The organism is Ottowia sp. (assembly GCF_016703145.1).
GTDB lineage: Bacteria > Pseudomonadota > Gammaproteobacteria > Burkholderiales > Burkholderiaceae_C > Ottowia.
Genome location: NZ_JADJCO010000002.1, coordinates 165,824 through 219,944, shown reverse-complemented (window position 1 = coordinate 219,944; position 54,121 = coordinate 165,824). Strand labels below are relative to the sequence as shown.

At 68.1% G+C, this 54,121-nt stretch carries 57 protein-coding genes, 2 tRNA genes and 2 pseudogenes (2 of these 61 cut by a window edge); 18 read left to right on the top strand and 43 right to left on the bottom strand.

The genetic code is table 11. The features are described from left to right. Window positions 1-1,155: the 3' portion of a hemolysin family protein gene (locus IPG65_RS01220; RefSeq protein ID WP_293187492.1), read on the top strand. 153 nt of this gene lie to the left of the window's left edge; only the last 1,155 of its 1,308 coding nucleotides appear in the window; the start codon falls outside the window, past its left edge; its stop codon occupies window positions 1,153-1,155. A 40-nt stretch (window positions 1,156-1,195) separates the two neighbouring features. Here IPG65_RS01220 and IPG65_RS01215 read toward each other — a convergent pair whose 3' ends face one another. Together IPG65_RS01215 and IPG65_RS01210 are read right to left on the bottom strand one after the other, a co-directional pair. After that, the gene (locus IPG65_RS01215) at window positions 1,196-1,843 is read right to left on the bottom strand and encodes a lytic transglycosylase domain-containing protein (RefSeq protein WP_293187491.1); all 648 of its coding nucleotides are present in this window, start codon (window positions 1,841-1,843) and stop codon (window positions 1,196-1,198) included. After that, a complete protein-coding gene (locus tag IPG65_RS01210; RefSeq protein WP_293187490.1) occupies window positions 1,840-3,585 on the bottom strand; it encodes a proline--tRNA ligase in 1,746 nt (581 codons plus the stop codon). Before IPG65_RS01210 ends, IPG65_RS01215 begins: the two co-directional genes overlap by 4 nt. Before the next feature lie 106 nt (window positions 3,586-3,691). Here IPG65_RS01210 and IPG65_RS01205 point away from each other — a divergent pair. Continuing rightward, a pseudogene (locus IPG65_RS01205) lies at window positions 3,692-4,210 on the top strand (RNA pyrophosphohydrolase); the annotation flags it as partial. Between the two features lie 122 nt (window positions 4,211-4,332). Continuing rightward, window positions 4,333-4,872, top strand: a complete 540-nt coding sequence (locus tag IPG65_RS01200) for a CNP1-like family protein (RefSeq protein WP_293187489.1) — start codon at window positions 4,333-4,335, stop codon at window positions 4,870-4,872. A gap of 22 nt (window positions 4,873-4,894) precedes the next feature. On the opposite strand, the gene proB is transcribed toward IPG65_RS01200, so the two are convergent. The 4 genes from proB to rplU form a co-directional block, all read right to left on the bottom strand. Next, a complete protein-coding gene (gene proB / locus IPG65_RS01195) occupies window positions 4,895-6,034 on the bottom strand; it encodes a glutamate 5-kinase (protein WP_293187920.1) in 1,140 nt (379 codons plus the stop codon). A gap of 67 nt (window positions 6,035-6,101) precedes the next feature. Continuing rightward, a complete protein-coding gene (gene cgtA, locus IPG65_RS01190; protein WP_293187488.1) occupies window positions 6,102-7,163 on the bottom strand; it encodes an Obg family GTPase CgtA in 1,062 nt (353 codons plus the stop codon). Window positions 7,164-7,244: 81 nt separating this feature from the next. Further along, the gene (rpmA, locus tag IPG65_RS01185) at window positions 7,245-7,505 is read right to left on the bottom strand and encodes a 50S ribosomal protein L27 (RefSeq protein WP_293187487.1); all 261 of its coding nucleotides are present in this window, start codon (window positions 7,503-7,505) and stop codon (window positions 7,245-7,247) included. A gap of 6 nt (window positions 7,506-7,511) precedes the next feature. Next, complete coding sequence (rplU, locus tag IPG65_RS01180; RefSeq protein ID WP_293187486.1) at window positions 7,512-7,838, bottom strand: 50S ribosomal protein L21; 327 nt, start codon at window positions 7,836-7,838, stop codon at window positions 7,512-7,514. A 192-nt stretch (window positions 7,839-8,030) separates the two neighbouring features. On the opposite strand from rplU, the gene IPG65_RS01175 reads away from it, so the two are divergent. From IPG65_RS01175 to IPG65_RS01140, 8 genes are all read left to right on the top strand, one after another. Further along, on the top strand, window positions 8,031-9,014 hold the full coding sequence (locus tag IPG65_RS01175; RefSeq protein ID WP_293187485.1) for a polyprenyl synthetase family protein: 984 nt from the start codon (window positions 8,031-8,033) through the stop codon (window positions 9,012-9,014). Window positions 9,015-9,034: 20 nt separating this feature from the next. Continuing rightward, window positions 9,035-9,111 (top strand) — tRNA-Pro (locus IPG65_RS01170). A 146-nt stretch (window positions 9,112-9,257) separates the two neighbouring features. Then, entirely contained in the window at window positions 9,258-10,976 is a 1,719-nt protein-coding gene (pilB, locus tag IPG65_RS01165) for a type IV-A pilus assembly ATPase PilB (protein WP_293187484.1), read from the top strand. Between the two features lie 13 nt (window positions 10,977-10,989). After that, window positions 10,990-12,213 carry a type II secretion system F family protein gene (locus IPG65_RS01160; RefSeq protein ID WP_293187483.1) on the top strand — a complete coding sequence of 408 codons (1,224 nt, stop codon included), beginning with the start codon at window positions 10,990-10,992 and terminating at the stop codon, window positions 12,211-12,213. Then, complete coding sequence (locus tag IPG65_RS01155) at window positions 12,213-13,055, top strand: A24 family peptidase (RefSeq protein ID WP_293187482.1); 843 nt, start codon at window positions 12,213-12,215, stop codon at window positions 13,053-13,055. Before IPG65_RS01160 ends, IPG65_RS01155 begins: the two co-directional genes overlap by 1 nt. An 11-nt stretch (window positions 13,056-13,066) precedes the next feature. Then, window positions 13,067-13,678, top strand: coding sequence for a dephospho-CoA kinase (gene coaE, locus IPG65_RS01150; protein ID WP_293187481.1), 612 nt, complete (start codon window positions 13,067-13,069; stop codon window positions 13,676-13,678). A 27-nt stretch (window positions 13,679-13,705) separates the two neighbouring features. After that, complete coding sequence (gene zapD / locus IPG65_RS01145) at window positions 13,706-14,461, top strand: cell division protein ZapD (RefSeq protein WP_293187480.1); 756 nt, start codon at window positions 13,706-13,708, stop codon at window positions 14,459-14,461. After that, entirely contained in the window at window positions 14,458-14,661 is a 204-nt protein-coding gene (locus IPG65_RS01140) for a DNA gyrase inhibitor YacG (protein WP_293187479.1), read from the top strand. The genes zapD and IPG65_RS01140 overlap by 4 nt, the downstream gene beginning before the upstream one ends. 73 nt (window positions 14,662-14,734) lie before the next feature. Here IPG65_RS01140 and IPG65_RS01135 read toward each other — a convergent pair whose 3' ends face one another. The 4 genes from IPG65_RS01135 to secA all read right to left on the bottom strand — a co-directional run bounded on the left by IPG65_RS01135 (window position 14,735) and on the right by secA (window position 20,261). Next, entirely contained in the window at window positions 14,735-15,214 is a 480-nt protein-coding gene (locus tag IPG65_RS01135) for an NUDIX domain-containing protein (RefSeq protein ID WP_293187478.1), read from the bottom strand. Continuing rightward, on the bottom strand, window positions 15,211-16,083 hold the full coding sequence (locus IPG65_RS01130; protein ID WP_293187477.1) for an ATP-binding protein: 873 nt from the start codon (window positions 16,081-16,083) through the stop codon (window positions 15,211-15,213). The genes IPG65_RS01135 and IPG65_RS01130 overlap by 4 nt, the downstream gene beginning before the upstream one ends. Before the next feature lie 68 nt (window positions 16,084-16,151). Then, on the bottom strand, window positions 16,152-17,378 hold the full coding sequence (gene argJ, locus IPG65_RS01125) for a bifunctional glutamate N-acetyltransferase/amino-acid acetyltransferase ArgJ (RefSeq protein ID WP_293187476.1): 1,227 nt from the start codon (window positions 17,376-17,378) through the stop codon (window positions 16,152-16,154). Window positions 17,379-17,468: 90 nt separating this feature from the next. Then, window positions 17,469-20,261 (bottom strand): preprotein translocase subunit SecA, encoded by a 2,793-nt coding sequence (gene secA, locus IPG65_RS01120; protein WP_293187475.1) that lies wholly within the window; start codon window positions 20,259-20,261, stop codon window positions 17,469-17,471. Between the two features lie 235 nt (window positions 20,262-20,496). Here secA and IPG65_RS01115 point away from each other — a divergent pair, with 235 nt between their 5' ends. Next, window positions 20,497-20,784 carry a hypothetical protein gene (locus IPG65_RS01115; protein WP_293187474.1) on the top strand — a complete coding sequence of 96 codons (288 nt, stop codon included), beginning with the start codon at window positions 20,497-20,499 and terminating at the stop codon, window positions 20,782-20,784. Between the two features lie 14 nt (window positions 20,785-20,798). Here the strand turns inward: IPG65_RS01115 and IPG65_RS01110 are convergent. The 6 genes from IPG65_RS01110 to petA form a co-directional block, all read right to left on the bottom strand. Then, a tRNA-Thr gene (locus tag IPG65_RS01110) sits at window positions 20,799-20,874 on the bottom strand. Window positions 20,875-20,903: 29 nt separating this feature from the next. Then, window positions 20,904-21,401: a ClpXP protease specificity-enhancing factor gene (locus tag IPG65_RS01105; protein ID WP_293187473.1), complete on the bottom strand. Its 498-nt coding sequence runs from the start codon at window positions 21,399-21,401 to the stop codon at window positions 20,904-20,906. Between the two features lie 13 nt (window positions 21,402-21,414). After that, window positions 21,415-22,026 carry a glutathione S-transferase N-terminal domain-containing protein gene (locus IPG65_RS01100; protein ID WP_293187472.1) on the bottom strand — a complete coding sequence of 204 codons (612 nt, stop codon included), beginning with the start codon at window positions 22,024-22,026 and terminating at the stop codon, window positions 21,415-21,417. Window positions 22,027-22,130: 104 nt separating this feature from the next. Continuing rightward, window positions 22,131-22,898 (bottom strand): cytochrome c1, encoded by a 768-nt coding sequence (locus IPG65_RS01095; RefSeq protein WP_293187471.1) that lies wholly within the window; start codon window positions 22,896-22,898, stop codon window positions 22,131-22,133. Between the two features lie 22 nt (window positions 22,899-22,920). Continuing rightward, window positions 22,921-24,366 carry a cytochrome bc complex cytochrome b subunit gene (locus IPG65_RS01090; protein ID WP_293187470.1) on the bottom strand — a complete coding sequence of 482 codons (1,446 nt, stop codon included), beginning with the start codon at window positions 24,364-24,366 and terminating at the stop codon, window positions 22,921-22,923. A gap of 9 nt (window positions 24,367-24,375) precedes the next feature. Beyond that, the gene (gene petA, locus IPG65_RS01085; RefSeq protein ID WP_293187469.1) at window positions 24,376-24,996 is read right to left on the bottom strand and encodes a ubiquinol-cytochrome c reductase iron-sulfur subunit; all 621 of its coding nucleotides are present in this window, start codon (window positions 24,994-24,996) and stop codon (window positions 24,376-24,378) included. A 154-nt stretch (window positions 24,997-25,150) separates the two neighbouring features. Between petA and mscL the strand changes: the two genes are divergently transcribed. Further along, window positions 25,151-25,570 (top strand): large conductance mechanosensitive channel protein MscL, encoded by a 420-nt coding sequence (gene mscL, locus IPG65_RS01080; protein ID WP_293187468.1) that lies wholly within the window; start codon window positions 25,151-25,153, stop codon window positions 25,568-25,570. A 69-nt stretch (window positions 25,571-25,639) separates the two neighbouring features. Here mscL and pdxA read toward each other — a convergent pair whose 3' ends face one another. Both pdxA and IPG65_RS01070 read right to left on the bottom strand, forming a co-directional pair. Continuing rightward, window positions 25,640-26,686: a 4-hydroxythreonine-4-phosphate dehydrogenase PdxA gene (gene pdxA, locus IPG65_RS01075; protein ID WP_293187467.1), complete on the bottom strand. Its 1,047-nt coding sequence runs from the start codon at window positions 26,684-26,686 to the stop codon at window positions 25,640-25,642. A gap of 1 nt (window position 26,687) precedes the next feature. Further along, window positions 26,688-27,488: a Nif3-like dinuclear metal center hexameric protein gene (locus IPG65_RS01070; RefSeq protein WP_293187466.1), complete on the bottom strand. Its 801-nt coding sequence runs from the start codon at window positions 27,486-27,488 to the stop codon at window positions 26,688-26,690. A 100-nt stretch (window positions 27,489-27,588) separates the two neighbouring features. Between IPG65_RS01070 and IPG65_RS01065 the strand changes: the two genes are divergently transcribed. Next, the gene (locus IPG65_RS01065) at window positions 27,589-28,737 is read left to right on the top strand and encodes a trypsin-like peptidase domain-containing protein (protein ID WP_293187465.1); all 1,149 of its coding nucleotides are present in this window, start codon (window positions 27,589-27,591) and stop codon (window positions 28,735-28,737) included. An 85-nt stretch (window positions 28,738-28,822) separates the two neighbouring features. Here the strand turns inward: IPG65_RS01065 and tatC are convergent, their stop codons facing one another. From tatC to hisF, 10 genes are all read right to left on the bottom strand, one after another. Continuing rightward, the gene (tatC, locus tag IPG65_RS01060; RefSeq protein ID WP_293187464.1) at window positions 28,823-29,623 is read right to left on the bottom strand and encodes a twin-arginine translocase subunit TatC; all 801 of its coding nucleotides are present in this window, start codon (window positions 29,621-29,623) and stop codon (window positions 28,823-28,825) included. A gap of 65 nt (window positions 29,624-29,688) precedes the next feature. Then, complete coding sequence (tatB, locus tag IPG65_RS01055) at window positions 29,689-30,174, bottom strand: Sec-independent protein translocase protein TatB (protein ID WP_293187463.1); 486 nt, start codon at window positions 30,172-30,174, stop codon at window positions 29,689-29,691. A 59-nt stretch (window positions 30,175-30,233) separates the two neighbouring features. Next, the gene (tatA, locus tag IPG65_RS01050; protein ID WP_293187462.1) at window positions 30,234-30,464 is read right to left on the bottom strand and encodes a Sec-independent protein translocase subunit TatA; all 231 of its coding nucleotides are present in this window, start codon (window positions 30,462-30,464) and stop codon (window positions 30,234-30,236) included. A 260-nt stretch (window positions 30,465-30,724) separates the two neighbouring features. Beyond that, a complete protein-coding gene (locus IPG65_RS01045) occupies window positions 30,725-31,099 on the bottom strand; it encodes a histidine triad nucleotide-binding protein (RefSeq protein ID WP_293187461.1) in 375 nt (124 codons plus the stop codon). Continuing rightward, entirely contained in the window at window positions 31,096-32,163 is a 1,068-nt protein-coding gene (locus tag IPG65_RS01040) for a patatin-like phospholipase family protein (protein ID WP_293187460.1), read from the bottom strand. Before IPG65_RS01040 ends, IPG65_RS01045 begins: the two co-directional genes overlap by 4 nt. Continuing rightward, entirely contained in the window at window positions 32,156-32,548 is a 393-nt protein-coding gene (locus IPG65_RS01035; protein ID WP_293187459.1) for a hypothetical protein, read from the bottom strand. Before IPG65_RS01035 ends, IPG65_RS01040 begins: the two co-directional genes overlap by 8 nt. Beyond that, window positions 32,548-32,934: a phosphoribosyl-ATP diphosphatase gene (locus IPG65_RS01030; protein ID WP_293187458.1), complete on the bottom strand. Its 387-nt coding sequence runs from the start codon at window positions 32,932-32,934 to the stop codon at window positions 32,548-32,550. The genes IPG65_RS01035 and IPG65_RS01030 overlap by 1 nt, the downstream gene beginning before the upstream one ends. Before the next feature lie 5 nt (window positions 32,935-32,939). Then, complete coding sequence (hisI, locus tag IPG65_RS01025) at window positions 32,940-33,329, bottom strand: phosphoribosyl-AMP cyclohydrolase (protein ID WP_293187457.1); 390 nt, start codon at window positions 33,327-33,329, stop codon at window positions 32,940-32,942. 270 nt (window positions 33,330-33,599) lie between these two features. Further along, the gene (gene gdhA / locus IPG65_RS01020; protein ID WP_293187456.1) at window positions 33,600-34,988 is read right to left on the bottom strand and encodes an NADP-specific glutamate dehydrogenase; all 1,389 of its coding nucleotides are present in this window, start codon (window positions 34,986-34,988) and stop codon (window positions 33,600-33,602) included. A gap of 141 nt (window positions 34,989-35,129) precedes the next feature. Continuing rightward, on the bottom strand, window positions 35,130-35,909 hold the full coding sequence (gene hisF / locus IPG65_RS01015) for an imidazole glycerol phosphate synthase subunit HisF (protein ID WP_293187455.1): 780 nt from the start codon (window positions 35,907-35,909) through the stop codon (window positions 35,130-35,132). A gap of 160 nt (window positions 35,910-36,069) precedes the next feature. On the opposite strand from hisF, the gene IPG65_RS01010 reads away from it, so the two are divergent. Then, window positions 36,070-36,885 (top strand): alpha/beta hydrolase, encoded by an 816-nt coding sequence (locus IPG65_RS01010; protein WP_293187454.1) that lies wholly within the window; start codon window positions 36,070-36,072, stop codon window positions 36,883-36,885. A gap of 135 nt (window positions 36,886-37,020) precedes the next feature. Here IPG65_RS01010 and IPG65_RS01005 read toward each other — a convergent pair whose 3' ends face one another. The 5 genes from IPG65_RS01005 to hisC form a co-directional block, all read right to left on the bottom strand. Next, window positions 37,021-38,454, bottom strand: a complete 1,434-nt coding sequence (locus IPG65_RS01005) for a wax ester/triacylglycerol synthase domain-containing protein (RefSeq protein ID WP_293187453.1) — start codon at window positions 38,452-38,454, stop codon at window positions 37,021-37,023. 73 nt (window positions 38,455-38,527) lie between these two features. Next, window positions 38,528-39,268, bottom strand: a complete 741-nt coding sequence (gene hisA / locus IPG65_RS01000) for a 1-(5-phosphoribosyl)-5-[(5-phosphoribosylamino)methylideneamino]imidazole-4-carboxamide isomerase (protein WP_293187452.1) — start codon at window positions 39,266-39,268, stop codon at window positions 38,528-38,530. Between the two features lie 82 nt (window positions 39,269-39,350). Next, on the bottom strand, window positions 39,351-40,022 hold the full coding sequence (hisH, locus tag IPG65_RS00995; protein ID WP_293187451.1) for an imidazole glycerol phosphate synthase subunit HisH: 672 nt from the start codon (window positions 40,020-40,022) through the stop codon (window positions 39,351-39,353). A 43-nt stretch (window positions 40,023-40,065) separates the two neighbouring features. Next, the gene (gene hisB, locus IPG65_RS00990; RefSeq protein ID WP_293187450.1) at window positions 40,066-40,665 is read right to left on the bottom strand and encodes an imidazoleglycerol-phosphate dehydratase HisB; all 600 of its coding nucleotides are present in this window, start codon (window positions 40,663-40,665) and stop codon (window positions 40,066-40,068) included. Next, complete coding sequence (hisC, locus tag IPG65_RS00985) at window positions 40,662-41,765, bottom strand: histidinol-phosphate transaminase (RefSeq protein ID WP_293187919.1); 1,104 nt, start codon at window positions 41,763-41,765, stop codon at window positions 40,662-40,664. The genes hisB and hisC overlap by 4 nt, the downstream gene beginning before the upstream one ends. Window positions 41,766-42,033: 268 nt before the next feature. On the opposite strand from hisC, the gene IPG65_RS00980 reads away from it, so the two are divergent. After that, complete coding sequence (locus IPG65_RS00980; protein ID WP_293187449.1) at window positions 42,034-43,062, top strand: NAD(P)-dependent alcohol dehydrogenase; 1,029 nt, start codon at window positions 42,034-42,036, stop codon at window positions 43,060-43,062. 125 nt (window positions 43,063-43,187) lie between these two features. Here the strand turns inward: IPG65_RS00980 and IPG65_RS00975 are convergent, their stop codons facing one another. Further along, window positions 43,188-43,643: a PIN domain-containing protein gene (locus IPG65_RS00975; protein ID WP_293187448.1), complete on the bottom strand. Its 456-nt coding sequence runs from the start codon at window positions 43,641-43,643 to the stop codon at window positions 43,188-43,190. After that, entirely contained in the window at window positions 43,615-43,854 is a 240-nt protein-coding gene (locus IPG65_RS00970) for a CopG family transcriptional regulator (RefSeq protein ID WP_293187447.1), read from the bottom strand. The genes IPG65_RS00975 and IPG65_RS00970 overlap by 29 nt, the downstream gene beginning before the upstream one ends. A 376-nt stretch (window positions 43,855-44,230) precedes the next feature. On the opposite strand from IPG65_RS00970, the gene IPG65_RS00965 reads away from it, so the two are divergent. Beyond that, the gene (locus tag IPG65_RS00965; protein ID WP_293187446.1) at window positions 44,231-44,491 is read left to right on the top strand and encodes a hypothetical protein; all 261 of its coding nucleotides are present in this window, start codon (window positions 44,231-44,233) and stop codon (window positions 44,489-44,491) included. Window positions 44,492-44,561: 70 nt separating this feature from the next. Here IPG65_RS00965 and IPG65_RS00960 read toward each other — a convergent pair whose 3' ends face one another. The 6 genes from IPG65_RS00960 to IPG65_RS00935 are packed head-to-tail and all read right to left on the bottom strand — an operon-like array spanning window position 44,562 to window position 51,015. Further along, window positions 44,562-45,731, bottom strand: coding sequence for a CoA transferase (locus tag IPG65_RS00960; RefSeq protein WP_293187445.1), 1,170 nt, complete (start codon window positions 45,729-45,731; stop codon window positions 44,562-44,564). An 18-nt stretch (window positions 45,732-45,749) separates the two neighbouring features. Beyond that, window positions 45,750-46,550, bottom strand: coding sequence for an enoyl-CoA hydratase/isomerase family protein (locus IPG65_RS00955; RefSeq protein ID WP_293187444.1), 801 nt, complete (start codon window positions 46,548-46,550; stop codon window positions 45,750-45,752). Beyond that, window positions 46,547-47,677: an acyl-CoA dehydrogenase gene (locus IPG65_RS00950; protein ID WP_293187442.1), complete on the bottom strand. Its 1,131-nt coding sequence runs from the start codon at window positions 47,675-47,677 to the stop codon at window positions 46,547-46,549. The genes IPG65_RS00955 and IPG65_RS00950 overlap by 4 nt, the downstream gene beginning before the upstream one ends. Continuing rightward, window positions 47,674-48,861 (bottom strand): acyl-CoA dehydrogenase family protein, encoded by a 1,188-nt coding sequence (locus IPG65_RS00945; RefSeq protein WP_293187441.1) that lies wholly within the window; start codon window positions 48,859-48,861, stop codon window positions 47,674-47,676. The genes IPG65_RS00950 and IPG65_RS00945 overlap by 4 nt, the downstream gene beginning before the upstream one ends. A gap of 13 nt (window positions 48,862-48,874) precedes the next feature. After that, window positions 48,875-50,053: an acyl-CoA dehydrogenase family protein gene (locus IPG65_RS00940; protein WP_293187440.1), complete on the bottom strand. Its 1,179-nt coding sequence runs from the start codon at window positions 50,051-50,053 to the stop codon at window positions 48,875-48,877. Then, window positions 50,050-51,015: a tripartite tricarboxylate transporter substrate binding protein gene (locus IPG65_RS00935; protein WP_293187439.1), complete on the bottom strand. Its 966-nt coding sequence runs from the start codon at window positions 51,013-51,015 to the stop codon at window positions 50,050-50,052. Before IPG65_RS00935 ends, IPG65_RS00940 begins: the two co-directional genes overlap by 4 nt. A gap of 167 nt (window positions 51,016-51,182) precedes the next feature. Between IPG65_RS00935 and IPG65_RS00930 the strand changes: the two genes are divergently transcribed. Beyond that, window positions 51,183-51,944 carry a GntR family transcriptional regulator gene (locus tag IPG65_RS00930; RefSeq protein ID WP_293187438.1) on the top strand — a complete coding sequence of 254 codons (762 nt, stop codon included), beginning with the start codon at window positions 51,183-51,185 and terminating at the stop codon, window positions 51,942-51,944. A 205-nt stretch (window positions 51,945-52,149) separates the two neighbouring features. On the opposite strand, the pseudogene hisD reads toward IPG65_RS00930, so the two are convergent. Then, window positions 52,150-53,515 (bottom strand): annotated as a pseudogene (gene hisD / locus IPG65_RS00925) (histidinol dehydrogenase). Next, a protein-coding gene (hisG, locus tag IPG65_RS00920) for an ATP phosphoribosyltransferase (RefSeq protein WP_293187437.1) crosses the window boundary here: on the bottom strand, window positions 53,512-54,121 show its 3' portion. It continues 41 nt past the right edge of the window; the window shows 610 of its 651 coding nt (coding positions 42-651); its start codon lies off the right edge, out of view — the gene reads right to left on this strand; it ends in the stop codon at window positions 53,512-53,514. Before hisG ends, hisD begins: the two are co-directional and overlap by 4 nt.

Genomic DNA, 54,121 nt, shown 5'->3' with positions numbered 1-54,121 from the left:
GTGCAGGAGCAGCCGGGCCACTACTTCACTGCGGTGCAGATCGGCGTGAACGCGGTGGCGATCCTGGGCGGGATCGTGGGCGAGGGGCTGTTCGGCCCGCCCCTGGCGGCGCTGCTGCGGCGCTGGATGCCGGAGGCGACCGCCGCCACGCTGGCTTTCGGCGCATCGGTGCTGGTGGTCACGTCGCTGTTCGTGGTGTTCGCCGACCTGCTGCCCAAGCGCCTGGGCATGGCCGAGCCCGAGCGCGTGGCGGTGCGCGTGATCGGGCCGATGCAGGCGTTCCTGCGGGCCTTCAAGCCGGTGGTGTGGGTGTATTCGCGCTGCGCCGACCTGATGATGCGCCTGCTGGGCCTGCCCATGCAGCGCGACGACCGCATCACGCCCGACGACATCCTGGCGTTGGCCGAGGCCGGCACGCAGGCCGGCCTGATCGACCGGCCGGGGCAACAGGTGATCGAGAACGTGTTCGAGCTGGAGACACGACCCGTCAGCAGCGCCATGACGCCGCGCGACCGCATCGCCTGGCTGCGCCACGACGACCCGGACGAGGTGGTGCGCGCGCGCATCGCGGCCGAGCCGTTCTCGACTTACCCGGTGTGCAAGGACGGGCTGGACCAGGTCATCGGCTGCGTGGACGCCAAGGACCTGTTCCTGCGCGTGCTGCGCGGCCAGCCCATCCGCCTGACCGACGACGGGCTGCTGCACAAGCTGGTGGTGGTGCCCGACCGGCTGAGTCTGTCGGAGGTGCTGCACCAGTTTCGGCAGCAGCACGAGGACTTCGCGCTCATCGTGAGCGAGTACAGCTCGGTGGTGGGCGTGATCACGCTGAACGACGTGATGAGCACCGTGATGGGCGAGCTGGTGACGCCGCAGGACGAGGAGATGATCGTGCGCCGCGACGACGGCTCCTGGCTCATCGACGGCCTCACGCCCATGCAGGACGTGCTGCGCACGCTGTCGCTGGCGGCGCCGCCCCACGCCGGCGAATACGACACCCTGGCGGGCTTCCTGATGGTGATGCTGCGCCGGGTGCCGCGCCGCACCGACTGCGTGCAGTGGGACGGCCACCGCTTCGAGGTGATGGACGTGGACAACTACCGGATCGACCAGGTGCTGGTCACGCGCGACGGCATGGCAGGCGCCCGGAAACTATGAATTTGATAGCTATATTTACAGTATTAGCGCGGGTTAACGGCTAAAAAGACCACTTTTTTTGCGCCCCGAACACCGCGTTGGGATACTGCGGCTTGCCACGCGAGCCGTTGTAGCGCCCCAGGGCCATGAACAGATCGCCGCGCTCGCGCTCCAGGTAGTGGCGCAGGATCACGCAGCCGAAGCGCAGGTTGGTCTGCATGTGGAACAGCTTGCCCGCGTCGCCGTCGCCGATCACGCGGGTCCAGAACGGCATCACCTGCATGTAGCCGCGCGCGCCGACGCTGGAGACGGCGAACTTGCGGAACGCGCTCTCGACCTGGATCAGCCCCAGCACCAGCGAGGTGTCGAGCCCGGCGCGGCGCGTCTCGTACCACACGGTCTGCAAAAACTCGATGCGCTCGCCGAAGCTCTTCTTGCGGCCGTAGAGCCGGTCGCTCATGCCGGAGAGCCAGCGCAGGTAGGCCAGCCGCGCCTCGGTGCTGGCGAAGGTCGGCACCGGCGGCGCGCTGTTGGCGATGGCCGCGCCGAGGGCCGTGCGCACCGAATCGGCCAGCGGCTCCTCGAGCTGTCCTCCGGCCCAGGATTGCTCCTGAAAAAAAAGCGATCCGGCCAATACTGGTACCGACCTTAGCCAGTTTCGCCTGGAAAGCGTCGATTCTCCAGGCCCGTCCTCCGCCCGCGCCGTCATGCCCCCAGCTTGGCCCGCACGAAGGCCGCGATCTCGCCCGCCGGCACCTTGGTGGCGGCGGCGTCGCGGCGGTGCTGGTACTCGATCAGGCCGTCCTTCAGGCTCTTGTCGCCGATGGTCACTCGGTGCGGCACGCCGATCAGCTCCCAGTCGGCGAACATGGCGCCGGGGCGCTCGCCGCGGTCGTCCAGGATCACGTCCACGCCGGCGGCCAGGAGGTCGGCGTGCAGCGCCTCGGCCGCCGCCTTCACCGCCTCGCTGCGGTCCATGCCCACGGGACAGATGACCAGGGTGAAGGGGGCGATGGCGTCGGGCCAGATGATGCCGCGCGCATCGTGGTTCTGCTCGATCGCCGCCGCCGGCAGGCGCGTGATGCCGATGCCGTAGCAGCCCATCTCGAAGTGCTTGGGCTTGCCGTCCTCGTCGAGGAAGGTGGCGTTCATCGCCTTGGAGTACTTGGTGCCGAGGTAGAACACGTGGCCGACCTCGATGCCGCGCTCGATAGCCAACTCGCCCTGGCCGTCCGGCGCCGCGTCGCCGGGGACGACGTTGCGCAGGTCGGCCACCAGATCGGGCTCGGGCAGGTCGCGCCCCCAGTTGACGCCGGTGAGGTGGAAGTCCTCCGCGTTGGCGCCGCACACCCAGTCGGCCATCACGGCCACCTCGCGGTCGGCGACGATCTTCACCGGTTTCTTCAGGCCGATGGGGCCCAGGTAGCCCGGCCTGGTGCCGAAGTGATCGACGATCTCGGGTACGGTGGCGAAGCGGAAGCCCGCATCCAGCCCCGGCACCTTGCCGGCCTTGACCTCGTTCATGTCGTGGTCGCCGCGCAGCAGCAGCAGCCACAGCCGGGTCCGGGCGATTTCACCCCGCTCGTCCAGCTCGTCGGTGGCCAGCACCAGCGACTTGACCGTGTTCCGCAAAGGCAGCGCGAGCAGTTCGGCCACGTCGGCGCAGGTGCTCTTGCCGGGCGTGGGCGTCTTGGCCATCGCCTGCGCCGCCGCCGGGCGCGGGCCCTGGGGCGCCAGTGCCTCGGCCTTCTCCATGTTGGCGGCGTAGTCGCTGCCGGTGGAATAGACGATGGCATCCTCACCCGTGGCGGCAATGACCTGGAACTCCTCGCTCAGGTCGCCACCGATGGCGCCCGAGTCCGCAGCCACGGCGCGGTAGGTCAGGCCGAAGCGGTCGAAGATGGCACGGTAAGCCCGCGCCATGGCCTGGTAGCTGCGCTTGGCGCCGGCCTCGTCGCGGTCGAAGCTGTAGGCGTCCTTCATGGTGAATTCGCGCCCGCGCATCAGCCCGAAGCGCGGGCGCCGCTCGTCGCGGAACTTGGTCTGGATCTGGTAGAGGTTCTTGGGCAACTGCTTGTAGCTTTTGAACTCCTGCCGCGCGATGTCGGTGACCACTTCCTCGCTGGTCGGCTGGACGACGAAGTCACGGTCGTGGCGGTCCTTCAGGCGCAGCAACTCGGGGCCCATCTTGTCGAAGCGGCCGCTTTCGTTCCACAGCTCCGCCGGCTGCACCACCGGCATCGTCAGCTCCACCGCGCCGGCGCGGTTCATCTCCTCGCGCACGATGGCCTCGACCTTGCGGATCACGCGCAGGCCCATGGGCATGTAGGTGTAGATGCCCGCGCTGAGGCGCTTGATCATGCCGGCGCGCATCATGAGCTGGTGGCTGACGACTTCGGCGTCGGCAGGCGCTTCCTTGAGAGTGGAGATCAGGAACTGGGAGGCTTTCATCGGCATCGGGTGCGATAGGCGCACCGAACTTGGGGGTTTGTGCTCACTCGCCCCGCATCGGGCGCGGTGCATAATGGTCACAATTTATAGATTTTGAGGTTTGATTATGCTCGACCGGGAAGGCTTTCGCCCGAACGTCGGCATCATCCTGCTCAACCAGAAGAACCAGGTATTTTGGGGCAAGCGCATCCGCTCCCACTCCTGGCAATTCCCGCAAGGCGGCATCGATCGGGGCGAATCTCCCGAGCAGGCCATGTTCCGGGAACTGCACGAGGAAGTCGGGCTCCAGCCTGAACATGTGCGCATTGTGGCCCGGACCCGCGACTGGTTGCGCTACGAGGTGCCAGACCGGTTCATCCGCCGCGACGCGCGCGGCCATTACAAGGGCCAGAAGCAGATCTGGTATCTGCTGCAATTGGTGGCGCACGATTGGAACCTGAATCTGCGCGCCACCAGCCACCCCGAATTCGATGCCTGGCGCTGGAACGACTACTGGGTGCCGCTGGACGTGGTGGTCGAATTCAAGCGCGGCGTGTACGAGATGGCGCTGATCGAACTGGCGCGCTTCCTGCCCCGGCCCGAATACCGCAATCGCTTCCTGCGCGGCGGCATGCGCGCGCGCGAGCATGGTGATCTGCCGCCGATCGGGGTTCAGGAACACCCGCCCGCGGCCGCCGCTTTCGAGCGGCCTCCGGGCTTGGCGCTGGAAGGGATCGCGCGCCCGGCGCTCACGCCGCGAAAGGATCCATGACCTCTCACGTGCACATCCCGGCGCGCACGCCGCTGCCGCGCCTGCTGGCCACCACCGCCCTGGCGGCGGCCTTCTCCGCCGCCGCGCAGTACGCCGACCTGGACCGCGCCGACTGGAAGGAAGACGCGCCACCACCACCACCGGCCTACAGCGTGCAGCAGCTGATCGAGATCGAGATGCCGCGCTCGTCGACGGTCGAGATGGGCATCGACCCCGAAACCATCACCCTCAACCACGACACCGGCGTGGTGCGCTACGTGGTGGTGGCGCGCGGCCCTTCGGCCGTGAACGCCACCTACGAAGGTATCCGCTGCGCCACGGCCGAGTACCGCGTGTACGCGCGGCAGGTGCAGGGCGGCGAATGGAGTCCCAACGGCGACAACACCTGGAAGACCATGCGGGGCCAGAGCGGCGTGGTGGTCCAGCACCCCTACCGGCTGGCGCGCGACGGCCTCTGCGTCGGCCCCGGCGTGCGGCAGACCGTGCGGGACATGGTGCGCGAGCTGAAGTCGGGCAGCCAGTCGCTGTACCGCTGATCCTGGCCGGCCGCCGGGGCGCTCAGCGCATCAGCACCAAGTTGTCGCGGTGCACCATCTCGGGCTCGGCGCTGTAGCCGAGCAGCGCCTCGATCTCGCTCGACGGCCGGCGGCACAGCAGGCGCGCCTCGGCGCTGGAGTAGTTGGCCAGCCCGCGCGCCAGTTCGCCGCCCGCGGCGTCGCGGATGGCGATGACGTCGCCGCGCGAGAACACGCCTTCCACCTGCGTCATGCCGATCGGCAGCAGGCTCTTGCCCTCGCCGCGCAGCTTGGCGGCCGCCCCCTCGTCCACGGTGAGCGCGCCGCGCAACTGCAGGTGATCGGCCATCCACTGCTTGCGCGCCTGGGTCTTCTGGGTCGGCGCCACCAGCAGGGTGCAGATGTTCTCGCCGCGCGCCAGCCGCAGCAGCGCATCGGGCTCGCGGCCCCAGGCGATGACGGTGGACGCGCCCGAGCCAGCCGCGCGCCGCGCCGCCACGATCTTGGTCAGCATGCCGCCCTTGCCGATGCTGGAGCCGGCGCCGCCGGCCATGCGTTCCAGCGCCGGGTCGCCCGCGCGCGCCTCGTGCACGAACTCGGCCCGCGGGTCGCGACGCGGGTCGGCGGTGAACAAGCCGCGCTGGTCGGTCAGGATGACCAACAGGTCGGCCTCGATCAGGTTGGCCACCAGCGCGCCCAGGGTGTCGTTGTCGCCGACCTTGATCTCATCGGTGACGACGGTGTCGTTCTCATTGATGACCGGCAGCACCTGGTACTGCAGCAGCGTCATCAGGGTGGAACGCGCGTTCAGGTAGCGCTCGCGGTCGGCCAGGTCGGCGTGCGTCAGCAGCACCTGCGCGCTGCGCAGGCCGTGCTCGCGCAGTTTGGTCTCGTACATCTGCGCCAGGCCCATCTGGCCCACGGCGGCGGCGGCCTGCAGTTCGTTGACCTCGTGCGGGCGCCGGGCCCAGCCCAGGCGCTTCATGCCCTCGGCGATCGCGCCGCTGGAGACCATGACCACCTCGCGCCGGCCCAGGCCATCGTCGCCGCGCGCCAGCAGCGCCATCTGGCGGCACCATTCGCCGATGGCCGCCTCGTCCAGCCCGCGCCCCTCGTTGGTGACCAGGCTGGAGCCCACCTTGATCACGATGCGGCGTGCCTGCCGCAGGGCCTCCGAAGTGATTTTTTGAGTCATTTATGGCTATAGCCCGCGCCAATATTTCGCCAATAGCTATTAATTAGATAGCAAACTATTCCGCATCGAAGCGTGGGTCATGCGGTGGCTCGTGCGTGGCGGCCTGCTGCTCGGCACGCACGTGCTGGTAGATGGCCTGCACCAGCGGCTCGCAGCCTTCGCGGGTCAGCGCCGAGATCTGGAACACCGGCCCCTTCCAGCGCAGCCGCCGCACGAAGTCCTTCACGCGCGCGGCGCGCTCGTCCGCCGGCACCATGTCCAGCTTGTTGAGCACCAGCCAGCGCGGCTTGTCGTAAAGCGATTTGTCGTACTTCTTGAGCTCGGCCACGATGGCCTTGGCCTGCGCCACAGGATCGACGCCTTCGTCGAAAGGCGCGATGTCCACCACGTGCAGCAGCAGCCGGGTGCGCTGCAGGTGACGCAGGAACTGGTGGCCCAGCCCGGCGCCTTCCGACGCGCCTTCGATCAAGCCCGGGATGTCGGCCACCACGAAGCTCTGCTCGGGCCCCACGCGCACCACGCCGAGGTTGGGGTGCAGCGTGGTGAAGGGGTAGTCGGCGATCTTGGGCCGCGCGTTGCTGACGGCCGCGATGAAGGTGGACTTGCCCGCATTGGGCATGCCCAGCAGGCCGACGTCGGCCAGCACCTTCAGCTCGAGCTTGAGGCTCTTCTTGTCGCCGGGCCAGCCGGGCGTCTTCTGGCGCGGCGCGCGGTTGATGGCGCTCTTGAAGCGCAGATTGCCGAAGCCGCCGTCGCCGCCCTTGGCGATCAGGATCTTCTCGCCCGGCGCTAGCAGCTCGAACAGCACCTCCCCGCTCTCCGCGTCGCTGATGATCGTGCCCACCGGCATCTTCAGCGTGATGTCGTCGCCCGCGGCGCCGAACATGTCCGAGCCCATGCCGTGCTGGCCGCGCTTGGCCTCGTGGCGGCGCGCATAGCGGAAATCGACCAGCGTGTTGAGGCTGGGGTCTGCCAGCGCGAACACGTGCCCGCCGCGCCCGCCGTCGCCGCCGTTGGGGCCGCCGAATTCCTTGTACTTCTCGTGCCGGAACGAGACGCAGCCGTTGCCGCCATCACCGGCGGCGATATCGATGTAGGCCTCGTCGACGAATTTCATGGGCAGTCCCAGTTGACGGCGTCGCCAGAAACGCCAAAGCCCCGCTCGGGCGGGGCTCCGGCAGGGTGGGCGGAATGGACGTCAGGCCGCCGGGGTCACCACCACGGTGTGCTTGCTCAGCGCACCCTTGGTCGTGAACGACACCTGACCATCGACCAGTGCGAACAGCGTGTGGTCCTTGCCCACGCCGACGTTGCTGCCCGCATGGAAACGCGTGCCGCGCTGGCGCACGATGATGGAGCCGGCGCTGATGGCCTGGCCGCCGAACACCTTCACGCCCAACATCTTGGGCTTGGAATCGCGGCCGTTGCGCGTGGAGCCGCCGCCTTTTTTCTGTGCCATGGTGGTTTACTCCTTGGACTGGCCGCCGTTGATGGCGCCGATTTCGAGTTCGGTATAGCCTTGGCGATGGCCCTGGCGCTTCTGGTAGTGCTTGCGCCGGCGCATCTTGAAGATGCGCACCTTGTCGTGCTTGCCGTGCGCGACGACCTTCGCCACCACCGTGGCGCCGGACACCAGGGGAGCCCCCACCTGCAGGTCGCCGCCGCTGCCGACAGCCAAAACCTGATCGATGGTGATCTCCTGGCCCACGTCCGCAGCTATCTGTTCTATCTTGATCTTTTCGCCGGAGGCAACGCGATACTGCTTGCCACCGGTTTTTATGACCGCGTACATATGAAGACCCTTTTGAAGAAAGTTTCGCCAGACCAACTTCCGGCGAACCGCGTATTTTAGCAAAGGCGAGCGAGGCTCGCAAACCGCCGTCCCGGCGACTGTTTCCGCCCTGGGGCAAACCTATAATGCCCGCTCGACTCGGCGCCTTGGGGCGCCTTTCCCGGTTCCGACTGCCCGCCCCTGGTCCACGCCTTGTCCGCCCCCCCGAATCCCACCAGCCGCGCGCTGGCGCTTGCCGCCGGCGACATGCGCGAGGTCGACGCCACCATCGCGCGCCGCCTGGATTCGGGCGTGCCCCTGGTCGGCGAAGTGGCGCGCTACATCATCTCGTCGGGCGGCAAGCGCCTGCGCCCGGTGCTGCTGCTGCTCACCTGCGGCGCACTGGGCTGCACCAGCGTGCAGCGCTTCAACCTGGCGGCGGTGGTCGAGTTCATCCACACCGCCACCCTGCTGCACGACGACGTCGTGGACGAATCCACCCTGCGCCGCGGCAGTGCTACCGCCAACGAGGTGTTCGGCAACCCGGCCAGCGTGCTGGTGGGCGACTTCCTGTATTCACGCGCCTTCCAGATGATGGTCGAAACCGGCAGCATGCGCGTGATGGAAATCCTGGCAGACGCCACGAACGTGATCGCCGAAGGCGAAGTGCTGCAGTTGATGAACATCCGCGATGCCTCGCTGGACGAGGACGCCTACCTGCGCGTGATCCGCTCGAAGACCGCCAAGCTGTTCGAGGCCAGTTGCCGCCTGGCCGCCGTGCTGGCCGGTAGCCCGCCCGAGCTGGAAGCGGCGTGCGCCGAATACGGCCAATCGCTGGGCACGGCCTTCCAGGTGATCGACGACGTGCTCGACTACGACGGCGATGCTGGCGAGATGGGCAAGAACCTCGGCGACGACCTGCGCGAGGGTAAGGTCACCCTGCCGCTGATCCTGGCGATGCGGCTGGGCACCCCCGACGAAGCCGCCACGATACGGCAGGCCATCGAAACCGGCAGCACCACGGAGCTGGCCGCCATCGTGACCATCGTGCGCCGCTGCGGGGCGCTCGAAGGCACGCGCCTGCTCGCCGCCGAGCAGGCGCGCCGCGCCATCGATGCCTTGCGCGCACTGCCGCACAATACCCACGCAGATAGTTTGCTAGAATTGCCGGCTCAGCTGCTGCAGCGGCGCTCGTAACCCTGTGGGCCGGGCACCATCGGGGTGTAGCTTAGCCTGGTAGAGCGCTACGTTCGGGACGTAGAGGCCGGAGGTTCGAATCCTCTCACCCCGACCAGTTTTCCCCCAGCCGGGCCGGCGCCCAGGCATTCGCAAAGGCAATGTGTCGATTACCGCACACATCGCGGATCAGGGGACATTTACACATTCTCACTCTTCGGCGATGATCGCCAGGCTGTTTGCGCCTGCAGGAACGATTGATCCATGGCCGTTGGCGACTCCATTTGCAGGGAATCCACGACCTCCGCACTGCCCGGGGTCGGCAGAGCGCTGGTCATGGCGGGCAAGCTCGACCAGAAGGCCGCCGAGGACATCTACCGAAAGGCGCAGGCCAACAACAGGAAGTTCATCACGGAGCTGACCGAGTCCGGCGCGGTGTCCGCCGCCGACCTGGCGCACACCATGTCCCAGGCGTTCTCGGCGCCACTGATCGACGTCAACGCCTTGGACCTGCAGCGTTTGCCCGCCAATCTGATCGATGTCAAGCTGTCCCAGGCCTACCGCCTGCTGGCGCTGAGCAAGCGCAACGGCCGCCTGATCGTGGCCACGGCCGATCCGTCCGACCATGAGGCCGCCGAGAAGATCAAGTTCGCCACCCAGATGGGCGTGGAATGGGTGATCGCGGAATTCGACAAGCTCACGCGCCTGATCGATGCCCACACGAAATCCACCACCGAGACGACGCACCACATCGTCAGCGGAGATTTCGAGTTCGACGACGCGTCGCTCACATCCGCCACGCCGGCGGAAGACGCCGAAGACGTGCCAGTGGTCAAGTTCCTGCACAAAATGCTGATCGACGCGTTCAACATGCGCGCCTCCGATCTGCATTTCGAGCCGTACGAATACAACTACCGTGTCCGTTTCCGCATCGACGGCGAGTTGCGCGAAATCGTCTCGCCGCCGGTCGCCATCAAGGACAAGCTGGCCTCCCGGATCAAGGTGATCTCGCGCCTGGACATCTCCGAGAAGCGCGTGCCGCAGGACGGCCGGATGAAACTCCGGCTCGGCCCCGATCGCGTGATCGATTTCCGCGTCAGCACCTTGCCGACACTGTTCGGCGAGAAGATCGTGATCCGCATCCTGGACCCGAGCAGCGCCAAGCTCGGCATCGAGGCGCTCGGTTACGAACCGGAAGAAAAAGCACGCCTGCTGAAGGCCATCGAGCGTCCCTACGGCATGATCCTCGTCACCGGCCCGACCGGCTCCGGCAAGACGGTGTCGCTCTACACCTGCCTGAATCTGCTGAACAAGCCCGGCGTCAACATCGCCACGGCAGAAGACCCGTCGGAAATCAACTTGCCAGGCGTCAACCAGGTCAACGTCAACGAGAAAGCGGGCCTGACCTTCGCGACCGCGCTCAGGGCCTTCCTGCGCCAGGATCCGGACATCATCATGGTGGGCGAGATCCGCGATCTCGAAACGGCCGACATCGCCATCAAGGCCGCCCAGACTGGCCACCTGGTGCTCTCCACCCTGCACACGAACGACGCGCCCACCACGCTGACGCGCATGCGCAACATGGGCATCGCCCCGTTCAACATCGCCTCCAGCGTGATCCTGATCACCGCGCAGCGCCTGGCCAGGCGCCTGTGCCCCGGTTGCAAGGCGCCGATAGACATCCCCCGGGAGACGCTGGTAGAGGCCGGGTTCATCGAAGAGGAATTGGATGGCAGCTGGACGCCCTACAGGCCGGTCGGCTGCGCGGCCTGCATCAACGGCTACAAGGGCCGGATCGGCATCCACGAGGTCATGCCGATCAGCGAGGGTATACAACGCACCATCCTGGCGGACGGCAGCGCGCTGGACATCGCCGAGCAGGCGCGCGCGGAAGGCGTCCGGTCGCTGCGGCAGTCGGGCCTGCACAAGGTCCGCATCGGCGTCACTTCGCTCGAGGAAGTCCTGGCCGTGACCAACCTATAAGAAAGAACACCACATGGCAACCCGAGTCGCTGGCACGAAGAACATCAAGGAGTTCGTCTTCGAGTGGGAGGGCAAGGACCGCCACGGCAAGATCGTTCGCGGCGAAACCCGCGCCGGCGGCGAGAACCAGGTGCAGGCCACGCTGCGCCGCCAGGGCGTGCTGGTCACCAAGATCAAGAAGCGCCGCATGCGCGCGGGCAAGAAGATCAAGCCCAAGGACATCGCCATTTTCACGCGCCAGCTGGCCACGATGATGAAGGCCGGCGTGCCGCTGCTGCAGTCCTTCGACATCGTGGGCCGCGGCAACCCCAATGCCAGCGTGACCCGGCTGCTCAACGACATCCGGACCGACATCGAGACCGGCACCTCGCTCTCGGCCGCGTTCCGCAAGTACCCGATCCATTTCAACAGCCTGTACTGCAACTTGGTGGAGGCAGGGGAAGCCGCCGGCATTCTGGAAAGCCTGCTCGATCGCCTGGCCACCTACATGGAGAAAACCGAGGCGATCAAGTCCAAGATCAAGTCGGCCCTGATGTATCCCGTCGCCGTTCTGATCGTGGCTTTCGTCGTCGTCTCCGTGATCATGATCTTCGTGATCCCGGCGTTCAAGGAGGTGTTCACCTCCTTCGGTGCCGACTTGCCCGCGCCGACGCTGTTCGTCATCGCGATGAGCGAATTCTTCGTCCAATGGTGGTGGCTGATCTTCGGCGGCCTGATCGGAGGCGTCTATTTCTTTCTGCAGGCCTGGAAGCGCAGCGAGAAGGTCCAGATGTTCATGGATCGCCTGATGCTCAAGCTGCCGATCTTCGGCGATCTGGTCGAGAAATCGGTGATCGCGCGCTGGACGCGCACCCTCTCCACGATGTTTGCGGCCGGCGTGCCGCTGGTCGAGGCGCTGGACTCGATCGGCGGCGCCTCGGGCAACTCGGTCTACAAGATGGCCACAGACCAGATCCGGAAGGAGGTCTCGACCGGCATCAGCCTGACCACCGCGATGACCCATGCCAACATCTTTCCCAGCATGGTGCTGCAGATGACCGCCATCGGCGAGGAATCCGGCGCGCTCGACCACATGCTGGGCAAGGCGGCCGACTTCTACGAGTCCGAGGTGGACGAGATGGTCACCGGCCTGTCGAGCCTGATGGAGCCGATCATCATCGCCATCCTGGGCATCGTCATCGGCGGCATCGTGATCTCGATGTACCTGCCGATCTTCAAGCTGGGCCAGGTCGTCTGATGCCGGAAGCGCTGTGGCTGCAGGCCACGCTGGGCGGCGTGTTCGGCCTGCTCGTAGGCAGCTTCCTCAACGTGGTCATCCATCGCCTGCCGAAGATGATGGAGCGGCAGTGGGCGGAGGAATGCGCCGAATTGGCGGGCCGGCCCGCCGAACCGCAGCCGCCCTTCAACCTGATGGTGCCACGCTCGCGCTGTCCGCACTGCGGGCACCAGATCCGCTGGCACGAAAACATTCCCGTGCTGAGCTGGCTGGCCCTGCGGGGCAAGTGCTCATCCTGCGGAACGCCGATCAGCCCGCGCTACCCCGCGGTCGAGCTGGTGACCGGCGCGCTGTTCGCGTGGTGCGCCTGGCGCTGGGGCTGGACGCCCGCCGCCGCCGCGTGGTGCCTGTTCGCCGCCGTGCTGGTGGCGCTGACGCTGATCGACTGGGACACGACGCTGCTGCCCGACGACCTGACGCTGCCCCTGCTGTGGGCCGGCCTGATCGCCTCGGCGCTGGGCTGGACCCAGGTGCCGCTGCCGCAGGCGGTCTGGGGCGCCGTGGCCGGGTACCTGTCGCTATGGGGGGTGTACTGGGCCTTCAAGCTCGCCACTGGCAAGGAGGGCATGGGCTACGGCGACTTCAAACTGTTCGCCGCGCTGGGCGCCTGGTTCGGCTGGCCGGCACTGGTGCCCATCATCCTGATGGCCTCGGTGATCGGCGCCGTCGTGGGCATCGGCATGAAGATGGCCCGCTCGCTGCGCGAGGGGGGCGTGGTGCCCTTCGGCCCGTTCCTCTCCATGGCGGGCCTGACGGCCATGATCTTCAGCCCATCGGCCATCCTGCGCGTGGTCGGCCTGTAGACTCCCACGGGATGATGCTCATCCAGCTTGGCTTGACCGGCGGCATCGGCAGCGGCAAGACCACGGTGGGCGGCATGCTGGCCGAACGGGGTGCGGCCGTGATCGATGCCGACGCGATCTCCCGCGCCACCACGGCCGCCGGCGGCAGCGCGCTGCCGGCCATCGCGGCCGAATTCGGCGCCGCGCTGATCGGCGCCGACGGCGCGCTGGACCGCGCCGCCATGCGCGACCTGGTCTACCGCGACGCCACGGCCCGCCAGCGTCTGGAGGCGATCATCCACCCACTGGTCGGCCAGGAAACCGACCGCCAAGCCCAGCAAGCCCTGAGCGAGGGCCGACCACTGCTGGTGTTCGACGTGCCCCTGCTGGTCGAGTCCGGGCCGCGCTGGCGCGCCCGGGTGGACCGCGTGCTGGTGGTGGACTGCCCGCCAGAGGTCCAGATCGAGCGCGTGGTCGCGCGCAGCGGACTGCCGCGCGCGCAGATCGAGCAGATCCTGGCCGCGCAGGCCACCCGCGCGCAGCGGCTGGCCGCCGCCGACCTGGTGGTCTTCAACGGCGAAGGTGTCACATTGCGTGAACTGCGCACGGCAGTGCAGGAGTTGGCCGCGCGCTTCGGGCTATGATTCGCGCCAGTCAGCGAAAGCCTGCGCGTGATCCTGTACGAATACCCTTTCAATGAACGCATTCGCACCTATCTCCGGCTCGAACACCTGTTCGGCCGCCTCGGCCAGTTGCTGCCGCGCGACTCGGCGCTGGACCACCATTTCGCGCTCATCACCATCTTCGAGGTCATGGACGTCACCAGCCGCGCCGACCTGAAGTCGGACGTGCTGAAGGACCTGGAGAAGCAGAAGGCCCACATGGCCGCCTTCCGCGGCAACCCCGCCATCTCGGAGGCTTCGCTCGACGCTATCTTGGCGCGCCTGGACGACGCCTTCAACCGCCTCAGCCAGCAGCACAGCAAGCCCGGCCACGAGCTGACCGAGATCGAGTGGCTCATGGGCATCCGCAGCCGCGCCGTGATCCCTGGCGGCACCTGCGAGTTCGACCTGCCCGCCTACCACGCCTGGCAACAAGGCCAGGCGGGCGCGCGCCGCGCCGACCTGCAGCAGTGGGCCGCCTCGCTGGGCCCGATGGCGCAAGCCATCGGCCTGCTGCTGCAGATCTTGCGCGACACGGGCAAGCCGCAGATGATGATGGCCACCGCCGGCCAGTTCCAGCAGACGCTGCCACAGGGGCGCACCTTCCAGTTGCTGCGCCTGCGCATCGACGCATCGCTCAAGCTGGTGCCCGAGATCAGCGGCAATCGCCTGATGGCGGCCGTGCGCCTGGCGCGCCTCGACGCCGACGGCAAGCTGCATGCCGCGCGGGAGGACGCCCCGTTCGAACTAGCGCTGTGCGCATGACGGCGCCACCCCTGCCCCGCACCGTGCGCTGCCCCGCCTGCGGCGGCCCCAGCCTGTACGCGCCAGAGAACCGCTTCCGCCCCTTCTGCGGCGAACGCTGCAAGCTGCATGACCTGGGCGCCTGGGCCAGCGAGAGTTTTCGCGTCGAAGTGCAGGAAGACGACGGGGCCGATGCCGCGCCGCCCTCGTCTGCCCAGTAGCTCCGAAAAACGATCAGCGTCAAGTCTTTTTGGCCTGTAGCCAGCGCCATATAAGCGTCTTCAGCTATCAATATCAGAGCATTCGGCGAGGCTGACCCACCTCTTCGGCCAGCCAGTCCAGCACCGGAACCGCGCCGGGCAGCACCGGCTGCGCTTGAACGGGCAACCGCTCCCACACGAAGCGCTGGCCTTCGCGCATCTGCAACTCGCCGCGCCACGCCATCACCTTGCAAAAGTGCAGCCGCACCAGCGCGTGCGGGTAGTCCACCATTTGCTCGCGCCAGCGCTGCACGCCGGCCGGCGCGAGGTCGATGCCCAGTTCCTCGTGCAACTCGCGCGCCAGCGCCTGCTCAACGCTCTCGCCCGCCTCCAGCTTGCCGCCGGGGAATTCCCAGTAGCCGGCGTAGACCTTGCCCGGCGGGCGGGAGGTGAGCAGAAAGCGCCCGTCGGGTTGCAGCAGCACACCGACGGCCACATCGACCACCTGGCGCTCGCCCTCCTGCCCGTCCGCGCGGCGCAGATGGGCGTCGGCCTGGAGGACCGGCCCGCTCACGCCGCCGCGCGCCCCATGAAGTCGCGCGCGAACTGGTAGGCCACGCGTCCGGAGCGGGAGCCGCGCTCCAGCGCCCAGACCAGCGCCTCGGCCCGCGCGGCCTCGATCTGCGCGGCGCTGGCGCCCAGGGCGCCGAGCCACTGCGCGACGATGGCCAGGTACTCGTTCTGGCTGAAGGGGTAGAAGCTGACCCACAGGCCGAAGCGCTCGGACAGCGAGATCTTCTCCTCGATCACCTCGCCCGGATGCACCTCGCCATCGTCGGTGTGGGTGTAGCTGAGGTTGTCCTTCATGTATTCGGGCAGCAGGTGGCGGCGGTTGCTGGTGGCGTAGACCAGCACGTTGGGCGTGCTGGCGGCGACCGAGCCGTCGAGGATGCTCTTGAGCGCCTTGTAGCCCGCCTCGCCCTCGTCGAAGCTGAGGTCGTCGCAGTAGACGATGAACTTCTCGGGGCGTCCGCTGACGACGTCGACGATGTCGGGCAGGTCGGTCAAGTCGGCCTTGTCCACCTCGATCAGGCGCAGGCCGCGCGGCGCGTAGGCGTTCAGGCAGGCCTTGATGAGCGAGGACTTGCCGGTGCCGCGCGCGCCGGTCAGCAGCACGTTGTTGGCGGGGCGGCCTTCGACGAACTGGCGTGTATTGCGCTCGATCCTGTCCTTCTGCGCGTCGATCTCCTTCAGGTCGGCGAGCTGCATCGCGTCCACGTGCCGCACCGGCTCCAGCATGCCGTGGCCGGAGGCGCGCTTGCGGTAGCGCCAGGCCACGGACTGGCTCCAGTCGGGCGCGCCCAGCGGCTGCGGCAGCACGGCCTCGATGCGGGTGATGAGCTGCTCGGCGCGCTCGATCAGGTGGGCGAATTTATCGTTCATTTCCGGCTCTATCTGGCGTCTATATTGCGCTATCAGCTATTAATAAAATAGCAAGAAAGGGTCCGGGATCAAGACCGATAGTCGGCGTTGATGCTCACGTAGTCGTGACTCAGGTCGCAAGTCCACACGGTGTCGGCCGCGTCGCCCCGGCCCAGACCCACGCGCACGGTGATCTCGGCCTGCTTCATCACGCGCTGGCCGTCTTCCTCGCGGTAGGCGGGGTGGCGACCGCCGTTGATGGCGACGTGCACATCGTCCAGGTGCAGGTCGATCCTGGTCTGGTCGAGGTCACCGATGCCGGCATAGCCCACGGCCGCCAGGATGCGGCCCAGGTTGGGGTCGCTGGCGAAGAAGGCGGTCTTGACCAGCGGCGAGTGCGCGATGGCGTAGGCCACCTGGCGGCATTCGTCGGCGGTGCGGCCACCGTCCACGCGCACGGTGATGAACTTGGTCGCACCCTCGCCGTCGCGCACGATGGCCTGGGCGAGCTGGCGCGCCACGTCCAACAGCGCGGCCTTCAGCGCCCGGCCCTCGTCCGAGTCCAGCGAGGTGACGGGTGCGTTGCCCGCCTGGTGGGTGGCGATGACGAGGAAGGAGTCGTTGGTGGACGTGTCGCCATCGACCGTCACGCGGTTGAACGAGCCTTCGGCCAGTTCCAGCGCAAGGCGCGGCATCAGCGCCGGATCGACGCGCGCGTCGGTGGCCAAAAAGCCCAGCATGGTGGCCATGTTGGGGCGGATCATTCCGGCGCCCTTGGCTATCCCAGTGACGGTGACCTCGGCGCCGCCCACCCGCGCCCGGGCGCTGAAGGCCTTGGGCACGGTGTCGGTGGTCATGATGGCCTCGGCGGCGCGCGCCCAGTGGCTGGCCTGGGCGTCGGCGATGGCGGCGGGCAGACCGGCTTCGATGCGATCGACGGGCAGCGGCTCCATGATGACGCCGGTGGAAAGCGGCAGCACCTGCCGCGGCTGCAGTTGCAGCAGGCCGGCCAGCGCCGTGCAGGTCTGGCGGGCGCGGCGCAGGCCGGCCTCCCCGGTGCCCGCGTTGGCGTTGCCGGTGTTGACCACGATGGCGCGGATGGCGCCCTGCGCAAGATGCTCGCGGCACACCTGCACCGGCGCGGCGCAGAAGCGGTTCTGCGTGAATACGCCGGCGACGCTGGCGCCTTCATCCAGCAGGATCACCGTCAGGTCCTTGCGGCCCGCCTTGCGCACGCCGGCCTCGGCCACGCCGAGTCGCACGCCGGCGACGGGGAACAACTGGGAAGCGTCGGGAGCGGTCAGGTTGACGGGCATGGTGGTCGGCTTGGGTTAAAGATGTGGATTATCCGAGTTGGCAAAAAGCAAACGGGCCGAAGCCCGTTGCCGCCGCCCTTGCGTGCGCCCTCAGTTCAGCGCGCCATGGCATTGCTTGTATTTCTTGCCGCTGCCGCAGGGGCAGGGGTCGTTGCGGCCCACGCGCGGCACGGCGGCCGCACCTCCCGCGACGGCCGCCGCTGCCGCAGCGGTGCCGCGCAGCGCGGATTCGGGCAGGGTCTGGGCCTCGCCGGTCTCGGTGGGCGCGGTGTAGGTGACGTTGCTGACGTGCTCGCCACGTTGCTCCAGGTCCTCGGCGGCCTGCCCGAGCTGCTCGCTGGACTGGATGCGCACCGTCATCAACGTGCGCGTGACCTCGTTCTTGACGATGTCGAGCAACTGCCCGAACAGCTCGAACGCCTCGCGCTTGTATTCCTGCTTGGGCTGCTTCTGCGCGTAGCCGCGCAGGTGGATGCCCTGGCGCAGATAGTCCAGCGCCGACAGGTGCTCGCGCCAATGAAGGTCGATGTTCTGCAGCAGCACGGCGCGCTCGAACTGGCGAAAATTCTCGGCGCCCACCAACTCCAGCCGGGCAGCATAGGCCTGGTTAGCGGCAGCCACCACCTTCTCGGCGATGTCGTCGTCGGTGATGACGCTGGAGGATTCGACTTCCTGCTGCAGGGGCAACTCGATCTGCCATTCCTCGGTCAGCACCTTCTCGAGGCCGGGAATGTCCCACTGCTCCTCCACCGACTCGGCCGGCACGTACTGGCGCACCAGATCGTTGAAGCAGCCCTCGCGCAGGGCGTCGATCTGCGCGGTCAGGTCTTGTGCGTCCAGGATGTCGTTGCGTTGCTCGTAGATCACCTTGCGCTGGTCGTTCGACACGTCGTCGTACTCCAGCAGTTGCTTGCGGATGTCGAAGTTGCGCGCCTCCACCTTGCGCTGGGCGCTCTCGATGCTGCGCGTGACGATACCGGCCTCGATCGCCTCGCCCTCGGGCATCTTGAGCCGCTCCATGATGGCGCGCACGCGGTCGCCGGCGAAAATGCGCATCAGCGGGTCGTCCAGGCTGAGGTAAAAGCGCGACGAACCCGGGTCTCCCTGGCGGCCCGAACGGCCGCGAAGCTGGTTGTCGATGCGGCGGCTCTCGTGCCGCTCGGTGGCAATGATGCGCAGGCCGCCCAGCGACTTGACCAGTTCGTGGTCCTTTTGCCACTGCGCACGCAGCTCGGCCGCCTTGGCCTGGCGCGCGGCGTCGTCCAGCGCCGGATCGGCCTCGATGGCTTGCACCATCTTCTCGATGCTGCCGCCCAGCACGATGTCGGTGCCGCGGCCCGCCATGTTGGTGGCGATGGTGATCATCTTCGGGCGGCCCGCCTGCACCACGATGTCAGCCTCGCGGGCGTGCTGCTTCGCGTTCAGCACCTGGTGCGGCAGCTTCGCCTTCTGCAGCAGGTTGGAGATGATCTCGGAGTTCTCGATCGACGACGTGCCCACCAGCACTGGCTGGCCGCGCTCGTGGCATTCGCGGATGTCGGCGATGGCGGCGTCGTATTTTTCCTGCGTGGTCTTGTAGACGCGGTCGAGCTGGTCGTCGCGCTTACTCGGGCGGTTGGGCGGGATGACCACGGTCTCCAGACCGTAGATCTCCTGGAACTCGTAGGCTTCGGTGTCGGCCGTGCCGGTCATGCCGGCCAGCTTGCCATAAAGGCGGAAGTAGTTCTGGAAGGTGATGGAAGCGAGCGTCTGGTTCTCGGCCTGGATCGGCACGCCTTCCTTGGCTTCCACCGCCTGGTGCAGGCCGTCGCTCCAGCGGCGGCCGCTCATCAGCCGGCCGGTGAACTCGTCCACGATCACGATCTCGGTACCGCTCTCACCCTGCTGCACCACGTAGTGCTGGTCGCGGTGGTAGAGATGATTGGCCCGCAGCGCCGCGTACAGGTGGTGCATCAGCGAGATGTTGGCTGGGTCGTACAGGCTGGCGCCCTGGGCAATCAGCCCCCGCTCGGCCAGGATGCGCTCGGCGCTCTCGTGGCCCTGCTCCGTCAGGTAGACCTGATGCGCCTTCTCATCAACGGTGAAGTCGCCCGGCTGGGTCACGCCCTCGCCCGTGCGGGGGTCGGCCTCGCCTTCCTGCCGCGTGAGAAAGGGCACCACCTGGTTCATCGCGATGTAGAGCGCGGTGTGGTCCTCGGCCTGGCCGCTGATGATGAGCGGCGTGCGCGCCTCGTCGATCAGGATGGAGTCCACCTCGTCGACGATGGCGTAGTTCAGCACGCGCTGCACACGGTCGGCCGTCTCGTAGACCATGTTGTCGCGCAGGTAGTCGAAGCCGAACTCGTTGTTGGTGCCGTAGGTGATGTCCGAGCCATAGGCCGCCTGCTTGGCCTCGCGCGTCATCTGCGGCAGGTTGACGCCCACCGTGAGGCCCAGGAAGTTGTACAGGCGCCCCATCCACTGCGCGTCGCGGTTGGCCAGGTAGTCGTTGACCGTCACCACGTGGACGCCCTTGCCCGCCAGCGCGTTCAGGTACACGGGCAGCGTGGCGGTCAGCGTCTTGCCCTCGCCGGTGCGCATCTCGGCGATCTTGCCTTCGTGCAGCGCCATGCCGCCGATCAACTGCACGTCGAAGTGGCGCATCTTCATCACACGCTTGGAGGCCTCGCGCACCACGGCGAATGCCTCGGGCAGCAACTGCTCCAAGGCTTCACCCTTGGCCAGACGATCCCGGAACTCGGGTGTCTTTGCACGCAGTTCGTCGTCGTTCAGTTTCTCGAACTCGGGCTCCAGGGCATTGATGCTCGCGGCGGTCTTGCGGTATTGCTTCAGCAGCCGGTCATTGCGGCTGCCGAAAATCTTGGTGAGGAAGGTCGTGGCCATGCGTGAGCGGTCACCGCGACGCCCAGGATGCGCACCCGGCGGCGACCGACTGTCCCATTCAGATCAAAGTGGTGCGAAGATAAGGGCTGCGCAGCCGCAGGCAAGCCTGAGGCGCGCCGCCCACGGTCTTCTTCGCGGGAAAACGGGGCATTTTACCTGCCGGTGCAGGCCGCCTCGAGGAAGCCCGTTCATCGCACTCCCGCACTCCCCCATGCGCCCAAAACCCTCCTCATCCATGACCGTGCGGCAAGCGCTCGAACAGGCGCCCACCCTGGTGCGCTTGAATCAAATGCTCGCTGAATCCACCGCCAGGCTCGCCATCGTCCGGCCATGCCTGCCGGCACCACTGCGGCCGGACGTATCGGCGGGCCCCATCGAGGGAAATGCGTGGTGCCTGCTGGTTCCGCACAACGCGGCAGCGGCCAAAATCCGGCAATTGATGCCCGTCCTGCTGGGAACGCTGCAAGCCGCAGGCCACCCGGTGGAAACCATCCGGGTGAAGGTTCAGCGCGCCGGGCCATAGAAGCGGATGCGCGATGGTGCCGCCTGTCGGATTCGAACTGACGACCTACCGCTTACAAGGCGGGTGCTCTACCAACTGAGCTAAGGCGGCGGACCGGGCCAGATTCTAGTATGCGGACGCTACTTGATCCGCTTGAGCGCTGGCCGCTTGCGCTTGGCGGGCTGCGGCGGCTCGGGTGGAAGGCCATCTCCGGAGGAGGTGCCCGGCTGCGTCACCAGTTGGATGCCTTTGGCCGCCGGGGGCGGCTCGTCGGATAGCTCCGGCGGCGGCGCGCCGTCATCGGACACCACAGGGACAGGGGCCGGAAACGCCATGCCCTGCCCGCTTTCACGCGCATAGATGGCGATGACCCGATCCATGGGCACGACGATCTCGCGCGCCACGCCGGCGAAGCGGGCCTTGAACTCGATGAACTCGTTGCTCAGCTTGAGCCCGCTGGTGGCATCGACGCTGATGTTCAGCACGATCTCGCCGTTCTGCACGTACTCGCGCGGCACCTTGACCGTGTCGTCGGCCAACACGGCCACGTAGGGCGTCAAGCCATTGTCGGTGCACCACTCGTACAGTGCCCGCACCAAGTAGGGCCGCGTCGAGGTGGACTCCAGCGCGTTCATCATGGCGTGCCCGGGTTTACTTGCGCATGACCTTCTCGGACGGCGTCAACGCCTCGATGTAGGCGGGACGCGAGAAGATGCGTTCGGCATACTTGAGCAACGGCGCCGCGTTCTTCGACAGATCGATGCCGTAGTAGTCCAGGCGCCAGAGCAGCGGCGCCAGGGCCACGTCGAGCATGGAGAAGTTCTCGCCCAGGATGTACTTGTTCTTGAGAAACACCGGGGCCATCTGCGTCAAGCGGTCGCGGATGTTATTGCGCGCCTTTTCCAGCGCCTTCTCGTTGCTCTTGGTGACGCGGCTTTCGAGCGTGCTCACGTGCACGAACAGCTCCTTCTCGAAGTTGAGCAGGAACAGCCGCACCCGCGCCCGATCGACCGGGTCGCCCGGCATGAGCTGGGGATGAGGAAAGCGCTCGTCGATGTACTCGTTGATGATGTTCGACTCGTACAGGATCAGGTCGCGCTCCACCAGGATCGGTACCTGCCCATAGGGGTTCATCACGCTGATGTCCTCGGGCTTGTTGTAGAGATCGACGTCCCTGATCTCGAAGTCCATGCCCTTCTCGAACAGCACGAAACGGCAGCGATGCGAGAACGGGCAGGTGGTCCCTGAATACAGCACCATCATGGTGATCTAGCTCCTTAAAACCAAAGGAGTGGAAGCTCGCTGAGGCCAGCGCACCCCCACTCCATGACAGCCCGGCTCACCGCCAGGGCAGTAACCGGGAAAGTTTACTTGACGTCTTTCCAGTACGCCGCATTCAAGCGCCACGCCATGAGCGTGAACAGCAGCAGGAACAGCATGACCCAGACGCCGATGCCGACCCGCTTGTTCTGCGCCGGCTCGCCCATCCATTGCAGGTAGTTCACCAAGTCACCCACGGCCTGATCGTACTGCAGGGGCGTCAGGGTGCCCGGCGTCACCTGCTCCCAGCGGCCGGCGAAGGCCTGCACCTCGTGTCCATGGTCCATGCGCGTCTCGAACACCGGGCGGCGCTCGCCCTGCAGTTCCCATAGCGGGTGCGGCATGCCGATGTTGGGGAAAGCCAGGTTGTTCCACCCGGTGGGCTTGGACGGATCGCGGTAATAGGTGCGGAACAGAGTGTAGATGTAGTCGGCCCCGGTGCCGCCCGCGCCAGCGCGCGAGCGGGCGATCAGGGTGAGGTCGGGCGGGTTGGCACCGAACCACGCCTTGGCCTGGTTCGGGTCGATGGCGGCTTTCATCGTGTCGCCGACCTTCTCGGTGGCGAACAGCAGGTTGTCCTTGACCTGCTCGTCCGTCAGCCCGATGTCTTTCAGGCGGTTGAAGCGCATGAACGCCGCGGAGTGGCAGTTCAGGCAGTAGTTGACGAAGAGCTTGGCACCGTGCTGCAGCGACGCCAGGTCGTTGGTCTTGCCGGGCGCCTTGTCCCAGGCGATGCCGCCCGAGGCGGCATGGCTGGCGGCGGCCAGGTTCAGGGCCAGCGCCACGCCGAAGACCAGTTTCTTCCAGATGTTCATGGTTGTTGTTCTCCAGCGGTCTTCAGTGAGGCTTGAAGGTCACGCGATCAGGCACCGGCTTGGGCTCGCCCAGTTGGCTCCACCAGGGCATGAGCAGGAAGAAGCCGAAGTAGAAGAGGGTGCCGATCATGGCCACCAGCTCGTTGGTCAGCCAGCTCAGCGAAGGCGTGCCGAAGATCGGGCCCGGCACCATGATGCCCAGGATCATGAGAACGATGAACCAGACGACGAACACCGCGTAGAGCCATTTGTGCCAATCCGGACGGTAGCGGATCGAGCGCGCCGGGCTGCGGTCCAGCCAGGGCAGGAAGAACAGCAGGATCACCGCGCCGCCCATCACCACCACGCCCCAGAACTTGGCGTCGAAGGTCTTGAGCAGGGCGATGGCGACCAGCGCCACCACCGCCATGGCCACCTTCAGGGCCATGGAGCACTTGCACTTCAGGAAGCCCAGGACCGTGGCGGCGGCGATGATGGCGCACAGCACGTTGACCATGGTGTCGGTGGTGGCGCGCAGCATCGAATAGAACGGCGTGAAGTACCACACCGGCGCGATGTGCGACGGCGTCACCAGCGGATCGGCGGGGATGAAGTTGTTGTACTCCAGGAAGTAGCCGCCCATCTCCGGCGCGAAGAACACGATGGCGAAGAACACCATCAGGAACACGCCCACGCCCATGATGTCGTGCACGCTGTAGTACGGGTGGAACGGAACGCCGTCGGCCGGCGCGTCGGGCGACCAGCGGTTGCCCTTGGGCCCCTTCTTGATCTCGATGCCATCCGGGTTGTTGGAGCCCACGTCGTGCAGCGCCAGCAAGTGCGCCACCACCAGACCGATCAGTACCAGCGGCACGGCGATGACGTGGAAGGCGAAGAAGCGGTTCAGCGTCGCATCCCCCACCACGTAGTCGCCGCGGATCAGCAGGGCCAGGTCGGGGCCGATGAAAGGGACGGCGGCGAACAGGTTCACGATCACCTGCGCTCCCCAGTACGACATCTGGCCCCAGGGCAGCAGGTAGCCCATGAAGGCCTCGGCCATCAGGCACAGGAAGATGGCGCAGCCGAAGACCCAGACCAGCTCGCGCGGTTTGCGGTAGCTGCCGTACATCAGGCCGCGGAACATGTGCAAGTACACCACCACGAAGAAGGCCGAGGCACCGGTCGAATGCATGTAGCGGATGAACCAGCCGCCCGGCACGTCGCGCATGATGTACTCGACCGACTCGAACGCCTTGGCCGCGTCGGGCTTGTAGTGCATCACCAGGAAGATGCCAGTGACGATCTGGATCACCAGCACCAGCATGGCCAGTGAGCCGAAGAAGTACCAGAAGTTGAAGTTCTTGGGCGCGTAGTACTCCGACATGTGCTTGCGGTATTCCGCGAACACGGTCGGGAACCGGTTTTCGAACCAGTTGCCCACTTTGGCGCCCAGCGGCGCATTGGGAGAGATTTCCTTGAATTCAGCCATGGCCGCCTCTTAGGCTTTCTTGTCTTCGCCGATCAGCAGCTTGCTGTCCGACAGATACATGTGGGGCGGCACCTCCAGGTTGTCGGGCGCCGGCTTGTTCTTGAACACGCGGCCAGCCATGTCGAAGGTCGAACCATGGCAGGGGCAGAAGAAGCCGCCCAGCCAGTTGTCGGGCAGCGAGGGCTGCACGCCGGTCTGGAACTTGTCCACCGGCGAGCAGCCCAGGTGCGTGCAGATGCCGATGACCACCAGCAGCTCCGGCTTGATGGAACGGGTTTCGTTGCGGGCGTACTCGGGCGTGGGAAAGGCGTTGCGCTCCGAATTCGGATCGGCCACCTCGGCATCGGTCTTCTTGAGCGACTCCATCTGCTCGGGCGTGCGCTTCATGATCCACACTGGCTTGCCACGCCATTCCACCGTCATCTTCTCGCCCGACTTGAGGCTGGAGATGTCCACTTCGACCGCCGCGCCAGCGGCCTTGGCTTTCTCGGACGGGCTGAAACTGCTAACGAAGGGGGTGGCCAGCGCCACCGCACCGGCGGCACCAGCGCAACTCGAGGCGATCAACCAGGTACGCTTGCTGCTGTCCAGGGGTACGGGGGTGAAATTGCTGGGCGGGGCGTCACTCATGGCTGTCCTCGGGGGATGTTTTCTTGTACGCGAAACAGCGGCCGATTGTAGCGGAGCAAAACTGGGGCTCCCGGGGGTGCGCGGCCGGGGATTGACTTTCGTCAATTGCGCGGAATACTGACGCCGTCTTCAATAATCTCGGGGAAAGAACACCATGAGCATGATGCAGGAATTCAGGGAATTCGCGGTCAAGGGCAACGCCATCGACCTGGCCGTCGGCGTGATCATCGGCGGCGCCTTCGGCAAGATCGTCGACTCGATCGTCGGTGACCTGATCATGCCGGTCGCCGGCAGGCTCGTCGGCGGGCTGGACTTCTCCAATTACTACCTGCCGCTGGCCGGACAGGCCGGCGGGCTGGCGCTGGAGGAGGCCAAGAAGCAGGGCGCCGTGTTCGCCTACGGCAATTTCATCACCATCCTGGTCAACTTCATCCTCCTGGCGTTCATCATCTTCGTGATGGTCAAGCAGATCAACCGCCTGAAGAGAAACGAGGAGCCGGCGCCCGCCGCGCCCGAGGCCCCGCCGGAGGAGGTGCAACTGCTGCGCGAAATCCGCGACAGCCTCAAGCGCTGACCACGCCCGCGCGGGCCGCTTCCTTTTTCATAGCTGTCAGCGCCCACCTGCTCTGCCCAGCAGGCGCTTTCATCGCGCAAGCTGGCGCGCCATGCGCACCGCCGCCAGCAAGCTGGCGGCGTCGGCGCGGCCAGTGCCGGCGATGTCGAAGGCCGTGCCATGGTCGGGACTGGTGCGCACGAAGGGCAGGCCCAGCGTCACGTTCACGCCCTGCTCCACGCCGAGGTACTTCACCGGGATCAGGCCCTGGTCGTGGTACATGGCCACCACCACGTCGAACTCGCCCGCGCGCTGCGGGGTGGAGCGCGCGCGCATGAACACCGTGTCGGGCGCGAACGGCCCGCGCGCGTCGATGCCCTCGGCCCGCGCCTGGGCGATGGCCGGCGCGATGGCCTCGATCTCCTCGCGCCCGAACAGCCCGCCCTCGCCCGCGTGCGGGTTAAGGCCGGCCACGCCGATGCGCGGCGCGATCTGTAGCGCCGCGCCCACAGATTCGTGCACGATGCGCAGCGTTTGAAGGATGTTGCCTGCGGTAACGCTTTCGATCGCCTGGCGCAGCGGCACGTGGATGCTGACCAGCACGGTGCGCAGCTCGTCGTTGGCCAGCATCATGCGCACCGGCACCTGATCCACGGGCCGGCCCAGGTGGGCGGCGGCCTCGGCCTGCAGCAGCTCGGTGTGGCCGGGAAAGCGCGCATAGGGCTCGCCCACCGCGGCCAGCGCCTCCTTGTGCAGCGGCGCGGTCACCATCGCGCCGATCTCGCCGCGCAGCGCGGCGCGGGCGGCCCACACCACGCAGTCGCCCGCGATGCGGCCGGCGGCGCCGCTGACTCGCCCGAGCGGCACCGGCGCCGCGCGCGGCACCACCTGCAGCACCGGCACGCAGCGCGGCGGCATGTCTTGCGCCGCGCGCGCGGCGCCGATCTCGGCCACGGGCAGGCTGACGCCGCCGCTGCCCCGCACCAGGGCCGCCGCGCGCCGCAGCGTGGCCACGTCGCCGGCCACGAAGCAGCCGCGCAGGGCCTCGGGCGCGTCGCGGAATGCCTTGGCGATGATCTCCGGCCCGATGCCGGCGGGGTCGCCGAGGGTGATGGCGATGGGCAGAAAAGCGCTCATCTCATGCCGGGTTGTCGATGTCGATGAATTCGTGCGCGATGCCCAACTGCCCCGCCACGTGGGCGGCCAGGGCGGGCGCGCCGTAGCGCTCGGTGGCGTGGTGCCCGCAGGCGAAGAACACCACGCCGCACTCGCGCGCCAGGTGCGCCTGCGGCTCGGAGATTTCGCCGGTGATGAAGGCCTGCGCCCCCGCGGCGATCGCGGCCTCGAAGTAGCCCTGCGCGCCGCCGGTGCACCATGCTACTTTTTCTATAGCTTCCCGCGCTTTTCCGACGCGGACTACAGGCCGATTCAGCACATGTTCCAGTTGCCAGGTCAGCACATCCGCGTCGGCGAACGCCTCGCCGTCCAGCCGGCGCCCGATGAAGCCCAGGTCCTGCTCGCCGAAGCGGCCGGTCGCCTCCAGCCCCAGGCGCAGGCCCAACTGGGCGTTGTTGCCCAGCGTGGGGTGCGCGTCCAACGGCAAATGGTAGGCCAGCAGGCTGACGTCGTGCGCCAGCAGGCGCTTCAGGCGCTCCTTCATCCAGCCGGTGACGGTGCCGCTCTGCCCGCGCCAGAACAGGCCGTGGTGGACGAAGATGGCGTCGGCGCCGGCGGCGATGGCGGCGTCGATCAGCGCCCGGCTGGCCGTGACGCCGCTCACCAGCTTGCGCACCTCGCGCCGGCCCTCGACCTGCAGGCCGTTGGGCCCGTAGTCCTTGAAGCGCGCCGGCTGCAGTTCGGCATCGCAAGCGGCCAGCAGGCGGGCCAGTTCGACAGGGCCCGCGAGGGAGCTGGAATCGGGGGCGTTGTCGCGCGGCATGGGGTCGATTGTCGGCGATGCGTGGGCCGGCGCAGAAAGGCGGCGACCTACAATCAGCGGCCGTCGTCCGCCCCGTGGACGACGCAGAAAGACGACCTTCATGAAACGCCTCTGGCTGCTCCTCGCACAAACCGTCACCGTGCTGCTGGCGGCGTATTTCGTCGTTGCCACGCTCAAGCCGCAGTGGCTGGGGCGCCTCGGCGCGCTGCAGGGCAGCACCGGCACGATCTCGATCCTGGAGGCGCCCGAGCCGCCGGCCGGCACGATCGCCGCGCCGGGCAGCCTGAACGGCGCCGTGCGCAAGGCCGCGCCGGCGGTGGTCAGCATCAACACGTCGGCGCGCCACCCGCTCAACGGCGATCCGTGGTTCCGCTTCTTCTTCGGCGAACGCGGCGAGCAGCAGCAGTCGGGCCTGGGCTCGGGCGTGATCATGAGCCCCGAGGGCTACGTGCTGACCAACAACCACGTGGTCGAGGGCGCCGACGAGATCGAGGTGGTGCTGCAGGACGCGCGCCGCGCCACGGCCAAGGTGATCGGCACCGACCCGGAGTCGGACCTGGCGGTGCTGAAGATCGACCTCGACAAGCTGCCCGTGATGGTGCTCGGCAACTCCGACCAGTTGCAGGTGGGCGACCAGGTGCTGGCCATCGGCAACCCCTTCGGCGTGGGGCAGACGGTCACCAGCGGCATCGTCAGCGCGCTGGGCCGCAACCAGTTGGGCATCAACACCTTCGAGAACTTCATCCAGACCGACGCCGCCATCAACCCCGGCAACTCCGGCGGCGCGCTGACCGACATCGGCGGCCACCTGATGGGCATCAACACCGCGATCTACTCGCGCTCGGGCGGCAGCATGGGCATCGGCTTCGCCATCCCCGTCTCGACCGCCAAGCAGGTCATGGAAAGCATCGTCCGGCACGGCCAGGTGGTGCGTGGCTGGATCGGCGTGGAGCCGGGCGAGCTGACGCCCGAGCTGGCGCAGACTTTCGGCGTGCAGGCGCGCCAGGGCGTGATCGTGACGGGCGTGCTCAACGGCGGCCCGGCGGCGCAGGCCGGCATCCGGCCGGGCGACGTGATCACGCAGGTGGGCGGCCAGCCGGTGCGCACGCCGTCGGAACTGCTGACGCGCATCGCCGCGCTCACCCCCGGCCAGCCGGTGGACTTCGCGCTGCAGCGGCGCGGCGAGCAGGCGCAGGCCAGCGTCACGCCGGCGCAGCGGCCGCAGCCGCGCCGCCAGCCTGTGCGCTGAGCGTCATTCGATCACTATATTTTTAATAGCTTTCCGCGCAATATCCGCGCGGGCTAAAGGCCGATTTTGCTTGAAAAACGGGGGTTCAGGACTCCGCCGCCTTGGCCTCGTCCTCCGGCGCCTGGGTGTGCCGGATGAACAGTTGCGCGGCCCAGATGCCCACCTCGTACAGCAGGCACATGGGAATGGCCAGCGCCAGTTGCGACACCACGTCCGGCGGCGTGACGATGGCGGCGATGACGAAGGCCAGCACGATGAAGTAGCCGCGGAAGCTGCGCAACTGCGCCACCGTGACCACGCCGATGCGCGCCAGCACCACCACGGCGATGGGCACCTCGAACGCCAGCCCGAAGGCCAGGAACATGGTCATCACGAAACCCAGGTAGGCCTCGATGTCCGGCGCCGCCGTGATGCTCTTGGGCGCGAACTGCTGGATGAAGGCGAACACCTTGCCGAACACGAAGAAGTAGCAGAACGCCACGCCGAAGAAGAACAGCAGCGTGCTGGACACCACCAGCGGCAGCACCATCTTCTTCTCGTGCGAATACAGCCCCGGCGCGACGAAGGCCCACACCTGGTAGAGCACCACGGGCAGCGCGATCAGGAAGGCGGCCATCAGCAGGATCTTCAGCGGCACCATGAAGGGCGAGATCACCGAGGTGGCGATCATGGTGGCGCCCTGGGGCAGGTGCGCCACCAGCGGCGCGGCCAGCAGGTCGTAGAGCTGGCCCGGCCCCGGAAAGACGGCCAGCACGCCCGCCACCACGCCGACCGCCACCAGCGCCTTGATCAACCGGTCGCGCAGCTCCATCAGGTGCGCGACGAAGGGCTGTTCGGTGCCGGCGAGTTCGTCCTCGGGGTCGGGCTTTTGGGGGGAGTCGGTCATGGAGGCGCGATTGTCGCTGACTGGGGGCCGCGCGGCGGCGGGGCGGGCGCCACCCGGCGGTCAGATCACCTGGCAGCGCTCTTGGGCCGGAAGCGCGCCACCCGCGCCGCGCCCGACTGCACCTGCCGGCGCACGCCCTGGCGCGCCTTGTACCACTGCGGCGTGGCGCCGCGCTTGAGGCGCCAGTTCTTGCCCGGGTGCTTGTAGCCGGGCGGTGGCGGCGTCCAGGCCGGAAGGTCGCCGTCGGCGGTGCCGGCAGAATCGTCCAACCCGGCCGTGACCTCGGCCCAGTCCTTCTCGAAGCCGGCACGAGTGGCGTGGATGCCCTGCTCGACCTCGCGGCCGGCCTCCTCGACCGATTCCTTCATCTTCTTGAGCTCGTCCAGGTCCATCGCCCGGTTGACCTCGGCCTTGACGTCAGCCACGTAGCGCTGCGCCTTGCCCAGCAGCGCGCCCACCGTGCGGGCCACGCGCGGCAGCTTCTCGGGGCCGATGACGATCAGCGCCACGGCGCCGATCAGCGCCATCTTGGAAATGCCGAGGTCGAGCATGGGGAGGTTGGGCGTTCAGCGTGGAGGCGGATCTGAATCGCGCCTCATGGAGAAAAGCGTCAGCTCTTTTCCTTCGCCTGCACGTCGATCGTGTCCTTGGCCGCGGTGGCGTTGCCGACCTGCCCGGCCGGGGCGTCGGCGGCCGGACCGGCGCCGTCCTTCATGCCGTCCTTGAAGCCCTTGACGGCGCCGCCCAGGTCGGACCCCATGTTCTTCAGCTTCTTGGTGCCGAAGATCATGACCACGATCAGCAGCACGATCAGCCAGTGCCAAATGGAAAAAGAACCCATGGTGTTACTCCTTGCGCCCGTTGGATCGGTGCGATGTGACGATTTTAGACGGCGGGGGATCAGGGCGGTTCCCTGATGGGCATCTCAATGATCCACGGCGCTGCGGGCCACCGGCGCCGCATGAACCCCAAGGTGCCGATGGCTGCGGAGCAAGCCATGCCAGCGACCGCCGTGGCCGGGCTTTGCCCGGCCCCTGGCGGTGCCCCCTCGAAGGGCGAGGAAGAACAACGCGAAGCGTGTGGAGCCTGGGATGGTCCTTTTCATCCCCGCAGCCAGGGGCGGGGGCCGCCCATCACGTGCACGTGCAGGTGGTGCACCTCCTGCCCGCCCTCGGCGCCGGTGTTGACCATGATGCGAAAGCCGCCCTCCGGATACGGGTTGCAGCCCTGCTCCAGCGCCAGCCGGGGCGCCAGGGTCATGAGGCGGCCCATCAGCCGCTCGTGCTCGGGCCCGACCTGGGCCATGGAGGCGATGTGGGCCTTGGGCACCAGCAGGAAGTGCACCGGCGCCCAGGGCGCGATGTCGTGGAAGGCGACGAGATCGTCGTCCTCGTGGATCGTTTTCGACGGAATCTGGCCGGCGATGATCTTGCAGAAGATGCAGTCGGGATCGTGGGCGTGGGAAGCGGAGGTCATGGCACGTTTCTGGGAGGTGGGGGAACGGAGTCCTGGCTCATCTTCTCGACGCTGGAGATCACTCCGAGGTCGTGGAAGTGCGCCGCCAGCCAGTGCTGGCCGGCCGTGCGGCCGAGTTCGAACAGCCGGCGCACGAAGGCCGGGTCGGCGCGCGTCTTGCTGGCGCCGCCGAAACCAGCCAGCGCCGCGCCGCCGTCCACGCGGTGCAGCAGCACGCGCTTGTAGCGCTGGGGATCGAGACGGCCCTCGTCCAGCAGGCGGGTGACGAACTCGATGGCGCGGAACTCGGCCAGCAGCGGCGCGTTGAAGGTAATCTCGTTGACGCGCTCCATGATCTCCTGCGCGCTGGCGCCGGGCGTGAAGGGCGCCTCGACCGGGTTGATCTGCACCAGGATGACGTCGGCGCTGCGGGTGGCGTAGATCAGGGGGTAGATGGCGGGGTTGCCCGAGTAGCCGCCGTCCCAGTAGTGCTCGCCCTCGATCCGCACCGCCTGGAACACCGTCGGCAGGCAGGCCGAGGCCATCACCGCGTCGGCCGACAGGCGCGGGCCGCTGAAGATCTCGCCGCGGCCGGTGCGCACGTTGGTGGCGGTGACGAACACCTTCATCGCCTGCCCGTGGGTCAGCAGCCCGAAATCGACCTCGCGCTCCAGCAGCCGGCGCAGCGGATTGATGCCCAGGGGGTTGGCCTGCGCGGGCGAGAACCACTGCGCGACCCACGAGGCCATGGCCTGCGCCGCCGGCAGCGGCAGGCCGGCGGCAAAGCTGCCCAGCAGGCCCACGCCGTCCCAGAAGCGCGCCAGCGCGGCGCGCGCGGCCTCGTTGGCCGGCTGTCCGCGCAAGCCGTCGGCGTGCGCCCGCGCCAGGCCGTGCGCCAGCACGACCGCGTTCATCGCGCCGGCGCTGGTGCCGCTGGCGCCTTCGAAGCGGATGCGCCCGTCTTCCAGCAGCGCGTCCAGCACGCCCCAGGTGAAGGCGCCGTGCGAGCCGCCGCCCTGCAGCGCCAGGTTGGCCGTCCTGGGCTCGGCCCTGGCGCTGGCGGCGCCCTGCGGCGCCTTAGGCATCGACCGGCCGGTGGGCGTTCATCCGCACCATGCCCTTGATGATGCGGTAGAGGAACCAGATCGAGATCAGCACCCAGGCGATGGCGCCGGGCAGGTACAGCAGCAGGAACAGCGGCAGCGTCACCAGGTACAGCACGCCCGCCCACAGCACCGAGCTGATGCGCCAGCGGAAGTGGCTGGCCTGCCAGGTGCCGGCGGCGTCTTCCTTCTTCACCAGGTCCATCACCAGCGCGATGAGCAGCAGCGCGATGCTGGCCTGCGCGCCCGGCACCACGGCGGCCACGGCCACGATCAGGTGCAGCAGGTAGCTGACCCAGCTCCAGGCCTGCAGCCCGTCGCCGTCCTGGCGGTTCGGCTCCAGGTCGATGATGTCGTTGTCTGCCATCAGCGGGCTCCTTTCGCTTGGGATTCGTCGGTTTCGCGCTCACGCACGCGGCGCAGCGCCTTTTCCTCGATGCCGCCCAGGCCTTCGCGGCGCGCCAGCTCGGCCACCACGTCGGCGGCCGACAGGCCGTAGTGCGCCAGCGCCACCATGCCGTGGAACCACAGGTCGGCCATCTCGGCGACGATTTTCTCGCGCGGCGCGCCGTGGTCGGCGTCCTTGGCGGCCATCACCACCTCGGTCGCTTCCTCGCCGATCTTCTTGAGGAAAGCGTCGGGCCCCTTGTGCAACAGGCGCGCGACGTAGCTGGTCTCGGGATCGCCGCCGGCGCCGGGGCGGCGGCTGTCGATGACGGCGGTCAGGCGCGCGAGCACGTCTTGGGAGTTCATGGGCCTTATTTGTAGATGGACTCGGGGTCTTTCAAGACCGGATCGACGGCCTGCCACGCGCCCTCCTTCAGCACGCTGAAGAAGCAACTGTGGCGCCCGGTGTGGCAGGCGATGCCGGGCTCGTGCCCGAGCTGGGTGACCTTGAGCAGCACCACGTCCTGGTCGCAGTCGATGCGGATCTCGTGCACGGTCTGCACGTGGCCCGATTCCTCGCCCTTGAACCACAACCGCCCGCGCGAGCGGCTCCAGTACACGGCGCGGCCCAGCTCGGCCGTCCTGGCCAGCGCCTCGCGGTTCATCCACGCGAACATCAGCACGTCGCCCGTGCCGGCCTCCTGCGCGATCACGGGCACCAGGCCCTGCGCGTCCCACTTGATGTGATCCAGCCAATCCATGCTCGAATTGTCGGCGATACCGACCCGCTGCCGCCTGCGCGGATTTACTACGTTATTGATAGCTTGTAGCTATTATCTGGCGCGGGCTAACCGCCAATTCGACTAAAAAATCCTCGATCCGCCGGCGGCGCGCCGATTCCAAGGAGTCGAAAGGCCGCGGAGCAGGCCATGCCAGCGACCGCCGTGGCCGGACTTTCCCCGGCCAGTGGCGGTGCCCCCTTCGAGGGGGGTGGCGAGAGCGGAACGACGTCCGCGAAGCCTGGGGGGCGGTCAGTTCACGCCTTGGGCCAGCATGGCGTCGGCGATCTTCACGAAGCCGGCGATGTTGGCGCCCTCGACGTAGTTGACGCTGCCGTCGGCCTGCTGCCCGTGGCGCACGCAATTGCCGTGGATGTCCTTCATGATGCTGTGCAGGCGCTCGTCCACCTCGGCGTGGCGCCAGGACAGGCGCGTGGCGTTCTGGCTCATCTCCAGGCCCGAGGTGGCCACGCCGCCTGCGTTGCTGGCCTTGCCGGGGGCGTACAGCACGCGGGCGGCGATGAAGTGGTCGGTGGCCTCCAGCGTGCTGGGCATGTTGGCGCCTTCGGCCACGCAGCGCACGCCATTGGCGATGAGCGTCTTGGCGTCGGCGCCGTCCAGCTCGTTCTGGGTGGCGCACGGCAGGGCGATGTCCACCGGCACGTGCCAGGGGCGCTTGCCGGCCTCGAAGGCCAGCGTGTGCCTGGCGCAGAAGTCCTCCAGGCGGCCGCGCTGCTCGTTCTTCCAATGCATCAGATCGGCCAGCAGCTCGGGGCTGAAGCCAGCCTCGTGCACCAGGGTGCCGCCGGAGTCGGAGAAGGTGACGACCTTGGCGCCCAGCTCCAGCGCCTTCTCGGCCGCGTACTGCGCGACGTTGCCCGAGCCGGAAATGGACACGCGCCGGCCCTCGAAGCCTTCGTGCGCGCGGTGCAGCATCTCCTGCGCGAAGTACACGGTGCCGTAGCCGGTGGCCTCGGGCCGCATCAGGCTGCCGCCATAGGCCGTGCCCTTGCCGGTGAAGACGCAGCCGGCGTCGTTGCCGATCTTCTTCATCATGCCGGCCATGAAGCCGATCTCGCGCCCGCCCACGCCGATGTCGCCGGCCGGCACGTCGGTGTTGGCGCCCAGGTGGCGGTACAGCTCCAGCATCAGCGCCTGGCAGAAGCGCATCACTTCGGCGTCGCTCTTGCCCTTGGGGTCGAAGTCGGCGCCGCCCTTGCCGCCGCCCATCGGCAGCGTGGTCAGCGCGTTCTTGAAGGTCTGCTCGAAGCCCAGGAACTTGAGGATCGACAGGTTGACCGACGGATGGAAGCGCATGCCGCCCTTGTACGGCCCGATGGCCATGCTGTGCTGCACGCGGAAGGCGCGGTTGACCTGGGTTTGACCCCGGTCATCGACCCAGGCGACGCGGAATTGGATGGCGCGGTCGGGCTCGACCAGGCGCTCCAGCAGGCCGTGCTCGCGGTACCTGGGGTGCTTGTCCAGGAACGGCCACAGCGAGGCCATGACCTCGCGCACGGCCTGCAGGAACTCGGGCTGATTCGGGTCGCGCCGCTGCACGGCGGCCAAAAATTCTTCAAGGCGGGGGTGGTCAATCAAAATTCCTTCATTGGTGCACGCGCACCAAATTCGCGCAATCATAGGGGCGAGAGCGCACCAAAATGCGCGACATCATGCATCAACTTGGTGCCCACTCCAGTGCGGAAATCGGCGGGCGGCCTGGATTGATACTTTTTTAGGAGCTAACTGCCCAATATCGGCGCCGGCTCAAGGCCGAAAACCCTATTGCCGGACCACGATTCCGCGCTCGGCCATGCGCCGCTTGGCCTGGGCCACGGTGTATTCGCCGTAATGGAAGATGCTGGCGGCCAGCACCGCGTCGGCCCCGCCCTGCTGCACGCCGTCGGCCAGGTGGTCCAGCGTGCCGACGCCGCCCGAGGCGATGACCGGCACGCTGACCGCCTCGCTGACGGTGCGCGTCAGCTCGATGTCGAAGCCGCTCTTGGTGCCGTCACGGTCCATGCTGGTCAGCAGGATCTCGCCCGCGCCCAACTCGGCCATGCGGCGCGCCCAGGCCACGGCGTCCAGCCCGGTGTTGCGGCGCCCGCCGTGGCTGTACACGTCCCAGCCGGGGCCGCGCGCGGCGGCGTCCTCGCCGGTGCGGCGCCGCGCGTCGATGGCGACGACGATGCACTGCGCGCCGTATTTGGCCGACGCGTCGGCGATGACCTGCGGGTTGGCGATGGCGGCGGAATTGAAGCTGGTCTTGTCCGCCCCGGCGTTGAGCAGGCGCCTCACGTCCTCCACGGTGCGCACGCCGCCGCCCACGGTGAGCGGGATGAACACCTGCGAGGCCACCGCTTCGATGATGGGCAGGATCACGTCGCGCCCGTCGCTGGTGGCGGTGATGTCGAGGAAGGTCAACTCGTCGGCGCCCTGCTCGTTGTAGCGCGCGGCGATCTCCACCGGGTCGCCGGCGTCGCGCAATTCGACGAAGTTGACGCCCTTGACGACGCGGCCGCCGGTGACGTCGAGGCAGGGAATGATGCGTTTGGCCAGCATGGGAGGCAATCAGGAAGCCGAAGCACCCGATTCTCGCCGCATCGGGGCCCCGCCCCGCGCCACGGCGGATGACGCCCGGCCGCTAAAATCGAATGCACGCGACCCGCATGGACCACGCTCCCGGTTTTCATTCACCCGACACCCCAGAAATCGACACATCATGGCCACCCAGTCCACCCACACAGGCAAGCCCAGCGCGCTGCACTCGCTGCTGGAGATGCGCGTCTTCAACGAGGTGGCCCTGCTGCCGCTGGCCTGGCCCTGGCTGATGCAGACCCCCAAGGGCGACGGCCACCCGGTGCTGCTGTCGCCGGGCTTCATGGGCGACGAAGCCTCGCTGGCGGTGCTCAAGAGGTTCCTCGAAAGCCGCGGCTACGACGTGCACACCTGGGGCATGGGCCGCAACGTGGGCTTCAAGTTCCGCCACGCCCAGGCGCTGGAGCAGAAGATCCGCCACCTGCACCATCAGAGCGGGCGCACCGTCAGCCTGATCGGCTGGAGCCTGGGCGGCATGTTCTCGTTGTACGGCGCGCTCGAAGCACCGGAGTGCGTGCGCCAGTTGATCACCCTGGGCAGCCCGGTCACCGTGGATCCCGTGCACGGCAGCCAGTCGGCGGATTTCGTCAAGAAGCTGTACCGGCTGATCGCCCACCCGCTGGGCCCCAGCGTGCACGTGATGCAGCCGCGCGTGAAGAAGCTGCGCGAGCGGCAACTGCCCCCCGTGCCCATCAGTTGCCTGTATTCGGTCAGCGACGGCGTGGTGCCCGCGCAGGAGGCCACCATCACCGGCGATCCCAGCCATTGCGAGAACATCCGCGTCGCTGGCAGCCACATCGGCCTGGGCTTCAATGCCATGGTGCTGGCCATCCTGGCCGACCGGCTGGCCCAGCCGGAAGGCGCATGGAAGCCGTTCCAGCCCCAGGGCGCCGACGGCTTCCTGTACCGCATGTACACGCACGAGGCCTTGCCCATCTGACCGGCGAGCGCGTCCGCGCCCTGACCGGCAAGAAAAAAGCGGCTCGTCAAAGCCGCTTTTTTGTGGTTCACCGAATGGGGCTGCCCGGTCAAGCGTCTCTCGGCGTTTCCTGTCTGCCGTGACGCGGGCGTCGGCTCATGGCTTGGTCGTCTTGACGGCGCCGGCCTTGGGTTTCGGCGTGGCGCGGGATACGGCCAGCGCCGCCTTCTTGACCTGGTTGTGCGCCTGCGCCAGGCTGGCCTGGAAGCTGTCGCGCAGACACTGGGCGAAGCGCTCCGGGTCGGGAATGATTTCGCGGCAACTGGTGGGCGAAATCACCACGCGGCCCTCGTACTGCGTCACGGCGAAGGACAGGCCAGTGCCATCGCGGATCGGCAGGATGGCCGACGTGTAGGCCATGTGCGCGCCGCACAGGTACTGGGTTTGCGCGGGAGCCGGGATGAACCGGATGATGCAGTGGGCGGACACCTCCCCCTTCACCTGCCCCGCCGGGAAGGCCGGGCGAACGGCCTGCTGCGCGACGACGGGGTATTGGGCCTGGCTGCCGACCACCGTCGCTAGGCGGTCCAGGGGGTCGGCCACGTCGGTGCCCAGGACGCGGGGCCGCCAGGTCGGCTTGCCGGTTTCGCCGGCCTGCGCGGCGTCCGCCGCGCCCGCGTGCCAGACCATCGCGTTGAGGCTGCCGCTGGCGGGCAGTTCCTCCAGGTCTTGCTCCAGGTATTGGCGCAGGGCGCCGCCGCACACGGCGATCACCGCGTCTTCGATGGTGGCGCCGTGCACCGAGGCGGCGATCGCCTCGAACTCTTCGACGGTGAACCGGCGGGTTTCGAACACGCGATGCGGCGAAACCACCGAATTGAAGCGCGTCATGGGGTGCACTTCCGAGAAGCCGGCGGTCAAGGCCTTGGCCATCGGCACCATGCGCTCGACGGCCCAGGGCATTTGCCAGGGCGACAGGGCCGAGCGCCACATGCTGCGCTGCAGCAGCGTCAGCGGGCTGGGGGCCGAATCGGCGAACCACGAGGGCGGGGGCGTCAGCGGCGACGGCTCGGCCTGGCGGTCGCACAGGGCCTCGGTCAGGCTGGCCAGCGCGGAGAGATCGAGCGCCGCCAGGTGGGTCTTGAGCAGCAACGCGAAGCTGCCTTCGGGCAGGTCGAGGAAGCTGTCCAGCCCTTCGATGACGTACAGCTCCCAGGGCGGGCGGTCCATGTCCAGCGCGCGCGCATGCAGGCGCGACGCCTGAATGCAGAACTGCCGCCAGTCGCCCGGCTTGGGCAGCGCGATGTGGCGCACGTGGTATTCCAGGTCGAACATGTCGTCGTCCACCCAGTAGGGCCGGTCCAGCCCCAGCGGCACGCGCTGCAGGCGCTTGCGGAACATCGGCCACAAGTGCAGTCGGTTCTGCAACTGGACCAGGATGCTCTTGAAACGCACCACCCCGCCCGGCGCGCTGCGCTGGTCGTGGATCTGGATCAGGCTGACGTTGGCGTTGGCGTGGGTGCTGTCGGCCAGCAGGTGGCCGGCGGCCCGGTCATCAAGCTGCTGCAGCGCATCAAGTTCATGTTTCACGTTGGGACGTCGCACGGTTAGGAAATCGGAAGGGCTGGGCGGATGGTATCCCTGCCAGCACGTGGTCGGCTTCTCAGCCGTTCAGCGCGTCGGCGCGCGCCTGCGCGGCGGCGAATTCGAGGTCGCCGGAGTAGATGGCGCGGCCGCAGATGACGCCCTCGACGCCCTCGCCCTCGACCGCGCACAGCTGCTCGATATCGGCCATGCCGGCCAGGCCGCCCGATGCGATGACCGGGATGGTCAGCGCCTGCGCCAGCTTGACGGTGGCCTCGACATTGATGCCGCTGAGCATGCCGTCGCGGCCGATGTCGGTGTAGATGATGGACTCGACGCCCCAGTCCTGGAACTTCCTGGCCAAGTCCACCACCTCGTGGCCGGTGAGCTTGCTCCAGCCGTCGGTGGCGACCTTGCCGTCCTTGGCATCCAGGCCGACGATGACGTGGCCGCCGAAGGCGGTGCAGGCGTCCTGCAGGAAGCCGGGGTTCTTCACCGCGGCGGTGCCGATGATGACGTAGCGCAGGCCGGCGTCGATGTACTTCTCGATCGTGTCCAGGTCGCGGATGCCGCCGCCAAGCTGCACCGGGATGTCTTCGCCGACCTCGGCCAGGATGGCCTTGATGGCAGCCAGGTTCTGCGGCTTGCCGGCGAAGGCGCCATTCAGGTCCACCAGGTGCAGGCGGCGCGCACCCTGCGCCAGCCAGTGCGCGGCCATGTCGGCGGGCGACTCGCTGAAGGTGGTGGCCTGGTCCATGTCGCCTTGGCGAAGGCGCACGCAGTGGCCGTCCTTGAGGTCGATGGCGGGGATTAGCAGCATGGTGGGTTTGTGAAGGAAAATTCCGCGCAGCCCGCATGGAAACTGCGCTGATCGCTATTAAAACCGAAGCAATCGTCGGTGGTCAAGGGTTCCAGTGCAGAAAGTTGCGGTACAGCGCCAGCCCCTGGGCGGCGCTCTTCTCCGGGTGGAACTGGGTGGCAAAAATATTATCGCGCGCGATGGCCGAGGTAAAGCGCGCGCCGTACTCGGTTTCGCCCACGCTGTGCGCGGCCTCGCGCGGGCGAGCATAGAAGCTGTGCACGAAATAGAACCAGCTTTCGTCGGGCACCTGGCCCCACACCGGGTGCGGCCGCGCCTGGCGCACGCGGTTCCAGCCCATTTGCGGCACCTTGTAGCGGCCGCCGTCGGGCGCCGCCTGGCCGGCCAGGTCGAACTTGAGCACTTCGCCCCCGATCAGCCCCAGGCCGGGCGTGCCGGCGGCGGTGCGGCCCTCGGCGCTGTGCTCCAGCAGCATCTGCATGCCGACGCAGACGCCGAACAGCGGCTTGGCGGCGGCGGCCTCCAGCACCGACTCGAGCAGGCCGGACTCGCGCAACTCGCGCATGCAGTCGGCCATGGCGCCCTGGCCGGGCAGCACCACGCGGTGGGCGGCGCGCACCTGCGCCGGGTCGGCGGTGATGACCGCGTTGACGCGCGTGTCCTGCGTGGCGTGGATCACCGCCTGCGCCACGGAGCGCAGGTTGCCCATCCCGTAGTCGACCACGGCGACGGTCTGGTTAACTCCTGAATTCATAGCTTTCCGCACTGAATGGATGCGGGCTTCAGGGTGATTTCTTTCAAAGCGAGCCTTTGGTGGACGGAATCTGCCCGGCGGCGCGCGGGTCGGGCGTGAGGGCCATGCGCAGCGCGCGGCCGAAGGCCTTGAAGATGGTCTCGGCCTGGTGGTGCGCGTTGACGCCCTTCAGGTTGTCGATGTGCAGGGTGACCAGGGCGTGGTTGACGAAGCCCTGGAAGAACTCGTGCAGCAGCTGCGTGTCGAAGGTGCCGATCATGCCGCTGGTGAAGTTCACGTCCGTCACCAGGCCGGGCCGGCCCGAGAAGTCGATCACCACGCGCGACAGCGCCTCGTCCAGCGGCACGTAGCTGTGGCCGTAGCGGGTGATGCCCGTCTTGTCGCCCACCGCCTGCCGGACGGCTTGGCCGAAGGTGATGCCCACGTCCTCCACCGTGTGGTGGCCGTCGATGTGCAGGTCGCCCTGGGCCCGCACGTCGAGGTCGATCATGCCGTGGCGGGCGATCTGGTCGAGCATGTGGTCAAAGAAGCCGATGCCGGTGGCCAGCCGGGACTGGCCGGTGCCGTCCAGGTCGATGCGGACGGTGATCTTCGTCTCGGCGGTGTCGCGCGAGACTTCGGCGGTGCGTGGGGATGTGGTCATAGGGCGGCTTGCAGCGCGGCCAGCATCTGCGCGTTCTCTTCGGCGGTGCCCACCGTGAGGCGCAGGCAGTCGGCCAGCGAGGGATGCATTTTAGAAACGTTCTTGACCAGCACGCCGCGCGCCTTCATGCCCTCGAAGGCGCGGGCCGCGTCGGGCACGCGCGCCAGGATCATGTTGGCCTGGCTGGGGAAGGGGTGCACGCCGGGCAGGCGCGCCAGCGCGTCCAGCAGCAGCGCGCGCTGCGCCCGGATGTCCTCGGCCTGCGCGGCGAAGACGTCGGCGTGCTCCAGCGCGAACAGCGCGCACTCGGCGTTCAGCACGCTGACGTTGTAGGGCGGGCGCACCTTGTCGATCTCGCGGATCAGCGCCTTGTCGCCCAGCATGTAGCCGATGCGCACGCCCGCCAGGCCGAACTTGCTGAGCGTGCGCATCACCAGCACGTGGGCGTGCCGCGCCGGCGCGGCGCGCACCGGCTCGATCCAGCTGTGCGCGGCGAAGGGCTGGTAGGCCTCGTCGATCACCACCAGCCCGCCCTGTGCGCCCTGGGCGGCGACGACGCGGGCGATGGCGCCGGCGTCCCACAGCGTGCCGGTGGGGTTGTTGGGGTAGGCCAGGTAGACGATGGCTGGCCGGTGGCGCGCGATGGCGGTCAGCATGGCCGCCTCGTCCAGCGCGAAGCCATCCGCCAGCGGCACGCCGTGGAAGGCCAGGCCCTGCAGTTGCGCGCCCATGGCATACATCACGAAGCCCGGCACCGGCGCCAGGACGGAGGCGCCCGGCACGTCGCAGGCCATGGCCAGCAGGCTGATGAGTTCGTCCGAGCCGTTGCCCAGCATCAGCGACCAGCCGGCGGGCGGCCGGGCGTGAGCGTGCAGCGCGGCGCGCAACGCATCGACCCGCGCGCCGGGGTAGCGGTTGATGGCCACCTGGCCCAGGCGCCGCCCCAGCTCGACCTGCAGCGCGGGCGACAGGCGGTGGGGGTTCTCCATGGCGTCCAGCTTCAGCAGGCCGGCGGATTCCTGCACGGCGTAGGCGTGCATGCCCTGCACGTCCTGGCGGATGCGGGCAAGGTGGGTGGGACGCGGGCTTTCGGCGGTCATGAAGGGCATGGCGGATGGAAGGAACCCGCTATCGTAGGCCAGACGCCATCCACGGCGCTGGCCGACGCACGGAGGGCGCCCCAGGCCGTGTCGCGCTGCAGGGCAAAGCGCCGAGGTGGCCGCCGGCCCGCCCGTCCCCTGGCCTTGATCCGGTTTCATTCCCAAAAGCAGGCGCGGGGGTTACCCTTGCATCCGGCCGTCGGCCTCCACGCCCTGCCGGCGCGGCGGACACGGCCCACTTCACTCACGCCGCAAACCAGGAGACCCCATGAAAGCCGTTCGCTACGTCCAGGCCGGGCGCCCGCCCGAGATCGTCGATCTCCCCACGCCCACGCCCGGCCCCGGCCAGGTGCTGCTGCGCGTGGCCGGCGCGGGGGTCTGCCATTCGGACCTGCACGTGCTCGACCACCCGATGTTCCCGCACGCCTTCACGCTGGGGCACGAGAACGCCGGCCACATCGCCGCGCTGGGCGAAGGCGTGGCGGGCTGGAAGGAAGGCGACGCCGTCGCCGTGTACGGCCCCTGGGGCTGCGGCCACTGCCACGCCTGCCAGGGCTCGGCCGAGAACTACTGCGAGCAGCACGCCAGCCTGCCCGTGATGGGCGGCGGGCTGGGCGCCGACGGCGGCATGGCCGAGTACATGATCGTGCCCTCGCCGCGCCTGCTGGTGCCGCTGGGCAAGCTCGACCCGGTGCAGGCCGCCCCGCTGTCCGACGCGGCGCTGACGCCCTACCACGCCATCAAGGCCGCCCTGCCCTGGCTGCGGCCGGGAGCCGACGTGGTGGTGATCGGCATCGGCGGGCTGGGCCACATGGCGGTGCAGTTGCTGAAGGCGCTGACGCCCGCGCGCCTGATCGCCTGCGACATCGACGAGGCCAAGCTGGCCCACGCCCGCGCGCTGGGCGCCGACCACACCGTGAACACGCGCGACGCCAAACAGGCCGCCGAGGCCCTCCGCGCCCTGGTCGGCGCGCGCGGCGCCGACGTGGCACTGGACTTCGTGGGCGCGCAGCCCACGGTGGATTTGTGCGCGCGCATCGTCGGCCGCGCCAGCCGCATCGCCGTCGTCGGGCTGGGCGGCGGCACGCTGCACTACGCGGCCAACCAACCGCCCTATGGCTGCGAGGTCAGCGTGCCGTACTGGGGCTCGCGCACGGAGCTGATGGAAGTCATCGCGCTGGCCGAGGCCGGCCGCATCCACGCCGAGGTGGAAGCCTTCCCGCTGGAGCAGGCCGTCGACGTCTACCAGCGCCTGCGCGAAGGCCGCATCCAGGGGCGGGCGGTGCTGATGCCCTGAAGTAAAACAGCCCGTTGTGCGTCATGCGTTTGGCGTTGGGCGTGAAAACGCAAAGCGCCAAACGCTCATGGGCAGCGCACTGCGCCCCCTTGCCGCATAGGGCCGCGCGCGGCAGCGGCCCGGCTTCAGGGCAAGGGCAGATTCAGGTCTGACGGCGAGCCGAGGAAAGGATTGACCACGGTGAGCGCGCCCAGTTGCCGCTGGTGCTGCAGATCTTCGGTCAGGAAATAACGGCAGCCCTGTTCCTGCGCGGCGGCCAGCATCAGGCAGTCCCAATAGCTGTAGCTCGTCTCGTCCTGTATCGCCCAGGCCCGATCCACGGTGGCACCGTCCACCATCAGCGGATGCCAGCTGCGATAACGCCGCACCAGGGCCCGCGCCTGCGCCACCGGCAGCTGCGGCGCCACGCGGCGCAAGTTGACATACCACTCGTGCAGCACCTGGCTGCTGATGCGCCCGGCCTGCGCCCGCCAGCACCACGCCAGCCACGCCGCCGCCAGCGCCTGCTTGTCCGGGTTGCGCGGGTCTTGCGCGTACAGCAGAACGTTGGTGTCAACGAAAACGGTCGAGGCGCTCGGCATAGATTTCGTCGCGCGAAAGATACAGTTGCTGAAAAGGCAGCGGCTCGAACTTCAGCGCATCCTGCATGGCCCGTTCGTAGGCATCGTCGTGCCGCATTTTCTCGGCCAGCATCTCGCCCACCAGCCGCGACACGCTGGTGCCCTGCCGGGCCGCCTCGACGCGCGCCCATTCGAGCACACCGTCATCGACAGTGATAGTGACGTTTTTCATGCCACCCAGATTACACGAATCTCGTGTTGCACGAAGTTCGTGTTGTCACACCCCCCGCTTTCGACAGTGCGTGCGGCGGCGTCATGCCAAAGCGCCGTCGAGACGATGGAAGCGATTGCCCGGGCCGAAGCCGGGCGGCATCCACAGTCGCCCGGATTTCAAGCCAAACATGCCGCAGGCCAGTGACGGCAAAGCGCCTGCAGCTACAAAAATTGACCACTGGCGCCGGTGCCTTCGGCCACCGAAAAAAGAGGTTCCGGCATGGGGGCCACCGACTCGGTTACCGCAGGGGGCGGCATCAGGACCGCCGCCGCGAGCGGGCTGGCGCGCACTGTACCGGCGCGGGCTGAACTGGGCCTTTACGCTGTTCACCACCGTGCGGCTGGTGGCCTACCTGCCCACGGTGTGGGCCATTCTGCAAAGCCGCGACTCGCGCCAGCATTCGCTGTGGACCTGGCTGATCTGGTTGGGCGCCCACCTGACCATGGCAGCCTGGATGTACGAACACGACAGCCAGCGCGTGGACGCCGCCATCGGCGTGAGCCTGGCCAACGCGGCGGCCTGCGGGCTGACGACGGCGGTGATCCTGTGGTTCCGGCGAGGCGGGTGGACGCGGGCGATGATTGCTATATATTAAATAGCTTCAATCGCTTTATTCACGCTGGCCAGAGGCCTTTTTTATATCAAAATTGGCCAGCCAACCGCCTCTATCCCCCCAGTTCCGCCAACACCTGCTCGGTATGCTCACCCAGTGCCGGCAAGCGCGCCGGTTGGCGCCGGATTCCGTCTAGGTTGACGGGCAGGCCCGGCAGGCTGATGGGCGCCCGGCCGGCCGCGTGCACGTCCACGAAGAGGTCGGCGCTGACGCCGGCGTGACCGGCGCGGACCTGCGACATGTCGCGTATGGTGCCGGCGACGATGCCGCCCTCGGCCAGCATGTCCACCAGGGCGTCGGCGTCGAAGTGGCTGAGCGCCTTGGCCAAGGTGTCCATCAGCTCGGCGCGATGGCTCACCCGGGCGTGGTTGGTGGCGAAGCGCGGGTCTTGTGCCAGTTCCGGCTGTCCGATGGTGCGGCAAAGGCGCACGAAGTGCTCATCCATGTAGGCTGAAAGCACGATGGTGCCGTCGCGCGTATGGATCAGGTCGGCGGCCGGCGCGGACGTCGGCTGGCCGTTGCCGCGGCGCAGGGGCATGCGGCCGAACTGGCGGTATTCCGTCCACGCGTTCGCCAATGCCGACACCGCCACGTCGATCAACGACAGGTCCACCAGCGCGCCGCGCCCCGTGACGCCGCGGCGCACCAGGGCGGCCAGCACGCCGGTCGTCAGGGTGTGTGCAGCCAGGGTATCCACCACCGTGAAGCCGACGCGCACCGGATCGCGGTCGGCCTCGCCGTTCAGGCTCATCATGCCGCTTTCCGCCTGGGCCGCGATGTCGAACCCGGCGCGGATGCTGGCCGGGCCGGTCTGGCCGAAAGCGCTGACGCGGCCGTAGATCAAGCGCGGCGCCTCGGCGGTCAGCTGATCGGCCCCCAGGCCCAGTTTTTCGAGCGCACCGGGCCGGGTGTTGGCCAGCACCACGTCCGCGCCGAGCGCCAGGCGCCTGGCGGACGCCTGCTGCTCGGGGCGGCGCAGGTCCAGCACGACGGAGCGCTTGCCCCGGTTGTAGGCGCTGAACATGGGGCCGTAGTCGTCACCCGTCCAGCCCACCCTGCGCGAGGCGTCGCCGCCCGGCGGCTCGACCTTGATGACGTCGGCGCCCAGGTCGGCCAGCGTCTGGCCGGCGGCGGGCGCGGCGATGTACTGGCCCAGTTCCACCACGCGCAAGCCCCGCAGGGGGGGCGCGGCGGCTTCGGGATTCTCCTGGCTGGTCGTCATCGGCCTGTTCCTCCTGGCTCACTCATCGCCACGCCCGAACCGCGGCGCACGCTTTTCAAAGAAGGCGGCGGCGCCTTCCTTGAAATCGTCGCTGGCGAACAGGCCCGGCGCGTTGTCGAGCTGGAACCCGAGCGCCTGCTCCATCGACATGGGCGCTTGCCTGAGCCCGGTCTTGATGCGCCCGAAGGAGCGGACGGGGCCTTGCGCGATGCGCCGCGCCAGTTGCCGCGCCAGCGGCAGCGCGCTGCCTTCGGCCACGTATTCGTCGGCCAGGCCGATCGACACCGCTTCGCTGCCCCTCACTTCGCCGGCCCACAGCATGAGGCGGCGCGCCTGCGGGATGCCGACGCGTGCCGGCAGCGACCAGAACAGGGCCGCGTCGGGCATGGCGCCCACCCGGGCAAAGGCGCAGCAGAACACCGCGCTCTGCCCGGCCACCACCACGTCGCACGCGGCGGCCAGGCCCAGGCCGGCGCCGTAGGCGGGGCCGTCCACCGCGGCCACGATCAGCTTGTCGGACAGGGCGATGCGGCGGTACAGCCAGGCGTTGCGCGTCATGCGTGTGCGCACGTCGTCCTCGCTGCCGGCGGCCAACTGGCGCAGGTCGCCGCCCGAGCAAAAGGCGCCGCCGGCCCCGGTGATAACGGCGGCGCGCAGGCTCGAATCCTGCTCCAGCGCGTCGAAACCGGCCATCAGGCCCTCGTAGATGCCCGGCGACTGCAGCGAGTTGCGATTTTTCGGTGCGTTGAGGGTGAGCTGGATCACGCCCTCCAGGCGCTCGACGAGGACGGCGTCTTGCGGCGCGGCGGTGGCATTCATGCGTCGACTCCCAGGGACAGGTGGGCCAGGCGATCGGCGTGGTCGGGACCACTGCCGTAGAGATCGGCCGCCAGCGCGAGGCGGCGCACGTATTCGCCCAGCACGTACTCTTCGGTCATGCCGATGGCGCCGTGAAGCTGTAGAGCCTCTTCCCAGGTGTGGCGGGCCACCTGGCCCGTGCGCAGGCCGAGCGCGGCGACGTGGCGGGGCGACGGGGCAGCGGCGGCTTGCAGGCACAAGGCGCGCGTTTCCTGAATCTCGACATACAAATCCACCAGCCGGTGCTGCACGACCTGGTTCTGCCCCAGCGCGCGGCCAAACTGGCGCCGCGTGCGCACGTAGTCCAAGGTGATGTCGAAAGCCGCCTGCGCGGCGCCCAGCGTCTCCGCGCCATGCGCCACGCGGCCTCGGTCCATCACTGGGTTCAGCAGGGCGAGCATGTCGGCGGCCGGGCCTTCTCGCAGCAGCGTCGCGGCGGCATCGTCCAGGCGCAAGTCGGCGGCGTGCCGTCCGTCGTACAGGCGCTGGTTGCCGAGCGCGAGGCCGCTTGCATCCGCCTCCAGCAGGAACAACCCCATGCGGGAGGCGTCGCCGGCAAGTTGCGCCGTGACCAGCAGCGCGTCGGCGCCACCGGCGCCGGGCATCAAGCCCTTGCTTCCTGAAAGCCGCCAGGTCTCGCCCTGGCGGATGGCCCGTGCGGAGAGGGCGCGCAGCGTGGCGTCGCCGTCGGGCTCCCAGGCGGCCCACACCACGCGGCGCTCGCCCGTGGCAAGCGCCGGAAGCCAGCGTTCGCGCACAGGGCCCTCGGCGACGCGATCCAGCAGGCCGCTGCCCAGCACCGCGCTCGCCACGAAGGGCTCGACCAGCAATGCGCGGCCCAGTTGCTCGGCCAGCAGGCACTGTTCCGGCAGCCCAGCCCCCAGGCCGCCGTCGGCTTCCGGCAACGCGATGCCCAGCCAGCCGAGTTCGGCCAGCGCACGCCAGCGCTCCGGCGGGCATCCCGTCGCATGCCCGGACGCCAGGGCGCGCTGCGCCGGCGTGCATGCGCGCTCCGCCCAGCGGCGCGCGCTGTCGACCAGCATCTGCTGCATCTCGGTGTCGGCGTTCAGTGAGGGTGTTTCGGTCATAGCGCGAGCACCTGCTTGGCGATGATGTTGTGCTGAATCTCGCTCGTGCCGCCGGCGATGGTGTAACCGCGCGCCAGGAACCGCCGGGATGACGCCGTGCCCGCCAGCGCGTCTTGCGGCGCGGCATCGGCCGCGCCGGCCAGCCACGGCGGAGACAGTGGCATGGCCTCGGGGCCGAGGGCGTCCACGATCAATTCTTCCCAGAGCTGGATCAAGCGGCTGCCGCGCATCTTGAGCATCGACACCTCGGCCCCCAGCCGCTCGCCGGCCGCCTGGCGCGCCACGAAACGTGCCGCGTTGGCTTCCAGCGCGATCAGGCGCGATTCAAGCTCGGCGAAGCGCTCGCGGAACCAGGGTAGATCGGCCACCCGGCGGCCGCCGCGCCGGCGCGACAGCGCGATCTCGCGCACGCGGGCCATGCGGCGCTTGTTCTCTCCGATGCGCGCCAGCTTGAGCCGCTCGAACTCCAGCAGCGACTTGGCGACGGTCCAGCCTTGGTTTTCCTCGCCGATGCGCTGATCGACCGGGACGCGCACGTTGTCGAAGAACACTTCGCAAAACACCGGCCAGCCGTGGATGCCGACGATCGGCCGCACGGTGATGCCGGGCGAGCTCATCTCGGCCAACAGGAAGCTGATGCCCTCTTGCGGCTTGCCACCCCGCTCGGTGCGCACCAGCACGAAGAGCCAGTCGGCGTACTGCGCATAGGAGGTCCAGATCTTGGAGCCATTGACGACGTAGTCGTCGCCCTCGCGCTCGGCGCGCGTCGCCAGCCCGGCCAGGTCGGAGCCGGCATTGGGCTCCGAGTAGCCCTGGCACCACCACTGGCGCCCGGAGGCAATGGCCGGCAGGAAGCGCTGCTGCTGATCGGCGCTGCCGTAGCGCATCAGCACCGGGCCGATCATGTCGAAAGTGATGCTGCTCAGCTCGGGCGCGCCGCCCAGGGCCATTTCTTCGTCGAAAACCATCTGCTGCGCGACCGTCCAGCCACGCCCGCCCCATTGAACGGGCCAGTGCGGCACCAGGACGCCCGCGGCCGCCAGCCGCTCGTGCCAGCCGATCAGTTGGGGCGGCGTGGGCTGCTGGCCCTGGCGAACGGTTTGGCGCAGATCGGGCGGCAGTTGTTCGCGCACGAACTGCCGCACGTCCTGGCGGAACTGATCGAGATCCGTCGTAGTGAACATGCTTGTCTCCCTGTCAGGCCGCCAGCCCATGGTTCAGCGCACGGCGGGCGATGGCCGCGCGGTGCACTTCCGACGCGCCGTCGTAGATGCGGAACGGCCGCAGCATGCGCAGAATCATGGACACCGGGATGTCCTCTGAAACGCCCAGCGCCCCGCACATCTGCACCGCGGAATCGGCCACCTGGTAAACGGCTTCGGCAACGAATACCTTGGCCATGGACGAGTGATGGCGAATGGATTCGCCCGCGTCGAGCCGGCGCGCCACGTCCAGGGTCATCTGCCTGGCGGCATACAGCTGGATGTGCGCGTCCGCCACCATGGCCTGCACCATCTGGTGATCGGCCAGCTTGACGCCCTGCGATTCGCGTCGGCAGGCGTACTCTTGCGCGATGCCCATCGCGCGCGACGCCAGCCCGATGTAGCGCATGCAGTGGAACAGTCGCGCGCCTTCCAGCCGCAGCTGCGAATGCGCGAGACCCTTGCCCTCCTCGCCGATCAGTGCGTCGGCCGGTACATGCAGGTCCTGGAGCAGTATCTCGGCGTGCCCGCCCATGTCGAAGGGCTCCATGGTGGGGATATCGCGCACGATCCGAAAACCCGGCGTGTCCACGTCCACCAGGAACCACGAGGAGCCGGATTCAGTACGGGCCACGACGATGGCGAAATCCGCGCGCATGGCCCCCGAGATGAACCACTTGTGTCCGTCGATCACCCAGCCGTCGGGGGTTCGGCGCGCGGAGGTGGCGAGCATGCGGGGGTCGGAGCCGACGCCGGGCGCCGGCTCCGTCATGGCGAAGCAGGAGGCGCGCTCGCCGCGCATCAGCGGCAGCAGGTAGCGCTCGCGCTGGGCCGGGCTGGCCAGGCTTTCAAGCGCGAACACGTCCGGCTGTGTCGGCGGCGCGCAGCGCAGCGCCAGGGGGCCCAGAAAGCTGCGGCCGGCCTGTTCCAGGTAGGCGCAGCATTCCGTCCAGGACAGCGCCAGGCCCCCGTCTTCGCGCCGGCCACGGGGCGCGCCCAGGCCGCGCGCCTGGGCCAGCGCCTGCAAATCCCGGGCGATGCGGCGTGTCTCGTCGCCGTCCTGGGCCGTCTCCAGGTTTTCACGCGGGATGACCTCGGTGTCGATGAAATCGCGAAGGTTGTCGATCAAGGCTGCGTACGCGTCGCCCGAGCGCGTGCTGGCCAGATGCTTCATTTGGAGATCACTTTCACGGCCCTGGCCCACTGCTCGGCATCCTTGGCGAGAAAAGCCGAAAAGTCCTTGGTGCCCAGGAAAGCCTCTTCCCCACCGGCGGCGGTCAGGCGCTGCTTGACTTCGGCCGTGGCGCAAGCCTGCCGCATGGCCGCCTCCAGGATGTGGATCACCTCCGGCGGTGTTCCGGCCGGCGCGTGCAGTCCATACCAGGAGAGCACGGTGGCCCCGGGATAGCCGGCTTCCGCGATGGTCGGCACGTCGGGCAGTTGGGGCGAGCGCGTGCTGCTCATGTTGGCCAGGGCGCGCAATTTCCCTCCGTGGACTTGCGGGTGGGCCACCGAGGAAGGCAACACCGTCATGGCAACCAGGCCGTTGATCAGGTCGGGCACCGAAGGCGGCGCGCCCTTGTACATCACCGGGTCCAGGTGGATGCCCGCCTCGTGCGCGAACAATTCGTTGGAAATTTGCTGCGGCGTGCCGTTGCCGCCGTTGGCGTATCGCAGCGTCTTGGCCGACTTCTTGGCCATCTCGACGAATTCCTTCACGGTGCGGGCGGGCGAGGTGGCCGGCACCACGAAATAGCTGGGCGAGAGGGCGAATCGTCCCACCGGGGTGAATTGCTTGGGCGACCAGCGCAGGTTGTTTTCCAGCAGCGGGGCCGTGTTCATGAAACTGGCCGACACGATCAGGGTGTAACCGTCCGGAGCGGCCAGGGAAGCCGCTTCGGCGGCAATGCTGCCGCTGGCGCCGGGCTTGGGCTCCACCACGATGGGCGCCTTCAGCACTTCGGACATGGTCTGCGTCATGGCGCGTGTCTGCACGTCCACGACCCCGCCGGCCGCGTAGGGCACCAGGATCTTGATGGGCTTTGAAGGATAGGCATCCGCGGCATGGGCTGATGCGGCCAGGGTTGTCATGGCGCCGAGGGCGGCCAGGGTCCGGAACAGGTACCGACGGTTCATCGAATGTCTCCTTGAGGTGAAGGGATGCGCCGGTTGGGGATATCCACCGGCTTTTCTTGTCACCTGTCATGATAGGTCGATTTCGAGCTCGGATCAATACCTGATATGACAGGCTGGCTCGACGCTAAACTGCACCCATTCCCACCCGGCATGTCCCAAAGGCGCTCATGACCCACCTCAACGACCGCGCGCGCTCCGGCGCCGATGCGCCGGCCGCGGCGGCACGGCCTCTTTTCGCGCAGATCAAGGCGCGCCTGCGTCAGGACATCCTCGAAAAGCGTCTGCCGGCGGGCCAGAAGCTGCCCTCCGAAGCGCAGATGCAGCAGGCCTTTGGCGTCAGCCGGATCACGGTGCGGCAAGCGCTGAACGAACTGCAGGCCGAGGGTCTGATCGAGACCCTCAACGGCAAAGGCAGTTTCGTCACCCGCCCCGCCGATGCGCCGCGCCTGGGCATGCTCGCGGGGTTCAACGAAATACTGCGCACCCACGGCCGCGCGGGCGCTGGACACACGCTCAGCACGCGCACCGGCCCGGCCCCGGTCCGAGCGGCCCGGGCGCTCAAGCTGGCGCCCGGTGCTCCCGTGTCCGTCGTGCGCACGCTGCGCACGATCGACGGCGTGCCGGCCGCCTTCGTCCACACCTTCTACGAACCCACCCTGGGCCGCGACATCCTGGCCCAGCGGCTGGCGCAGGAAGACGCCATGACCCTGCTTGAAGAGGATCTGGACTTCCGGCTGGACCGCACGCAGATCTCCGCCACCGCGGTGAAAGCCGGGAGGATCCGCGGCTTGCTGCTGGGCGTTCCCGCCGACGCGCCCCTGCTGTACATGCGCTTCGTTCCCTATGACCTGACGGGACTTGCGCTGCTGTATTCCGACGTGTATTTCCGGCCGGACCAGTTCACGTACCGAGTGATGGTGCGGCGGTAACTCCCCGCTCTCCCCATCTGCATGCCCCAGCGAGTACACCCCCACAGCCGGCGGCGACAGGGGCTATTTCACCGAGTGGGCGGACGCCCATGCGCGGCTCGCCGAAAGCTACATATTTGATAGCTTCAGACGCTTTATTCGCGCTGGCTAAAGGCCTTTTTTATTCCAAAACAGACGAACGGCGGCGGATCTTCTGGCGCCGCGCTCATTTCAACCGCATCTCCGCCGCGCGCGCATGCGCCTGCAGACCCTCGCCATGCGCCAGCACGCTGGCGATGCGGCCCAGCGCCTGGACGCCCCGCGCGCTCACCTCGATCAGGCTGCTGCGCTTCTGGAAGTCGTACACCGACAGCGGCGACGAGAAGCGCGCCGTGCCGCTGGTGGGCAGCACGTGGTTGGGGCCGGCGCAGTAATCGCCCAGCGATTCGCTGGTGTAGGCGCCCAGGAAGATGGCGCCGGCGTGGCGCAGCAGCGGCTCCCAGCGGCGCGGGTCGCGGCTGCTCACTTCCAGGTGTTCGGGGGCGATGCGGTTGGCGATGGCGCAGGCTTCTTCCATGTCCTTGGTGAGGATCAGCGCGCCGCGCCCGGTCAGGCTCTTGGCGATGATTTCGGCGCGCGGCATGTCGGGCAGCAGGCGGTCGATGGCGGCCTGCACGGCGTCGATGTAGGCGGCGTCGGGGCACAGCAGGATGGACTGCGCCAGCTCGTCGTGCTCGGCCTGCGCTGAACAGATCCATCGCCACCCAGTCGGGCGGCGTGCTGCCGTCGGCCAGCACCAGGATCTCGCTCGGCCCGGCGATCATGTCGATGCCGACTTGGCCGAACACGCGCTTCTTGGCGCTGGCCACGTAGGCATTGCCGGGGCCGGTGATCTTGTCCACCTTGGGGATCGTGGCGGTGCCGTAGGCCAGCGCGCCGATGGCCTGCGCGCCGCCGATGGTGAAGGCGCGCGTGACGCCGGCCACGTGGGCGGCGGCCAGCACCAACTCATTGCGCTCGCCCCCCGCCGCCGTGGCCGTGCCCGTGCCGCCCGTGGCCACGCTGCCGCGCACGGGCGTGGGCATGACCATGATGATTTCCGCCACACCGGCCACGTGCGCGGGAATGGCATTCATCAGCAAGCTGGACGGGTAAGCCGCCTTGCCGCCCGGCACGTAGATGCCCACGCGGTCCAGCGGCGTGACCTTCTGGCCCAGCAAGGTGCCATCTTCGTCGCGGTAGGTCGCCGTTTCGCCGCCCTGCGTTTTTTGCCATTCGTGGTATCGGCGAATGCGCGCGGCGGCGGCCTGCAGCGCCTCGCGCTGATCGGCGGGCAGGCCGTCAAAGGCGACTTTCAGCTCATCGGCCTTCAACTCCAGCGCGGCCATGTCGGGCGCCTGCACGCCGTCGAAGCGCGCGGTGTATTCCAGCACCGCCACGTCGCCGCGCGCACGCACGTCGGCCAGGATGTCGGCCACGCGCTGCTCGATGGCGGCGTCGGTGTCGGCGGACCAGTGCAGGCGCTGGGCGAAATCTTGCTCGAAGTCGGCACGGGCCGTGGACAGTCTTGCGGGAGCAGCTATCAATTTCATACTGATTCGGCCTGCGGCACGGCAGCGGCAAACGCGTCGATGATGCGGCGAATGCCGTCGGTCTTGAGCTTGAGCGCGGCCTGGTTGACGACCAGGCGGGCGCTGATGTCCATGACGTGCTCGACCTCGACCAGGTGGTTGGCCTTGAGCGTCTTGCCGGTGCTGACCAGGTCGACGATGGCGTCGGCCAGGCCGGTGAGCGGGGCCAGCTCCATGCTGCCGTAGAGCTTGATCAGATCGACGTGCACGCCCTTGTCGGCGAAGAACTCGCGCGCGATGGCGGTGTACTTGGTGGCCACGGTGATGCGGCTGCCCTGGCGCACGGCGCGGGCGTAGTCGAAGCCGGCGGGCGCGGCCACGGCCATGTGGCACCTGGCGATGCGCAAATCGAGCGGCTGGTACAGGCCGGCGCCGCCGTGCTCGATGAGCACGTCCTTGCCGGTCACGCCCAGGTCGGCGCCGCCGTATTCGACGTAGGTGGGCACGTCGCTGGCGCGCACCAGCACCACGCGCACGCCGGGCTGGCTGGTGGGCAGGATGAGCTTGCGCGAGGTTTCGGGGTCTTCCGTGACCTCGATGCCGGCGGCGGCCAGCAACGGCAGGGTC

Bases quoted from the DNA above. Each gene is read 5' to 3' on its own strand.
- IPG65_RS01215 (WP_293187491.1), bottom strand. From the start codon at position 1,843: ATGACGGCGCGGGCGGAGGACGGGCCTGGAGAATCGACGCTTTCCAGG.
- IPG65_RS01210 (WP_293187490.1), bottom strand. From the start codon at position 3,585: ATGAAAGCCTCCCAGTTCCTGATCTCCACTCTCAAGGAAGCGCCTGCC.
- IPG65_RS01200 (WP_293187489.1), top strand. From the start codon at position 4,333: ATGACCTCTCACGTGCACATCCCGGCGCGCACGCCGCTGCCGCGCCTG.
- cgtA (WP_293187488.1), bottom strand. From the start codon at position 7,163: ATGAAATTCGTCGACGAGGCCTACATCGATATCGCCGCCGGTGATGGC.
- rpmA (WP_293187487.1), bottom strand. From the start codon at position 7,505: ATGGCACAGAAAAAAGGCGGCGGCTCCACGCGCAACGGCCGCGATTCC.
- rplU (WP_293187486.1), bottom strand. From the start codon at position 7,838: ATGTACGCGGTCATAAAAACCGGTGGCAAGCAGTATCGCGTTGCCTCC.
- pilB (WP_293187484.1), top strand. From the start codon at position 9,258: ATGGCCGTTGGCGACTCCATTTGCAGGGAATCCACGACCTCCGCACTG.
- IPG65_RS01160 (WP_293187483.1), top strand. From the start codon at position 10,990: ATGGCAACCCGAGTCGCTGGCACGAAGAACATCAAGGAGTTCGTCTTC.
- IPG65_RS01155 (WP_293187482.1), top strand. From the start codon at position 12,213: ATGCCGGAAGCGCTGTGGCTGCAGGCCACGCTGGGCGGCGTGTTCGGC.
- coaE (WP_293187481.1), top strand. From the start codon at position 13,067: ATGATGCTCATCCAGCTTGGCTTGACCGGCGGCATCGGCAGCGGCAAG.
- IPG65_RS01140 (WP_293187479.1), top strand. From the start codon at position 14,458: ATGACGGCGCCACCCCTGCCCCGCACCGTGCGCTGCCCCGCCTGCGGC.
- IPG65_RS01130 (WP_293187477.1), bottom strand. From the start codon at position 16,083: ATGAACGATAAATTCGCCCACCTGATCGAGCGCGCCGAGCAGCTCATC.
- argJ (WP_293187476.1), bottom strand. From the start codon at position 17,378: ATGCCCGTCAACCTGACCGCTCCCGACGCTTCCCAGTTGTTCCCCGTC.
- secA (WP_293187475.1), bottom strand. From the start codon at position 20,261: ATGGCCACGACCTTCCTCACCAAGATTTTCGGCAGCCGCAATGACCGG.
- IPG65_RS01115 (WP_293187474.1), top strand. From the start codon at position 20,497: ATGACCGTGCGGCAAGCGCTCGAACAGGCGCCCACCCTGGTGCGCTTG.
- IPG65_RS01105 (WP_293187473.1), bottom strand. From the start codon at position 21,401: ATGATGAACGCGCTGGAGTCCACCTCGACGCGGCCCTACTTGGTGCGG.
- IPG65_RS01100 (WP_293187472.1), bottom strand. From the start codon at position 22,026: ATGATGGTGCTGTATTCAGGGACCACCTGCCCGTTCTCGCATCGCTGC.
- IPG65_RS01095 (WP_293187471.1), bottom strand. From the start codon at position 22,898: ATGAACATCTGGAAGAAACTGGTCTTCGGCGTGGCGCTGGCCCTGAAC.
- IPG65_RS01090 (WP_293187470.1), bottom strand. From the start codon at position 24,366: ATGGCTGAATTCAAGGAAATCTCTCCCAATGCGCCGCTGGGCGCCAAA.
- petA (WP_293187469.1), bottom strand. From the start codon at position 24,996: ATGAGTGACGCCCCGCCCAGCAATTTCACCCCCGTACCCCTGGACAGC.
- mscL (WP_293187468.1), top strand. From the start codon at position 25,151: ATGAGCATGATGCAGGAATTCAGGGAATTCGCGGTCAAGGGCAACGCC.
- pdxA (WP_293187467.1), bottom strand. From the start codon at position 26,686: ATGAGCGCTTTTCTGCCCATCGCCATCACCCTCGGCGACCCCGCCGGC.
- IPG65_RS01070 (WP_293187466.1), bottom strand. From the start codon at position 27,488: ATGCCGCGCGACAACGCCCCCGATTCCAGCTCCCTCGCGGGCCCTGTC.
- IPG65_RS01065 (WP_293187465.1), top strand. From the start codon at position 27,589: ATGAAACGCCTCTGGCTGCTCCTCGCACAAACCGTCACCGTGCTGCTG.
- tatC (WP_293187464.1), bottom strand. From the start codon at position 29,623: ATGACCGACTCCCCCCAAAAGCCCGACCCCGAGGACGAACTCGCCGGC.
- tatB (WP_293187463.1), bottom strand. From the start codon at position 30,174: ATGCTCGACCTCGGCATTTCCAAGATGGCGCTGATCGGCGCCGTGGCG.
- tatA (WP_293187462.1), bottom strand. From the start codon at position 30,464: ATGGGTTCTTTTTCCATTTGGCACTGGCTGATCGTGCTGCTGATCGTG.
- IPG65_RS01045 (WP_293187461.1), bottom strand. From the start codon at position 31,099: ATGACCTCCGCTTCCCACGCCCACGATCCCGACTGCATCTTCTGCAAG.
- IPG65_RS01040 (WP_293187460.1), bottom strand. From the start codon at position 32,163: ATGCCTAAGGCGCCGCAGGGCGCCGCCAGCGCCAGGGCCGAGCCCAGG.
- IPG65_RS01035 (WP_293187459.1), bottom strand. From the start codon at position 32,548: ATGGCAGACAACGACATCATCGACCTGGAGCCGAACCGCCAGGACGGC.
- IPG65_RS01030 (WP_293187458.1), bottom strand. From the start codon at position 32,934: ATGAACTCCCAAGACGTGCTCGCGCGCCTGACCGCCGTCATCGACAGC.
- hisI (WP_293187457.1), bottom strand. From the start codon at position 33,329: ATGGATTGGCTGGATCACATCAAGTGGGACGCGCAGGGCCTGGTGCCC.
- gdhA (WP_293187456.1), bottom strand. From the start codon at position 34,988: ATGATTGCGCGAATTTGGTGCGCGTGCACCAATGAAGGAATTTTGATT.
- hisF (WP_293187455.1), bottom strand. From the start codon at position 35,909: ATGCTGGCCAAACGCATCATTCCCTGCCTCGACGTCACCGGCGGCCGC.
- IPG65_RS01010 (WP_293187454.1), top strand. From the start codon at position 36,070: ATGGCCACCCAGTCCACCCACACAGGCAAGCCCAGCGCGCTGCACTCG.
- hisA (WP_293187452.1), bottom strand. From the start codon at position 39,268: ATGCTGCTAATCCCCGCCATCGACCTCAAGGACGGCCACTGCGTGCGC.
- hisH (WP_293187451.1), bottom strand. From the start codon at position 40,022: ATGAATTCAGGAGTTAACCAGACCGTCGCCGTGGTCGACTACGGGATG.
- hisB (WP_293187450.1), bottom strand. From the start codon at position 40,665: ATGACCACATCCCCACGCACCGCCGAAGTCTCGCGCGACACCGCCGAG.
- hisC (WP_293187919.1), bottom strand. From the start codon at position 41,765: ATGACCGCCGAAAGCCCGCGTCCCACCCACCTTGCCCGCATCCGCCAG.
- IPG65_RS00980 (WP_293187449.1), top strand. From the start codon at position 42,034: ATGAAAGCCGTTCGCTACGTCCAGGCCGGGCGCCCGCCCGAGATCGTC.
- IPG65_RS00975 (WP_293187448.1), bottom strand. From the start codon at position 43,643: ATGCCGAGCGCCTCGACCGTTTTCGTTGACACCAACGTTCTGCTGTAC.
- IPG65_RS00970 (WP_293187447.1), bottom strand. From the start codon at position 43,854: ATGAAAAACGTCACTATCACTGTCGATGACGGTGTGCTCGAATGGGCG.
- IPG65_RS00960 (WP_293187445.1), bottom strand. From the start codon at position 45,731: ATGACGACCAGCCAGGAGAATCCCGAAGCCGCCGCGCCCCCCCTGCGG.
- IPG65_RS00955 (WP_293187444.1), bottom strand. From the start codon at position 46,550: ATGAATGCCACCGCCGCGCCGCAAGACGCCGTCCTCGTCGAGCGCCTG.
- IPG65_RS00950 (WP_293187442.1), bottom strand. From the start codon at position 47,677: ATGACCGAAACACCCTCACTGAACGCCGACACCGAGATGCAGCAGATG.
- IPG65_RS00945 (WP_293187441.1), bottom strand. From the start codon at position 48,861: ATGTTCACTACGACGGATCTCGATCAGTTCCGCCAGGACGTGCGGCAG.
- IPG65_RS00940 (WP_293187440.1), bottom strand. From the start codon at position 50,053: ATGAAGCATCTGGCCAGCACGCGCTCGGGCGACGCGTACGCAGCCTTG.
- IPG65_RS00935 (WP_293187439.1), bottom strand. From the start codon at position 51,015: ATGAACCGTCGGTACCTGTTCCGGACCCTGGCCGCCCTCGGCGCCATG.
- IPG65_RS00930 (WP_293187438.1), top strand. From the start codon at position 51,183: ATGACCCACCTCAACGACCGCGCGCGCTCCGGCGCCGATGCGCCGGCC.